We start from the raw sequence: 56,668 nt of genomic DNA, 5'->3' as shown, positions 1-56,668 counted from the left end.
ACCGAGGGTCGGGGCCCGCTGACCTCCAACGGCCCCGAGGCCGGCGGTTTCGTGCGGACGGTCGGCGGCCTGCCCGCGCCGGACGTCGAGTTCCTGACCGCGCCGGTGATGATCGCGGACAGCGGCCTGGCCGCGCCCACGGCGCACGCGATCACGCTGGGGGCGTCCCTGCTCACGCCGCTGAGCCGCGGGCACGTGTCGCTGGGCTCGGACGACCCGACGGCCAAGCCGCGGATCGTGCACAACTACTACGCCGACCCCGCCGACCTGGACACGGCCGTGCGCGCGTTGCGGATCGCGTTGGAGATCGCCGGCACGGCGCCGCTGGAGCCGTACACGGAGACGGCGTTCCGGCCGCCGGCGTCCACTTCGGAGGAGGACCTGCGCGCCTACGCGCGGGCCCGCACGCAGTCGACCTACCACCCCGTGGGCACGTGCGCGATGGGGCAGGTCGTGGACGCCGAACTGCGCGTCATGGGCATCGAGGGGCTGCGCGTGGTCGACGCCTCGGTGATGCCGACGATCACCCGCGGCAACACCAACGCCCCGGTCATCGCCATCGCCGAGAAGGCCGCCGACCTCATCAGCGGCGCCCCGGCGCTCCCGTCGCGCGGCACCGAAGCCCTGGCCGCTTGAGGGGTTCGCGGGTGCGGCGGATCGGCCGGACGGCACGCCCGTCCGCCGATCCGCCACGTCCGCGCACCGTGCCCGACGGCCGAGTCGTCACGGCGCCACAGGCGTGCCATACCCTTGCTCCGGAGCGGCGGCGTGACCGGAGGAGTCGATGCTGGGATGACGGCTGAGCGACCGATGCCCACGCAGGACGACGTGCTCGGGTACTTCGACACGCTGTCGAACTGGGGGCGCTGGGGCGACGACGACGAGCTCGGCACGCTGAACCACATCACCGACGACGTCCGGCTGGCGGCGGCGCGGGCCGTGCGCCACGGCCGGGGCGTGTCGTGCGCGTGGGAGGTCGCCGTGCCGGAGGAGATGGAGCGGGCGACCACGACGTGCCCGTGCGCGGCCGACATGCCCGGCGCCGAGAACATGCCGGTGCCCGGTTTCCGCAACGACCGGCGGTGGGGCTTCTCCTTGGAGCGGCTCGGCCTCACGTTCCACGGCAACACCGTGACCCACGTCGACTCGCCGTGCCACCTCTTCTGGGACGGCACGATGTACAACGGGCGGTCGCACTCGTTGGTCGACCCCGCGACGGGATCGGCGTGGGCGGCTGTCACGGCGGCGGCGAACGGGATCGTCACGCGTGGCGTCCTGCTGGATGTCGCGAGGGTCCGCGATGTGCCGTGGCTGGAACCGGGGCAGGGCGTGTTCCCCGAGGACCTGGAGGAGGCCGAACGCCGGCAGGGCGTGCGGGTGCGGTCCGGCGACGCGGTGCTCCTGCGTACCGGCCATGGCCGCGCCCGGCACGAGGCCGGCCCGTCCGGCGGTGTCACGCAGGCCGGCTGGCACGCGTCCTGCCTGCCGTGGCTGCACGAACGCGGGGTCGCGCTGATCGGCGCCGACACCCCTCAGGACGTTCAGCCGTCGGGGTACGAGGACGTGTTGATGCCGGTGCACGCCGTGGGTCTCGTCGCGATGGGCCTGTGGTTGCTCGACAACTGCGACCTGGAGGCGTGCGCGACGACCGCCGCCGAGCTCGGCCAGTGGGACTTCCAGCTCGCGGTGGCGCCGGTCCGCTTCGCCGGCACGTCCGGCAGCCCGGTCAACCCGATCGCCACGTTCTGACCGCGAGACCCGCGGATCGCCTCGCCGTCGCCCGGCAGCCGGAGGTAGCGCGCACGTGGTGCGGGCGGCTTTGGAGAACGTCGACAGAAATGCGCGGCTCGCCTTGGTGGTTTCGGCATGTCGTGGCCTCGGCGTGGGCCACTACGTTGGCGGGCATGGACAATGACGTTCGTCACGCCGCGCCGCGTGCCCGCTTCGATCGCCAGGGGCGGCGCCTGCTCGTGCTCGGCATCGGGGTCTTAGCCGTGCTCGTCTCCGCCACCGTGCTGGCCTTGAAGGACCTCGGCGCGGTGATGGTGCACTTCGTGGCCCAGGGGACGCCGGTCTGGGCGCTGGGCCTGTTCGTCTTCGCCGTGTGCGCGGGCATCGCGAAGATCGTGGCCTCGTTCAGCGAACCCATGGGCCGCGTCGTGCGGATAGTCGAACTCCGCCGGGCGGCCGGCGACGATCCCGGCCGCGACGACTGAGCCGCGCGCCCGTGCGGCGGGTCATCGCCGCGGCTGGAAGTAGCGCTTCGTGATGTGGTTGCCGACGGCCGTGCCGAGCGCGGTGCCGTCGACGTCCGCGGACCGGAAGTGGATGCCTGCCCAGATGCGGGCTCCGACGACCTCGGCGGTCGCCTGCGAGAAGCTGTCGAAGTGCCGCGTGGTGCCGCTGTCGACGCTGAACGCGCTGAAGGGGACGCGGTCCCGGCCGAAGAAGTGCGCGTACGCCGTCATCTGCGCGGCCGTGCGGCACGTGTGGCCGGAGGGGTAGTCGGGGTTCGGCGGGGTCGTCACCAGCGGGGTCCAGCCGGGGTCGGCCGCGGTGGCGGGGTTGCCGTCGGTGTCGGCGGACCGGATGGCGGTGATCGGCCGCCAGAAGTGCCAGAACTCCTTGTCGTTCGCGCACGCGATCGCGCCGTCCGCGCCCGTGACGTCCGCCAGCGCGTAGAAGCGCGCGGTCTCCAGGACGTCGAGTCGTTGGGTGACGGCGAGGTCCCGCTTCATCCCCCAGCTGACGGAACGTCGGTCGTGCCACCAGAGCGCCGCGTCGGTCTGGTCCGCGGTGCGGGCGGTGCTCGTCGCCGAGCCCAACCGCTTGACCTCGTCGAAATCGCGGGCGTACGCGTGGCTCGTGACCGCCGGCGGCCCCGGGGTGCGGAACATGGTCGCGTCCGGAACGGCGAACGGCTTCAGGAAACCCACCCAGGCTCCCGTGTTCTCGAAGCCAGGGGGAGTGGGGCGGTACTGGCCCGGCTCCGTGCCGACGGTCCAGGGCCGGGGGTCGAAGGCGCCGTCGTCCTGCCGTGCCGTGATCATCGCGGCGGCGGCCTGTGCGCCGACCCGGATGCCGTCGCGCTTCGCCGGTCCCTCGGGGATGCCGGCGAGCCACTGGTGGTACTGCGTGCGCAGCCTTTCCCGCTGTGCCGGGAAGATCGCGTCCAGCACCCGGTAGGCGGCCGTGCCGACGGCGGCGTCCGTCGACTCGCGCCCGTTGGCCCGCGGTGCGACGAGGTAGGGCTCGTACGGCGTGCCGGCGATCGCGTTCACCGCGTCGTAGACCGCGCCGCTGACCATCGCGAAACCGCGTCCGGCGACCTGTGGCGGCGACTGCTGCGCGACGTCCCAGATGGCGGTCTGCGCGTTGAGGTCCCAGACGACGACCGCGTTCGGTGACGCGTTCGCCTCGGCGACGGCCGGCGGCGCGAGGGCGAGCGACGCCGTCAGGGCAAGAACCGCGTGAACCGCCGTGCGGCGCGTCATGACCATCGTCAACCCCGGCTGTATCCCTAGCGCATCGACACGACTACGCAACGTATCGCCAGGTGTCGGGCAGGCGCAACACCCAGCCGCCGCCGCAGGCGGGTTCGGGTCGATCTCATCCATGACCTGCGGTTTTTCCCCTGGAGGTCGGCCGGAGGTCGGAGGTCACCTGTTCGTGTGGTCCACGCGCCGTGCGGGGCCGTGCAAAGGAAAACCCCCGGCTCGGCCACCGACGTCTCGTGGACGGAGGTGGCCGAACCGGGGTCCCGGGTGTGCGGTCAGGCGGCCGCCGGGCCCCGGTAGGTGGCGCTGCCGAAGGCGAGCATCGGGTAGCCGACGAACCCGAACAGCCAGAGGCCGACGACGCCGAACCCGCTGCCCTTGCCGAACGACTTCGCCATGTCGATCGCGACGAGCAGCGAGATGACGATGTTGACGACCGGGATGAAGAACAGGATCAGCCACCAGCCGGGACGGCCCACGATCTTCAGCTGCACGTAGATGTTGTAGAGCGGGATGATCGCCGCCCACCCGGGCTTGCCCGCCTTCGCGAAGACCTTCCACATGGCCACGATCAGGAAGAGGCCGATCACCGCGCCGATGACGGCGGGGATGACGAGGGCGGACGAGTCGGTCTGGTTCACCGCGTGATTCCTTCCGGCAACCGGCGGAGGTGCGGGCGCTGATCGCACGCATCGGGGTTCCCCCAGCCGGTCGTGGCGCGGAACGTTCCCAGTCGGCGGGCGCGAACGCACCGGTGTTGGCCGATTCGTGAGCCGTTCGAGATCAATCCAGTGCTCGGGCCCGCCGGGTCGCCGGGCCGCCGGTGTCCGGCCATCAAACGGGTGATGACGGCCGGAGGTGCTGCGGTCGAACAGCCGGGGTGCCATGTTGAGAGGTGGCGTAGTGGCGTGCACTCTCGCGGGAGGCGCGATGCGGCGGACAACGGTCGTCCTGCTGTCGGTGACGGGCCTGCTCGCGGGGTGCCTCGGCCAGGCGCGGGACGAGGACCCGGCCCGCAACGCCGACGCCAGGGAAGTCACGTTGACGATCACGGCCAACGCGGTGGCGGGCGGGAAGAACGCGCGCGGCGCGGACTGGATCGCGAACTGGGTGATCCCCAGGTTCACCGAGGCGCAGAAGGCCAAGGGCGTGGACGCCACGGTCCGCTTCGAGCAGAACGGCGCCGGCGACGAGGACTTCAAGACGAAGGTCGCGCTGGACCTCAAGACCGGCGGCGGCGGTGACGTCGTCGAGTTGGACGGCATCTGGCTCGGCGAGTTCGCCCAGGCCGGTCTGGTCGAGCCGCTGGACGACGTCGTCGGCGGGGACGAGGTCGACTCGTGGGACGGCTGGCGGCAGATCCCCGCCGCCGTGCAGGGCCTCGGCGAGTTCGACGGCCGGCGCTACGGCGTGCCGATGGGCACCGACGGCCGGGTGCTGTTCTACAACAAGAAGCTGTTCGCGCAGGCCGGCCTGCCCACCGACTGGCAGCCGCGCAGCTGGGACGACGTCCTCGACACCGCCGCGAAGCTCAAGTCGCTGCCCGGGGTCTGGCCGCTGCAGCTCAACGCCGGCACCGCGATGGGCGAGGCCACCACGATGCAGGGCGTGCTGCCCGCGTTGGTGGGCACCGGCACGGCCGTGCACGAGGACGGCAAGTGGCAGGGCGCCACGGCCGGCGTCATGGACGTCCTCTCGCTCTACCAGCGCGTCTACCGGGACGGGCTCGGCGACCCGATCCTCCAGCAGGAGGCGAAGGGCCGTGACCGGTCGTTCGCGCTGTTCGCCGAGAACAAGATCGGCATCCTGCTGGAGAGCGACTACTTCTGGCGCTCGGTGGTCGAGCCGCGCGTCGGCGTCGCCAAGATGGCCGACCGCGACACGGCCGTCGGGTGGGCGCTGATCCCCGCCCGCGTGCCCGGCGCCGGGGTCGGCGGCCAGGACTTCGTCAGCATGTCCGGTGGCGGCGTGCGGGTGGTCAACCCGAACACGCCGTACCCGCGGCAGGCGTGGGAGCTCATGGAGTTCCTCAACTCGGCCGAGGCTGTCAAGTCGGCGTTGGCGGGCGCCGCGCAGGTCACCCAGCGCACCGACGTGAACGACGAGGTGCTGGCGGGCGACCCGATGCTGGCCTTCATCGCCGAACGCGTGCTGCCGATCACCCGCTACCGGCCCGGCCTGGCGGACTACCCGAAGGTGTCGGCGGCGTTGCGGCAGGCGACCGCCGACGTGGTGGCGGGCAAGAGCCCGGAGGACGCCGCGAGGTCCTACCACGACGCGCTGGTCGAGGCGGTCGGCGAGGACGCCGTTGCGGGCGGCTGAGGACCGCGACCCGGCGGGGCTCGGCACGACGCGGGCGATCGGGTTCCTCGCGCCGGCGCTGCTGCTGATCGGCCTGTTCCTGGTGTTCCCGGCGCTGTGGACGCTCTACATCGGGATCACCGACTACCAGCTGACCGGACCGGCCGCGGCCGAGCCGAGCGTGGTCGGCCTGGACAACTTCGCCACGGCGCTGGCCGACCCGCTGTTCGCCAACTCGCTCTGGCTGACCGCGCTGTTCGTGCTCGGCTCCGCGCTCGTCGGGCAGAACGCGCTCGGCTTCGCGCTCGCCTGGCTCCTGCGCCGGGTGCGGCCGCGGCTGCGGCGCGTCGTCGAGGCATTCGTGCTGCTGGCGTGGATCCTGCCGGGTCCCGTCGTCGCCTACCTGTGGTTCGCCGTGCTGAGCCGGGACGGCGGCACGCTCGGCCTGCTCCTCGGCCAACCGGGGACGGCGTGGCTGGTCGAGTACCCGATGGCGAGCCTGATCGTGTTCAACACCTGGCGCGGCACGGCGTTCTCCATGCTGCTGTACAACTCCGCGCTGCGAGCCGTGCCGCCGTCGCACCTGGAGACCGCCCGGCTGGCCGGCGCGGGCGGCTGGCAGACCGTGCGCGACGTGGTGTTCCCGCACATCCGCGGGCACGTGCTGACCAACACGCTGCTGATCAGCCTGTGGACGGCCAACGACTTCACGCCGTTCCTGCTCACCGCGGGCGGCCCGAACCACGAGTCCGAGGTGCTGCCCGTGCTGATCTACCGGCAGGCGTTGGAGAGCGGCCGGCTCGGGTACGCGTCGGCGATGTCGTTGCTGCTGCTGGTCGGGAACCTGGCGGTGGCGCTGGTGTACCTGCGGCTGTTGCGCAGGCGCGCGTGACACCGGGGTCGGTGGTGCGCCGGATCGGCTTCCACGTGCTGATCGCGGTGGTGCTGGCGTTCTTCGCGGTGCCGATGCTGTGGCTGGCCGGCGCGCCGTTCGACGCGCGGCCGGGCTTCGGCATCCGCTGGCCGGAGTGGACGTCGGCGAACGTCATCGCCACCCTCGGCCACCCGTACGTGGTGCGGTCGCTGGTCAACTCGCTGGTGCTGTGCCTGGTGGCGACCGCGGTGACGACGGCGTTCGCCGCCCTGGCCGCCTACGCGCTCTCCCGCGTGCGCATCCCCGGCCGGGACGTGCTGCTGTACGTGCTGCTGTTGCTGTCCAGCGTGGTCACGGGCACCGCGGCCATGGTGCCGCTGTTCGTGCTGATGCTGCAGCTCGGGCTCATCGACTCCCGCTTCGGCACGGCGCTGGTGATCGCGGGCGGCATGCTGCCCGCCGCCATCTTCATCCTGAAGGACTTCGTGGACTCCGTGCCGCGCTCGTACGAGGAGTCCGCGCGGGTGTTCGGCGCCTCGCCCCGGCAGGTGCTCGGGCACGTGGTGCTGCCGACCGCCAGGCCGGGGCTGGCGATGATCCTGGTGTGGTCGTTCGTCAACGCGTGGGGCAACTTCCTGCTGCCGTTCCTGCTGCTGCGCGACGTCGGCAAGCAGCCGGCCGCGGTGCTGATGCGGACGTTGCAGGACGAGGGCGGCAGCGCCAACCTGACCGTGATCCCGGTGTTCTCGCTGCTGTACTCCATCCCGGTCGTGCTGCTGTACCTGGTCGTCGACAAGCGCTACGGGTTCCGATTCCACGGGGGGATCAAGAGCTGATGGCGGGCATCGACATCACCGGTCTGTCCACTGTGTACCCGAACGGGGTGCGCGCGGTGGACGGCCTCGACCTGGGCGTCGTGGACGGCGAGCTGTTCGCGCTGCTCGGACCGTCCGGCTGCGGCAAGACCACGTTGCTGCGCACGATCGCCGGCCTCGAGCTGCCCTCGGCGGGCGCCATCGCGATCGGGTCGCGCGACGTGACCCGCCTGCCACCCGGCGGGCGCGGGGTGGCGATGGTGTTCCAGGACTACGCGTTGTTCCCGCACATGACGGTGGCGGAGAACATCGCCTACCCGCTGCGCGTGCGCCGTGCGCCCAAAGCGCGGCAACGGGAAGCGGCGGTCGAGGTGGCCGAGGGCCTGAGCCTGTCCGCGCTGCTCGACCGCAGGCCCGGTCAGCTGTCCGGCGGTCAGCAGCAGCGGGCGGCGCTGGGGCGGGCCGTCGCCGCGGGCGCCGACGTCCTGCTGCTGGACGAGCCGCTGTCCAACCTGGACGCCCGGTTGCGGCTGGAGGCCAGGACGTTCCTCAAGCGGTTGCAGCACGAGCTGGCGCTCACGACCGTCTTCGTGACCCACGACCAGGCCGAGGCGCTGGCGCTGGCCGACCGGATCGCGGTGATGGAGGCGGGCCGGCTCCGCCAGCTGGGCACGCCGCGCGAGGTGTTCCAACGGCCCGCCGACACGTTCGTCGCGAACTTCATCGGCTCCACCCCGATGAACCTGATCGGGGCCCGGACCCGCGACGGTCACGTCGAGTGCGCCGGGACCAGGCTGCCGGGCCCGCCGGGACTGGCCGACGGCACCCCCGTCGTGGTGGGCGTGCGGCCCGAGTACCTGGCGCCGGCCGGCGAGGGCATCACGGGCCGGGTGTCCACGGTCGAGAACCTGGGTGTCTCGTCATTGGTGACCCTCGACTGCCCGGACGGCACGCTGATCAGCCTCACCGTGCCGGAGCAGGAGGAGCCCGCCCTCGGCACGTCCCTCACCGTCGCCGCCGCACCCGGCAGGCTGCTGTACTACGGCGCGGACGACGGCCGCCTGCTGGGCGGCTGACCGGTCCGAGGGAGCGCACCTCGCGCGACGTGGTTCCGGACCGCGCGAGGCACGCCGCCGGCGTGCCGGAACGTCGCTACACTCGGTGATCTTCCGGCGGAGGGTGTCCGATGTTCGAGTTGGTGGCGAAGCTCGCGGAGATCTTGTCGTCACACTGGGTGCGGTTCCTCGACGGTCGGCGGTCCGGGCGCGATGCCGAGGTCGCGGCGCACGTCGTCGGCGTGGTGCTCGCCCTCCAGGACCTGTGCGTGCGCGGCGAGCGGCTGCTCGTGCTCGCCGAGGAGCTGGCCGGCGACTCGCCCGGGCCGCGGACCTCGGCGGAGTTCGAGGGCGTGCTGGCCGAGCAGGTGCGCGAGGTCGGGGCGCTGCGGCTGCGGCTGTCGGACGCGAAGCCGCTGCTGGCCACCGTCGACCCGCTGTTCTACCCGGAGCTCGCCCCGGTCGTGGACCAGAAGTCCGGTCTGCTGACGCGGTGGACCAGGCAGGCGTCGCTGAGCGCGTTCTCCACCACGACGTTGTTCTTCCTGCCGTCGCGCGACGTGGCGAGCCTCGTCGAGGAGGCGGGCGCGGGAGCCGAACTCGACCGCGGCCCGTACGCGCACGCCGTGGCCGAGGGCGTGCGCGCGGTCCGGGCGCGGGAGCTGCGGGACCTGCGCACCGCCGCCGCCAAGGGCGCCGGGATCCACGCCGAGATCGCCACCGCACGGGCGGGCCTGGCCCGCACCAAGGACTTCTGCGCGACGTTGCTCCGGGCGACCGAGGCCGCCGTGGGCCCGGAGGCCATGACGCGGCTGCGGCGCGAACTGCTCCCCTGACCGATCGGGTCAGCGGTGGTGCCGCAGCGCCCGGACCAGCTCCGGGTCGCGCGGGTAGCCCATCGTGGCGAACGCGATGCTGCCGATGTCGGTGGCCAGGACCGTCGTCCGCGCGAAACCCAGCAGCACGGCCAGCCGGTCGACGTTGAACATCATCCGCTGGAACAGGCCGGTGCGCCGGAGGGGTTCGTCGAGGCGGACCTCGTCCACGCTCAGCTCGACCCGGTTCGACCAGCTGAACTGGAGCAGCGCGGTGGCGGCGCCCTCGCGCAGGACGAGGTCGACGCTGCCGGTCCCGCCGGGGTACAGCGCGAGGTCGGCGCGCGCCCCGTCGAGCCGGTGCAGCAGCGTCGCGGCGAACCGGGACGGGCTGATCGGCGCCCACGCGCGCCACGTCGCCACGAACTCGTCGTCCAGGCCCACGACGGTCAACCCGAGCTCCAGCCGGCGGAAGGCCGCGATGTCGACGGGTTCGGCGGCGTGGTCGGGTCGCCCGGCCGGCGTCACCGAGATCCGAGCCGCGTCGGCCACCAGTTCGTCCCACAGCGGGTCGGGGCGGAACGGCGGGAACGGCAGGTCGCCGCCGAGCGCCTCCCAGGCGCGCCGCCACCACGCCACCGCGCGCACGGGCCGCATCCCGACGAGCGTGGCCGCGACGACTTGGCACCGCACCAGCACCAGCGACGCGCCGACCGCGACCAGCTCGATCGAACCCGGCCGCTCGCTCGTCAGGGCCGCGTGCTCGGCGGCGTGCTCCATCTCGGAGTAGGCCACGACGTGGGGCGCGTCGGCGATCCGGTACTCGATGGCCGAGTCCAGCACGGCCCCGGTGCTCACCGGCTGGAACACGACGTCGTTTGGGGTGAGGATCAACGGCCACACGCCGTGCTCGTCGCCCATCACGAACTCCACGGCGGGGTCGCCGTCGGGCGCGCGGATGTCGCGGCACCGGCGGACCGCGCCGGCGTCGATCAGGAGGGCGTCGTCGAGGGCGGGCACGTGCACGCGGACGCCGTTCGCGACGGCGGTCACCCGGAGGCCGGGCAGGTGTTCGAGCGCGCGGATGACGTCCGTGACGTCCATGCGGCCTCCGATCGTCGGGTGCGGCCATTGTCCACGCACGCGCAACGCAAGAACGCCGATCTCTCCGAGCGGCGGTTGTCGCGGGCCGGCCGGATTGCGGCGTGGTGCGCTCGGCGGCGTTTGCGCCGGTGCCCGGCGTCAGCGGTCGATGGCGATGTCGACGGCGACCGGTGCGCCCGTCGCGTCCACGTCCAGGTGGACGGGGAAGAACCCGTCACCGATGGAGGTCATCGCCATCATGACGTCGGCGCCGCCGACCGCGAGGGTGGCGGCCTCGTGGTCGGCGGCCCGGACGGCCGCCATCACCTGCCAGTGGTGCGAGTGCGGGCGGAAGTCGAGGGCGAACCTGCGCTCCGGCTCGGACCTCTTGCGCTCCTCCAAGGCGACCGCCCGCCGGTACGCCTCCCGGATCGGGAGGGAGAGCCAGCCGTAGGCGTCGTCACCCGGCGTGCCGGTGCGACCCGCACCGAACTCGGTGGCGACCTCGTCCTCGTCCCCGCCCCAGAACACCACGTCGGCGAGGCCGTCCAGGGAATCGTCGTGGACCCAGGAGCCGAGCGCGTCCGCGTCGGCGAAGGCGAACCGGGCGTGGTCGATCCTGATCCGCGTGAGCGGGCGGCGCTCGGCCACCTCGCCGTCGCCGAGCTCGATGCGGATGCGGGCCCAGCCCCACTGCCCGCGCGTGGCCGCCACCCGCAGCGCCCGGTCGGTCGGCACGCCGCCGACCGGGACGACCGGCACACCGGTGACCAGGAAGTCCGGGTCGCCCGCCGCGATCGCGTGCCGCACCCGCTCGCGGTGCGGGATCCGGCGGGGGAACCGGTGCGGCGAAGCGCTGAGCCCGCGCGCACGGCAGTGCTCGGCGAACTTCGCGGCGAACCGCTCCGCCGCGTGCTCGGGGATGTCGTACAGCCGGCGACCGGACTGGTGGTCGAACGACCGCGCGGCGGCGTCCGCGTCGGGACCGACGACCTCGAAGTCGACCGCCGCGACCCCGCCGGGTCCGCCCACCTCGTCCGGGGAGCGGTCGCCGGACCACAGCCCCAGGTACCCGCCGTCCACCAGCACCAGCTGCCCGGACGGACAGGTCACCGAACCGAGCTCCACCTCGTCCACGGCGAGCAGTCTACGAACCGCGCGCGAGCACGTGCCGGTGGCCGGGTGCGAACCCGGTGCGCCGCGGCGGCTCGTCGGGCGGCGGTGCGGGTTCGGGCGGAGTTCTCGTTGGTGTGGTCCGGGTCGTGGGAAATTGGTGGGCCGAGGCGTTGGCCGGCCAGGCGTCGACCATGTAGAATAGCGGGAAAGTGTCGCGCGATCCGTTGTACGCGAACGATGTGGCCGCCGCGTTCGGAGCGGCACCGCGGAAGTCCTTGGCAGGCAAGCACTGGCCGTCGGGGCACGGCGTCCGGCTGGACGAGGTGGTCGACCTCGTGGCGTGAACGGCGGCACTGCACACCGGGCGAGGGCCGCTGCCCGTCGTGTACGTCCCGACGCGGTTCTCGGCGATCTGCGGGACGTGGCCGCTGGATCCCGCGTTGTCCTGGGGAGCTGACGAAGAGTCCACTGTGGAGGGTCCGGCGGGGCTGCGGTTCGACCGCGGCGTGATCCCGGTTCGGACGCCACGTCGTACCGCGAAGCAGGCAGACGCACGGCAAGAGAGGAAGACATGGCCAGTACCGAAGACCAGGTCCGAACCGAACCGGGTGCCGCCGACCGCGCCGCGATCGCGGCACTGCCCGTGAACCTGACATCGGCGTGGCAGGCGCACGACGCCGCCGCGTTCGCCGACCTCTTCATCGACGACGGCACGATGATCCTGCCGGGCCTGTACCGCAAGGGCAAAGAGGACATCCGCGCCTACATGGCCCAGGCCTTCCAGGGCGCGTACCGGGGCACCAGGGTCACCGGCGAGCCCATCCACCTCAAGATGCTCAACGACGACAGCGCGGTGCTGGTCACCAAGGGTGGCGTGCTCGCGCCCGACGAGACCGAAGTCCACCCGAGCCGGGAGATCAGGGCGTCGTGGATCGTCGTGCGCCAGGGCGGGCAGTGGAAGCTGGCCGCGTACCACAACAGCCCGGTCAACGTCTGACCTGACCCGGCCTGTGCGCTCAGGCCAGGCGGGCCGCGGCCGCGGCGCGCACGGGCGTGGTGTCGATCGGGTCGTCGGCCAGGTCGCGCAGGCGCGCCCGGGTTTCCCGGGTGAGCGGCGCGCGTGCGGCGGCGAACGCCCGGACCTGTTCCTCGCAGTCCCACAGGCCTTCGACCAGCAGGTGGTCCGATGAGACGGGGCTGAGCGCGACCAACGCGTCGAGGTACGCGGCCCGTTCGTAGGAGTGGGGGGTGTCCGACCACAGTCGTCGCAGGACGGGGACGGCCCGGTGCGCCGCGGCGTGGTGGTCTGCCGTCGAACCCGACAGCCGCGACAGCCGGGCGAGGCCGGTGGCCGCGACGTCGTAGCCGCACCAGTCCTCGCCAGGTGGGCGTTCCAGGGTGGACAGCATCAGCTCGACGTCCCGGTGGTCGCCGTGCGCGGCGAGGACGCGGGTCGCGATCCGGCGGAGGGGGTGGTCGGGGTCCGCCGACCAGCGGCGCGCGTGGTCGGCGGCCCGCGGTCCCAGCGGTTGGAGGGCACGGCCGAGTCCGGGCACGGGTCGGCGCACGGGGGTGTCCAGGACGAGGTGCTCCGCCAGGTCCAGCAGCGCGGGTTCCGGACCGCGTCGGGCGATCTCGAACAGGGCCCGGGTCTTCGCGGCCCGTGGCACGTCGCGGTCGCGGAGCAGGGCGAGCAGTTCGCCGGTGGGGCGGTCGCGGTGCGGGCCGGGTCGGCCGGGAGCGCGGTCGGTTGCGGGACGGGTGGCCCAGGCGTGTTGCCGCGCCCAGGTCAGCCAGGGGTCGCTGCGCCAGAGCAGGCCACGCCGGTCGTCCGGGGTCAGGCGGCGCCGCGCGGTGCCGGCGAGGTCGTCCCACCAGGCGCGGGGCCATTCCGCGGCTGCGGTTTCGAGCACGTCGATCCAGTGCGGGCCGGCGCGGACGTGGTCCCGGACGGCGGTGACGGCCTCGCGGGACCCGGCGGTGCCGAGGGCCACCAGCAGGGAGGCGAGGGTGAGGGCCGTCTGGTCGTCCGCGGTGTCCTGGAGCAGTGCGGTGATCGGGTGCAGGGGCAGGGCGAGATCGCGGACCAGTCGCGCCAGGTACACCGCGCGGTCGTCGACCTGCCAGTCCCAGCGGTAGTCGTGCACGACGCAGTCGTGGACCAGGTCGGCGGAGGTCGGGTCGGTGGTCGCGAGCATCGCTCCCCGGCCGCGGCCGCGCTGGAGCATCCCGGCGAGGGTGTCGGCAGGGGCTGGGCGCATCGACGCCATTGTGGGCCGGGAGGGACCGGTCGAGCCAGCGGATTCGGGTCCGGCTCGGGTCAGCCGCTCTGCTTGGACGTGGGGTTCCGGCCGCGTGCGGAGGTGGCGGGGTCGAGGCGGCCCACGGAGCGGCCAGGTGGTCGTGTCGCGCGGCGAGGTGGTCTTGCAGGCGTGCGTGGCGGAACTGGTAGGTGGCGCCGACCTGGCGCAGGATCCCCAGGCGGTGGGCTTCGGCGAGGAACGCCTGGAGCCGCCACGGGAGGCGTCCACGGGCCGCCGGCAGGAGCCGTGCGCTGGTGTAGTGCGCCCACGCCGACGCGTTCAGGGCCACCACGAGGCACACGGCTGAAGTGTCGAGGAGGCGATCCGCTCGAACGGACGACGCGGGCGTCACGACGTCGCGGAGACCGCTGGGGTTCTTGATCCACCTCAGGGCGGCGAAGCCGACGCCGACGACCGCACCGCCCACGAGCCCGGCCGACGCGGCGTCGAGGGAGGCGGTGAAGCTGCCCCTGCCGAGGCTGAAGACGCAGCAGGTCGCGCCCATCAGGAGGTCGAGCAACGCCGCGACGGACATCCACAGCACCACGCGCCGCCAGGGTGAAGCGGTCGTCGGCGCCCAGCGGTGCAGCTGCCACCAGGCCAGGTCGTAGGTGCCCTGTCGTCGCAGCCCGGCGGCGAGGTGCGTCAGGTGGTGCGGGGCCCGAGCCGGGTCCCGGCGGCGCCGGGCGGTGTCCTGGCGGTGAGCGCGGGTGCAGAGGGTCGGGACGAAGGCGTCCAGCAGGTGGTGCTCGACGGCGGCGGGGGTGGGGAAGCGGCCGGTGTCGGTGAGTTCGGTGGGGTCGCCGGGGGCGTCGGCGTACGCGGTTCGGGCGAGGGCCACCACGAGCGGGTTGGCGAGCGCCTGGGCGGTCGGCCCGTCCGGGTGCCCGGCCAGGACGTCCCAGTGCTCCTGGCGGGGGCCGGGTGGGGTGGCCAGGCGGAACAGGGTGACGGCGTCGTCGGGGCGGACGGGTGCGGGCGTGACGACCGCCGCGCCGGTCAGCACGCGGCCGTCGGCGCGCAGGTCGTCGATCGCGCTCGGCCCGAAGGTCTCCGCGTCGGCCAGGGCCCGGTAGTCGGCGGCGATCCGGCGTCGCAGCCACGCTCGCGGGCGGTCGCGGGCCGGGGCGAACGAGGCGAGCGAGAGCAGCACCGGTCGCCGTGACCGGCCTGGTTGTCGCCCGGCCGGGTGGTGCGGTGAGCCCGGATCAGGTGACGGGGTAACCCGGCGGTCCGCGTGAGGCCGGTTCCGGGTCACGTGGACGTGGCGTGACCGCGGTCCCCGGAGGGCTGAGCCCTCGCGACTCGTCCGAGTGGACGTGCCGGACCGCGCACATGGGGGTCGCACCGCCGGGTAGTACCGCGGGTGGCTGAGCGCGGCCGGCACAACTCCGAGTGGGAGTCAGCAATGGGAAAGTCAATCGTGCAACCGAGGTCGGGGGCGGGTGGGCGGTCCGCCGTCTACGTCGACGGCCCCTATCCCGGCACCGAGGAGACCGCGGCGGAACTGGCGGCCTCCGGGTTCGACACCGCGATCCTCTGGAGCCTGCACGTCCACGAGAACGGCGACCTCTACTACAACGAGAACCTGATCGTGTCGGAGGGGGAGTACTGCGGCGACGAGGGCTGGCCGACCTGGGTGGCGTCCTTGAAGACCAGGCCGGACTCGAAGGTCGGTCGCGTCGAGGTCTCGATCGGCTCCTACGGCGCCGCCGACTGGGAGAACATCGAGAGCCTGGTCCTGCGGCGCAGCGACGACGGCGGGACCGGGCCGGACAGCATCCTGTACCGCAACTTCAAGGCCTTGCAGGACGAGCTCCGGGTCGACGCGCTCAACAGCGACGACGAGTCGTGCTACGACGTGGACTCGACCGTGGAGTTCGCCAGGATGGCGGAGGGGATCGGGTACCGGAAGTTCACCTTCGTGCCCTACGAGGAAGTGGACTACTGGAAGGAAGTCGCGAGGGAACTCGGCTCCCTGGTGGACCGCGTCTACCTGCAGTGCTACGCGGGAGGCGGGGACAACGACCCCGCGGAGTGGGTGGGCGAGCTGGGCCTGGCGGTCGACCCCGGGCTGTGGTGCAAGCACGGCTCGGTCTGCCGCGAAGGCGACTCGCCGGAGGAGGTCGGGCAGGCGTTGCGGGAGATGGGCACGACCACGCCGATCTACGGCGGCTTCATGTGGCGCTACTCCGACATGCGCCTGTGCTCGAAGCCGGGGCAGACCGTGGCGGACTACGCGGCGGCGATCAACTCCGCGACCGGCGCCAAGGACGTGTCGAAGCCCGCCGCCACTGGCCGGCCGGGACGATGAGCGGTCGCGCGGTGCCGTGAACGCGGGCGACCGGCACACCACCCGCCGTCCCCACCGACCCCGGATCACGCACCGGCCTCGATAGGATTGCCGCTCCGGCGAGAGCGGGGAGGAACGGCGAGGGTGACCGGCGACGACGTGCTGGAGATCCTGGACGCCCTGCGGGAGGCCGGCAGCGACGTGTGGATCGGCGGTGGCTGGGGCGTCGACGCCCTGCTGGGCAGGCAGACCCGCCCACACCGGGACCTGGACCTCATGCACCGCGGTGAACAGGAGCCGGCCGTCCTCGCGACCCTCGCCGAAGCGGGGTTCGCCGAATCGGTCGACTGGCGTCCGGTGCGCTTCGTCGTCGCGGACGCGAAGGGCCGCGAGATCGACCTGCACCCGCTCGTCTTCGCCGCCGACGGGAGCGCGACGCAGGCTTCGCCGGAACCAGGGCGCCCGTTCACCTACCCGGCCGCGTGCTTCGTCACCGGCACGATCCTGAACCGCACCGTGCCCTGCCTGTCCGCCGAGCAGCAGGTCTACTTCCACCAGGGCTACGAGCCGACCGACCGGGACCGCCACGACATGGCCCGGCTGCGCGAGGCGTTCGGGATCGCCACCCACTTCTGACCCGCCGCACGTGCCCGCCGGCGGTCCGTTCCCGCACGTGCCCGCTGTGTGGGAGCGCGGACCGCCGGTGATTCCGGGTGTCAGAGGCGTGCCGCGCCCTTCGCGGTGGTGGTCGCGGCGGCTTGCGCACGTCGTTCACGGGCGCGTTCCTCGGCGGTGCCGCGAACGCCGTCGGCGGCGGCGGACAGGGTGGGTGCGGAGTGGTCGCCGACGATCCCGCCGCGGATGCTGTTGTTCGCCGCCACCTCGGCCACCGGCTTGTTCGCGGTCAGCCGGAGGACGCCGTTGACGATGTTGTCGTCCAGGGTCGTGCGGCCGCCGGTCGTGTTCGAGATGCCGACGTCCCGGGCGAAGTAGCCGCCGGAGGCGCAGCTGTCGAGGCCGCCGTTCGGGCCGAGCTGCACGCCGCCGAGGTTGCCGGCGAACGTGGCCCGACCGCCGACGGCGGTGCCGCAGACGACGCTGCCGGTCGGGTTGTTCAGCACGGACAGCGCGCCGTCCACGAAGCTGTCGTGCAGGTCGGTGAAGTACGCCGCGGTGGTGCCGACGTCGCCGGTGACCTCGCTGCCGGTCACGCTGACCTCGCCGACGCCCGAGGTGAGGTCGCCGTCGATCCTCGAACCACGCTCGACGAACAGGAAGCCCTCGATGGTCGCGGTGCCCTTCGGCTCGACGACCACGCCGCCGACGTCGCTGTTGTTCAGGTAGAGCCCGAAGCCGCCGGCCGCGAGGGTGATCCCGCCGTCGACCCTGGTGTCGGTCGAGTCGAGGTAGCCGTCGGCCGCGACCTTGACCGAACCGTTGACCGTGCCGCCGGTGATCACGAGGTTCGAGCCGGCGGCCACGCGCACGTTGCCGGTGACGGTGGTGCCCGTCAACGAGCACGACTCGCCCGGCGGCACGTACAGGTCGCTGGGGACCGTGACGGCGCCGCCGCTGCCGACGCAGTACATCACCAGGTCCGCGCGCGCGTCCTGGGCGGCGCCCAGCACCGACGCGGCGACGATGGCGCTCAAGGTGGCGAGCGCGGGTGCGGTCCGTCTGGTCATCTCGGTTCTCCCTGTTGCGGTGGAAGGAACTACTCGCCGATGTCGGATCGCGAGGCCGCGCGCACGATGACGGCCTGCTCCCTCGTGGTCAGCACGCCCCTGGCCACCAGGTCGGTGGTGACGAGGTCGACGTGCCGGACGAAGGCGCCGTGGTCGGGGTGCTCGCCGTGCTGGTCGACGAGGTCGCTGACGGTGCAACCGTCGCCGGTGTCGACGTTCGCGACCCGGGTGTCCTCGTCCCCGATGACCACCGTCGGCCGCGTGTCGGAGTCGGGGCAGGCGTCCGCACCCGGTTTCACCACGGTGAAGGACGCGGACTTCGCCTCGGCGGCGTTGCCGGCCTTGTCGGTGGCGCGGTACCGCACGGTGTGGCTGCCCGCCGCGCCGACCACGACGGGCGACGAGTACGCGGTCCACTCGCCGCTGTCGAGCGCGTACTCGACCCGGTCGACGCCCGACTGCGCGTCCGTCGCGGTGATCGTCACGGTCGCGGTGTCCAGGTAGGCGCCGTCGGGGTTCCTGGCCCCGGACACCACGGCGGACGTCGTCGGCGGCTCGGTGTCGACCGGCGTGGTGACGACGGTGAAGGCCACCATGCCCTCCGGCGAGGTGTTGCCCGCGTTGTCCGTCGCGCGGAAGTGGACCATGTGCGATCCGGGCGCGGTGACCTCGACCGGCGCGGTGTAGGCCGTCCACGGCCCGGAGTGCAGCTGGTACTCCCGGCCGCGCACGCCCGAGTCCGCGTCGGTCGCGGTGATGGTGACGGTCGCCTTGTCGACGTAGTTGCCCTGCGCGTCCTTGGCCCCCGCGACGTCGGCGGCCACCTCGGGCGGTGTCGTGTCGGACGGCGGTTCGACCACGCGGAACGACACCGAGCCGATCTCGGAGGTGTTGCCCGCCCGGTCGGTCGCCCGGTACTGCACGGAGTGGTCGCCGACCGCCGTGACGCGGACCGGCGCGGTGTAGGGCGCGAAGCCGGTGTCGTCCACCTCGTACTCGACCGACGCCACCCCCGAGCCCGCGTCGGAGGCGGTCACGGTGACCGTGGCGCTGCCGAGGTAGTTGCCGGCGGCGTCGCGCGGGCCGGTGACCTCGCCGGCCGCGGTCGGCGGGGTGGTGTCCTCACCACCCTCGGTCACGGTGAACTCGCCGGACATCGTGCCGTGGCCGGGGATCGTGCACAGGTAGCGGTACTTGCCCGGGGTGAGCGTCACCGCGGCCTCGTGCCTGCCGTTGCGCGCGTCGAACGGGTTGGCCAGGATGTTCAGCTCCACGTCGTGGTTGTAGCCGGGCGTGGAGGTGTCGAAGGTGAGCGTGTGCGGCATGCCGGTGGTGTTGCCGGTGGCCTCGCTGTTCTCGAAGACGATCGTCGTCGGGCCGGGCGCCGCGGTGCTCGGCGCGGACTTGTAGCGGGTGATGTCGTTGTCCGCGGTCCAGGTCAGCACCTGCTCCTGGGCCTGGACGGGAGCGGACGGCAGCGCGGTGGCCGGGAGGACGGCGGCCAGGGACAGCAGCGCCGCGGCCACCGCGGCGGTCGGACGTCGGAACATGGTGCACCTTCCTGAGCGCGGACCTGCCGGACGGCTAGAGCGACCGCACTCGGATGTTGCGGAAGTCGATCACGTCGGACGCGCCGTGGTTCTGCAGGCCGAGGAAGCCCTCGGCGAACTGGCGCAGGTCCGTCGGCGGGTCGCTCGGCCGGGACGACTGCTTGCCCGGCGCGTTGTCGAACTCGTTGATCACCACGCCGTCGCGGACGATCGTGTAGTGCTGCCCGACGACCCGGATCTCGTAGTCGTGCCAGCCGCCCTTGGCGGGCGCGCCGGACGGCGGCAGCCCGACCGGGTCGAAGTTGTAGACCGATCCGGTCTTCTGCGGCTCGCCGGTCTCGCCGTCGTAGATCTGGATCTCGTGCCCGCAGTAGATCGCCACCCACGCCGCCGACGTCCGCGCCGAGCCGACGGTCCCGCAGCTGTCCGGCGGGCGTTGGTCCACGGGCGTGCGGGGATCGGGGAACCTGGTGAACACGCCGCTGTTGGCGCGCACGCCGTCCGGTGACATGTCGCGGAACTGGAGCTTCACCGAGAAGTCCCCGAACTGCTCGCGCGCGTACCAGAGCATGCCCAGCCCGCCGGAGGAGCGCAGCGCGCCGTCCGGCTGGATCGAGAACGACCCGGACGGCGCCTGGACCCAGCCCCGCAGCGACGCCGCGGTGCCGTCGAAGATCGGCTCGTAGCCGGTGTTGCCCGCCGTGCCGATGTCGGAGCCGGCGGCGGCGCGGGCCAGCGCGGTGTTCTCGCGGGCGGTGAGCACGCCGTCGCGCTGCAACCGGTCGGCGACCTCGGTGACGTGCCGGACGAACGTGCCGTGGTCGACCCACGGGCTCTCGTCGTCGATCAGGTCGTTGACCGTGCAGCCGCCGCCGACCGGCTTGTTGGCCACGCCCGAGTCCGACTCGCCCAGCCACACCGTGGCCCGGTCGTCGGGGACCGCGCAGCCGACGTCCACGGTGAGCGGCACGACCTGCGTCTCGCCGTCTGCGTAGGTCACGGTGAGCTTGGCCTGGTACTCGCCCACCCGGTCGTAGGTGTGCCGCGGGTCGGCCTCGGTGGACGACGTGCCGTCGCCGAACTCCCAGCGGTGCGACGCGCCACCGGACTTGGAGCCGGTGAAGGCGACGGTGAGCGGCTTGCCGTGCACCGCGACCGAGCCGGCGGCCGGCTTCGGCGTCTTCGCGCCGCCTTGGTAGGTGATCCGGATCAGCTTCTGGTTGGGGTGCAGGCTGAAGAACCCACCGCCGTAGTCCAGCAGGTAGAGCGCGCCGTCCCGGCCGAACTTCGCGTCCATCCAGCTCTGGAGCCGGTCGTCGCCGAGGCCGCCGGGGATGATCGCGCGCAGGCTCTCGCCGAAGGCCGGGGGAGCGGCGGTCGGCACACCGGCCGGGTCGACGGTCACCGCGACCCGGTTGGCCGAGTTCGACTGGTCGCCGATGAACCACTTGTCGTCCCAGTACTCCGGCCACGCGACACCGCTGCCGGTGTCGACCAGCTCCCGGTGGTAGGTCGGTCCGGTCATGACGGCCTGGCCGCCACCGCGCAGGTACGGCTGGGTGTAGGTGGCGTCGGCGGCGTTGTAGGTGGGGATGCCGCTGCCGTCCGGGCGGTCCGGGAACACCGGGCCGCCGCCTCCCGGCGCGTACCAGATCATGTTGTCCTTGACCGGCGGCAGGTCGACCAGGCCGGTGTTGCGCGGCGAGTGGTTCTTCGGCGCGTCGCAGTCGTACCAGCCGGTCAGCACGGTCGCGTCGGTGTTGCTGCGGTCGCGGTAGGGCTGCTTGTTCCCCATGCAGAAGGGCCAGCCGTGGTTGCCCGCCTCGGTGATGATGGTCGCGGTCTCGTACTTGGCCGGGCCCAGCTCCGGGCTCGGTTGCAGCGCGTCCGGACCGACCCAGGCGGCGGTCAGCCACTGCGTGACGGGGTCGATCTGCAGGCGCGAGATGTTGCGCACGCCCATCACGTAGATCTCCGGGCGGGTCTTCGCGGTCCCCGGCGGGAACAGGTTGCCCGGCGGGATCGTGTACGTGCCGTCCGGCTCGGGGTGGATGCGGATGATCTTGCCGTTGAGGTCGTCGGTGTTGCCGGCCGTGCGGCGGGCGTCCTGGAAGGACAGTCCCTCCCACTCGGCGGTCCAGTTGTTGCCGGAGTAGCCCTGCGAGCCCAGGGAGGAGTTGCTGTCGCCGGAACCCACGTACAGGTTGCCCTTGGCGTCGAACGCCATGCCGCCGCCCGCGTGGCAGCAGCTGTGCTGCTGGACCTCCCACTGGAGCAGGTCCTTGCGGGTGGCCAGGTCGATCGTCTGCGTCGCGCGGTCGTAGGTGAGGCGCGAGATCGTCCGCTTGCCCGTCCGCTTCTCGCGGTCGACGGTGTCGTGCGGCATCCAGTAGACGTAGAGCCGGCCGTTCTCGGCGAACGCCGGGTCGGGCACGATGCCCAGCAGGCCTTCCTCGTTCTTGACGAGTTCCGTTCCGCTGCCGCGGTTGCCCATCACCGGCAGCGTCGCCAGCAGCTTCACCTGCTTGGTGTCAGGTCGGAACTGGTGGATCGTGCCGCAGCCGAGGCCGACGTGGGGATCGGTCCACGCGACGACGGGGCCGGTGGGGCAGGCGGCCTTGCCGACGTAGAACACCGTGCCGTCCGGGGCGACGGTCAGGCCGTGCGGCTCGCCGATCTGGTCGAGCCGGCCGGTCTGGTTGGCCGCGGTCAGCCGCTCGACCTCGTAGTTCGACGCGATGGTGGCCTGGCAGTCGCCGCGCACCAGGCCGGTCGTCCACTTCAGGGCGCCGGTCAGGTGGCTGCGGAGGGCCTGCTCGCCGTAGCCCTCTTCGGTGTGGCCCATGCCGGTGTAGAAGGACCGACCGCCCTCGTAGTCGCGGCACCAGGACACCGGGTGGAACGGGCCGTTGGCGCCCGGACCGGGGTCGTAGTGCCGTTCCTCGACCTGGGCGACCGTGTGCACGACGCCGACCGGGTTGGGCTCCCAGTTGTACCAGCGGTCCGATCGGGCGAGGGTGAGCGGCAGGCCCTCGTTCGCCGGGTGCTGCCGGTCGAGGAGGTTCACCACGGACCGGTGCACCTCGGGGTCCGGTATGGGTGTCGGGTCGCCGGCGTACAGGCGCAGGTCGGCCAGCTGGGTGATCGGCTCGCCCCCGTTGGCCGTGATGTCCAGCCGGTAGTGCTGGAACGACCGCGGTTCGGCGATGGTGAACGTGCGGCTCTGGAAGCGCTCCGGGAAGGTCTGGCCGGTCCGGCGGTCCAGGTCGGTCCAGGTCGTGCCGTCCGCGGAGCCCCGCAGCGTCCAGTCCTTCGGGTCGCGGCCGGGTGCGTCGTTGGCCGAGGTGAGCGTGTAGCGGTTGACCGCGGCGGCGGCCGGCAGCCGGTAGGCCGCCCACGCCGTCGTGCTCCGGACCAGCCACTTGGTCTCCGGCTTGCCGTCGGCCAGCATCTCCTTGGTCTCGTTCGGCGGGTTCTCGGCGCTCGCCGTCACCGCGCTCGCCGTCTCGGGGGTGGCGGTGGTGCCGACGGGACGGGTCCCGATGAGACCGGCGAACCAGGACGACTCGGGCTGCGCCTTCGCGGCGTCGGCCACCCCGAGGAACCCGCCGCCGTTCTTCACGTAGTCGCGCAGCGCCGCTTCCTGGTCACGGCTGAGCGTCGCGCCGGAGGCGGACAGGAACACGACCGCGCGGTACCCGGCGAGGGTGTCGGCGGTGAACACGGCCGGGTCGGACGACGCGTCGACGGCGATGCCGTTGGCGGCCCCGATGTCCCGGAACGCCTCGGTGGCGCGGGCGACCGGGTCCTGCTGCTCGGCGGCCGGGCCGTGGAAGACCAGGACCGACGCCGACGCGGCGGTGGTGATCGGCGCCTGCCGCGGCACGGCCGGTGACGCGGTCGCGGAGGTGAGTGATCCGCCGAGCAGGACCGCCGCCGCGGTCACCGCCGACAGCGCCCTCCTCCCTGTTCTCCCGCGGTGTCCGCCCGGAGAGGTCGTTGGCCCCATCCCTCACTCCTTCGTCGTCGCCGGCCACGAGGTCATCGCGTGGGCGAGTGCTGGTGCTGCCCCTCGGTCGGGGCGTGCGCGGTCGCCGCGCCGTGGCTGTGCCCGCGGAACCGGTCGATCGCCTCCTGCACGCCGGGCGGCATGCTGCCGTCGGCGTTGCGCACGAGGAAGATCCCGGACATCCCGGTCTCCGAGTGGTTCTGCACGTGGCAGTGGTACATCCACGCGCCGGGGCCGACGCCGTCGCCGGCCAGCACCTGGAACCCGAACGAGCTGCCCGGGTTGAGGTCCTTGTTGTCGATCACCCGGCTCGGGTCGGACGCCCCTTCGAGCATCCCGGTGCGGTTGTCGGCCCACCGGTGCGCGTGCAGGTGGAACGTGTGGAACTGGTTGCCGTGCCCGATCGCGATCCACTCCACCCGCTGGCCGAGGTCGGCCTCGAAGATCGGCGTGTGCGGCGCGACCAGGTTGTTGACGGTCATCTCGTTGAACACGACGGTGAACTGCTTGTCCGGCAGGATGTCTCCGCGGCGGCGCACGACCAGCGCGCCGTACAGCCCGCGCGCGATGCCCAGGGAACCGTGGTCGGTGCCCATGGCGTGGTCGTGGTAGTGCCAGTAGCCCGCGTTGCCGGGCATCAGGCGCCTGCCCGAGGTGGCGGTCATCTCCCGTGATCGCCAGGTGTAGGTCCGCGTCTCGCCGGGGTTGTTGAAGGAGGCGTTGAGCGGGCTGCCGTCGGACTCGACGCCGTAGTCGACGCCGTGCGGGTGGATGGACATCCGCCGGTCGGTGTTGTTGACCAGGGTGACTTCGAGCGTGTCGCCCTCGTAGATCTCCAGGACGGGACCCGGCACGGTCGCCTGACCGGGCGCCAGGCCGTAGCCGTACAGGTTGTCCGGCAGGGCTTCCGCGTACAGGGTGACCTTCTTGACCACGCCCTCCTGCGCGTTGGCGACGTGCCGGGGCGCCACCGGGCCGAGCGCCATGGCGGCCGGCACGGCGAGCCCGGCCGTGCCGGTCGCCAGCACGGCGCGCCGGGACACGAGCCTGGTGAACCAGCCGGGTTGGGCGTGCTCGTCCATCGTTCTCCGTCCAGGTCGACGGCATTCGCCCGGAAAGGGCGGAGCCGGTGCCGGAAAGGCGCGGAACAATGAGGGCGTGAGCCGCTCGGGAATGGACTCGGCGTCCATTCCTCGCGCGGCGAACAAACCGTCCGGGGCGCGCTCGCGCGGACGGCGTCGGAGGTTGTGGTTGTCCGGTGCGGTTGCGCGAAGTTTGGCAGTCTTTCGCAACAACCATCTGCAACTTATGCATGGTTTCAACGAAAGTGAAGGGCCAAGTGGCCTAACGGACCGGACAATCCGTGTCATAGTGTGGGAAAGTCGTGCATCGTTCACTCGGTCGGCCCATCGGGCCGCACTCGGCGCGGACAACACCGGTGGCTCGTGCTCGTCCGAATTCGTTCTCGGTCCGTCCCGGTTGCCGTCGATCCGCGAACGTGCTTTTTCGCCGACGATCGCGGGTCGCGGTCGGACGTCGGTTTCCGCCGGGTGACGCGATTCGTCCGGGCGACAGCCGTGGTGTCAGAGTCGTCTCGTCGTGAACAGGGTCGTCCCGCGGGCCGGGTCCACTTCCACCCGCTCGGTCTCGGTGAACCCGAGCTTGGTCAGCACGCGGCGGGAGGCGGTGTTCCAGTCCCAGACCGTGGCCCACACCCGGTGGTGCCCCGACGACCTCGCCCAGTCCAGGACCGCCGACGCGGCTTCGGTCGCGTAACCCTGACGCCAGGCCCGGCGCAGCAGCTCGAACGCCAGTTCCGGTTCCCCTTCGGCTCCTCGGCCGCTGTCGATCAACCCGCAGTAGCCGATGACGTCACCGGTCGCCTTCCGCTCGATGGCCAGCAATCCCGTCGACGACGGCGGCTCGTCGGCGCGGATCGCCTGCTCGAGCTCCTCGACCGTGGGGCGGCCGTCGGCGTCGATCCGGCGGTGCGGCGGCACTCGCGGATCGCGTTCGGTCCACAGCTCGCGCTGGACGACGGCGTCGGCCACCCGCCACGGCCTGAGCAGCAGGCGATCCGTTTCGAGCACGACCTCGCGTCCCGGCGTCACCTCGGCTGCCATGACCGCGACTGTCCACCACGTGGCCGCTTCACCTCGCGGAGGGCTCCCCGTCCCGCCAGGGCTCGGTGGCCCGCCAGGCCTCCAGCGACGAGGACAGGCCGTCGACCAGGAGCGGGAGCTGCGGGGCCAGCGCCAGGCAGGCGACCACCTGCAGGTCGCGCAAGCGCTCCATGGCGCGCAGGACGCCCGGGTCGACCGCGCGCAGGCCGAGTTCGGCCGCGGCGGCGTCGTAGGACGCGATCGCCTCCTCGCCGGTGTGCGCGAGGTCCCACTCGACCGGGGCGACGCCGACGTGCTCGTAGTCGGAGTACAGCAGGGCGTCGGCGGTCTCGATCAGGTTGTAGAACGGGGCGTCGCCGTGGACCACTTGGACGGGGACGCCGGGGAACATCCGCGCGAACGCGGCGGGCGACGCGATGGCGGGCGACAGGACGGCCCACTCGGCGCGGGCCCGGGCCAGGTCGGCGGCGGGCAGCAGGTCGTCACGACCTTCGAGGTCGTCGAAGGCGAGGTCGACGTACCCCTGCATCCCCGGGACGAAGCCGGTCTCGCCCGGGTACTCGGCCAGGATCGAGTGCAGGCGCGCGACGACGGGCATGCGCTTGACCACGTCGTAATCGGTGGGGGTCACGCCGTCGACCTTCTCCCAGAAGGTCATCGCGAAACCGTCGCGCTCGACGGGCTCGGCCGGGACGAGCCCACTGGGCACGACGGTCGGCTCGCCGCGTGCCGCCAGCCACCTCGACACCGCCAGCTCCGTGCGCTGGAAGCCCGTCGACGAGGTGCCGCGCGGGGTCACGACCGGCACTCGTGCGACGACCGGTGACGGCGCGAGGTCCACCACCACCGAGAAGACGTCGTACACGACCTCAGCCTCGGAAGCGTCCAGCCCCAGCGCCGTCGCGGCGTCGACGGCGGCGTCGCGGGCACGTCGTGAGCGGGCTGCGCGTTCTTCCTCGGTGATCATGAGCGCCACTCTAGGACTCGGCGCCGGGGGCGGCCGGCCACCCGACTTTAAGACCACCGTAATCCCCGGTCCCATCCTGGTTCGTGGCGTCGCGGGGCACGGCCGCGCGCGGAGACCAAGGGGGATCGATGAGCAGGACGACGTGGTGGGCACGGGTGGCGATGGGCTGCCTCGCGGTGGGGCTGGCGACCGGGCAGGCGAGCGCGGAGACGGCCGCCGTGGACCTCCAGCTGGTGGAGGCCGTGAGCCCGTCCACCGACGCCGACAAGTCCGTGCGGGCGCTGTGCCCGCGGGGCACGAAGCTGTACTCGGCGGGCGGCGCGGTCGACAACCGGTCGGGGGACGTGGCGATCGACGCCATCCGGCCGTTGGCGGACCTGTCCGGGGTCGTGGTGCGGGCCAGGTCGCTCACGACCACGCCCGCGTGGGCGGTGACCGCCTACGCGGTCTGCGGCACGGGCAACCCCGAACTGGCGCGCGAGGACCCGTTCGGCACGGCGGAGGTCGTCCCCAAGGAGCACTCCGACTCCTGCCCGGTCGCCAACAGCCTGACCGGTCTCGGTGGCGAGGTCGTCGGGAACGACGGCGCGGACAAGGCGGCCCTGTACGGGCTCGTGCCCGACGAGGGCCTGACCACGGCCACCGCGATGGGGTCCGGACCGGCGAACGCGCAGTGGACGGTGAAGGCGTCGGCGATCTGCGACGCCACGATGGCCGGCAGCCTGGTGCGCGTGGTGGCCGACTCGGGCGAGTTCCCCGACCTCGGGGCGCAGGAGGCCACCGCGACCTGCGACGACGGGTTCCGGCTCGTGGGCGGTGGCGGCTTGGTGAGCGGCGAGACGCCCGACTCCGAGGCGATCCTGGTGAGCGCCAAGCCGGACCCGGGGACCGACTCGATGACGGTGATCGCGCCGGAAGGCGCCAGCCGGTGGAACGTGGAGGCCTACGCGATCTGCCTCAAGGAGGCGTGAGCCCCGCACCGCGCGGCGTGGAGTCGGGGAACGGGCTCGGCTCCACGTCGATCTCCCGCATCCGCGAGACGTAGGCCCGGTAGCGCCGTCGCGCCTCGCCGTGGCTGCCCGCCGCCGTCAGGGCCCGGACCAGGGTCAGGTGCGCGGTCTCGTCGTAGCCGTCGCGTTCCAGGACCCGCAGGCAGTACCGGGTGGTCGCGACGTGGTCGCCGGCGGCGGCGACGTGCTCGGCCAGCGCCGAGGCGACCTGGAGGTAGGTGAGGCGGGTGTCCTCGCGCAGCTCGGCCGCCCAGTCCGCGTAGGGGTCCTCCTCCAGGAAGTCGCCGGTGTAGGCGGTCTCCGCCGAGGCGAGCAGCGCCGGCGACCGGCCCGCCAGCCCGGCCTTCGCGTCGGCGTGGAACCGGAGCACGTCCACGTCGACCGCGGCCGGGTCCAGGCGCACCTGGTCGTGGTCGGCGACGATGCCGTGCCGGTCGCACCGGTCGGGGTCGAGCACCAGGCGCGCGGTGGACAGCGCCACCGAGAACCGGTTGGCGACGCGTTCCGGCGGCTCGTCCGGCCACAGCAGCGCCATCAGCGCCTCGCGGGTCGCGGGCCGTCCCCGCCGTGCGACGAGGATCTTGACCAGGTCGCGCGCCTTCTTCGACTGCCACGCGGTTGCCGGGACCGCCGCGCCGCGGACCAGCACCTGGAACCCGCCGAGGGTGCGGATCGACACCGCGGGCCCGGTCGACCGGCCGCAGCTCTCGGCGACGGACGCGGCTTCCGCGACCAGCCCGCGGGCGCCGATCCGGCCGGCGGCCTGGCCCGCCACGGTGACCAGCGCCAGCCCGTCCGCCCCGCCGAGCACGCGTGCCTTGGCGATCGACACCTCGATGCCGCCGATCGGGTTGCCGATCTCGGCCCACGCCGCGGCGGCCTGGGCCAGCAGCGACAACGCCTCGTCGCGCCCGGTCCTGGCCCGGCCGAGCAGTTCGAGCGACGCGGCGACGGCGGCCCGGTCGCCGCGACGGGCGGCCACCGCGTGGGCCCGGCCGGCGTGGGAGGCGGCCTCGTCGGGCTCACCCCGGGCCAGCGCCAGCCGTGCGGCGGCCAGCAGCGCCGCCGGGTAGCCGAGGCCGGTGCCGCACGACAACGCCCGGCGCACGAGGTCCTGGGCGGTCCCGGGCTGCTCGTCGGCCAGCACCCGGGCCAGCCCCGCCAGCGCGGGCACCAGCTGCGGCACCGCGTCGTTCTCCTCGGCCAGCCGCACCGCCTCGGCGAAGGCGTCCCGGGCCAGCGCCCGCTCACCCCGGAGCCGGTAGACCTCGCCCAACGACTCCAGGGCCAGGCTGGCGAGCCGCGAACCCGTCCTGGTGTACACCTTCCGCGCCGCGTGCAGGTCGGCCGCGGCTTCGTCGAGCCGCCCCAGGCCCAGCCACGCCGCGCCCCGGTTGTTCAGCGCGAGCGCCCGGTAGCTGGTGAACCCCGTGAGGTCGGCCAGCCGCAACGCGGTGTCCAGCTCGGCCAGCGCCTCCGCGTGGTCCGCCTCGTGCACGAGGTGGGCGGACCGGTTGACCCGGATCCTGATCTCGGCGAGCACGTCGCCGGCGAGCCGGGCGTGCGCCAACGCCCGCGCGTAGTGGTCCGCGATCGCCGGGCGGTCGCCCTCCGCGTCGGCGATCATGGCCAGCACGGTGTGCGTGGCGGCCAGGGCCGCGTCGTCGCCCGCTTCCTCGGCCAGCGCCGACGCCGCGGCGATCTCGGCCCGGCTCGACGCGACGTCGCCCCGCGCCCAGTGCGCGCTCGCCGCGAGCCCGCGCACCCTGGCCTCGGCCGCCGGGTCGGCCCCGGTGGTCGAGCACTCCTTGCAGGCCGCCAGCGTCCGGTCCGGCGCACCGCTGAAGTAGTGCATCGCCGCGATGCGGGCCGCCAGCGCCGGAGGCGTGCGGGCGCCCGGCGGAGTCGCCCGCCGCAGGCACGCCAGCGCCAGGCCCCACTCGCCGCGCACCTGGTGCGCCACGCCGGCCAGCTGCCACGTGACCGGGTCGCGCTCGTCGGGCGGGATCTCGGCCACGGCGGCGATCACGGTGTCCGCGCCGCCCTGCTGCACCAGCTCCTCGCCGCGTTCGGCCAGCAGGGCGCCGACGACCCGGTGCTCGCCGAGCCCGGCCAGCGCGGCGAGCGCCTCGGCGGGGCGGCCCTGCCCGGCGAGCCAGGCGGCGGCGGTCGTGCCGAGCCGTCGTCGCTCGTCGGCGCCCAGCCCGGCGCGGCCGGCGACGAACGCGCGTGCCAGCGGGATCAGGCCGAGCCGACCCGGGTCCGCGATCAGCCGCTCGACGAACAGCCCGCGGGCCAGCAGGTCGGCGAGCACCCGCGCGGCATCGGCGAACCCGAGCGCCGCCAGCAGGTCGGCGTCGAAGCGGTCGAACAGCGCCGCGACCGCCAGCAGCTCGCGGACCGGTCGCGGTTCCCGGTCGAAGACCTCGTGGGCCAGGTAGTCGTACAGCGCGCGGTTGTGCGGCAACGCGGCGGGCGGTGCGTGCCGCGTCGGTCCGGGGCCGGTCGTCGGGTTGCGGCCCAGCGCCTCGGCGGCCATCCGCACCGCCACCGGCCAGCCGCCGGACAGGCGGTGGACCTCCGCGGCGGCGCGGTCGTCGGCCACCAGCTCCCGCGTCTCCCGTTCGGTGAACGCCAACTGCGCGGCGGTCACCTCCAGCGGCCCGGACGGCCGCTGCACCGGGAACGGCGGCGGCTCCCGGCCGGACAGCACGACGTGCAGGGCAGGCGGCGCGTGCAGGCACAGCGCTTCGAGCAGGCCGCACGTCCGGTCGTCGGGGCCGATGACGTGCAGGTCGTCCACCACCAGGAGCAGCGTCCGCCCGCCGGCGGCCTCGGCGATCGCGTCGCACAGGGAGGCGGCCATCGCGTGCGCCCGGTCGGTGCGCCCGGCCTCGCCCGCGGCCTCGTCGTCGGCCAGGACCGCGGGCGGCTCGAAGCGGAGCGAGGGCAGGACGACGCGCAGGGCCCGGGCGAGGCGGACGAGCAGCGGCTGGGCGGAGCGGTCCTCCTCGGTGAGCGTGTGCCAGGCGACCTCCGCTCGCGCGGTCCACCCGGCGAGGAACGTGGTCTTGCCGTACCCGGCGGGCGCCACCACCGTCGTGATCCTGCTCGACCGCGCCGCGGCCAGCAGGTAGTCCAGGCGAGGCCGCACGACGGTGTCGGTGGTCCCGGTCTGCGTCACACGTAATCCATCGCACATCGATGCCCGTTGATGCGAGCTCGTCGCCGGATTCACCCGATGTGATCAGCCCGGGTGGCCGGTCGGCCGTGCCGCCTTATGCCGACGCTAAGGCCACCGGAAGGCGCGTGACGACCGTGGTGCGCGACCACCTCACCGACCTTCCAAGGGGCATCGATGAAACTCCGGACATCCCGCGGGAAACGACACCTGCCGGGCACCGCGATCGTGCTGCTGCTGATCGCGGCGCTCGCGCCCGTGGTGACCGCGTCGGTCGCCAGGGCCGAGGACCCGTGCGCGGACCGTCCCGCCACCGAGCTGGACCGGCGCGCCGACTGGCGCTGCGTCGGGCTCGCCACCTACGCCGATCCCGCCGCCGTGCCGCGGCCGGTCGCGCTCACCGACGAGGAGGCCCAGCGGCTGGACGTGACCCAGCCGGAGAGCTGGGAGCTCGGCGTCGCGGTCTCCCCTGACGGGCGGCTGTACCGGCAGATCACGCCGTCGCCGGTCGGCCCCGATGAGACCCGCCCGGTCAACCCGACGCCGGCGGACGAGGACCCCGAGGGCGAGCCGCGGCCCGACACCGACGAGCGCACGGCGGGCGACGGGTTCGGCACCCGCACGGTGTTCGACGCCGACGACCGCGTGCTGCGGACCGCGACCACGAGCTACCCGTGGCGGGCGATGGGCTCGATCTCGGCGCCCGGCTCCACCACCTCGCACTGCTCCGGCTCCCTGGTCGGGCCGCGGCACCTGCTGACCGCCGGCCACTGCATCCACCAGGGCGGCGGCGGCAAGGGCCAGGGCTGGTTCCCGAACCGCAAGGTGGCGCCGGGCCAGAACGGGATCGGCGCCTACCCGAACGGCCTGAAGAACTCCACCTGGTACTTCAGCGTCTCCGGCTGGTACGACTGGGGCAACCCGGCCTACGACTACGGGATGATCGTGCTGGCGGACCAGGAGTCCACCGCGCGCCTGGGCTGGCTCGGCTGGCGTCCCCGCGGGTACTGGGGCGGGCACTGGACGTTCGGATACCCGGGCTGGGACCACCAGTGCGCGGCCTCGCCCTCGGCCGACGGGCAGTGCGACAACCACCTGTACGGCGACGACAACTCCACGAAGATCGTGCTGGCCAAGATGATCAAGACCCGCGCCGACACCCAGACCGGTCAGAGCGGATCACCGATCTACCAGTACAACGGCGGTGACCGGCGGGTGATCGCGATCATGGCCTACCACGGCAACTGGGGCACCAAGGTGACCGGGAAGAGGTCCGACAACTTCTGCCACTGGATCCACCTGCAGCCCAGCGCGTTCAACGACCACGAGTGCGAGTAGGGCCACGGGCGCCGAGGGCCCGCCTCGGCGCCCGTGGTCGGGGCGATCCACCACCTGAGCCACGACCGGCCGGCGTGCGCGCCAGGTCGTGAGCCGATGTCGCGGGGCCGGTCGCGTTCGGATCCGTTCGGATCCGTTCGCACCGGGCCTCGCGGCGTCGCGGACCGGATGTGCTTCCCGGTGGCCTGATGGTGCCCAGGAGAGGAACGCCCGTGCGCTCACGCAGACGCCCCGGCCGGGGTCGCTCGTCCACACCGGGAACACCGCCGAGACCCCGTGCCGCGCTGGCGATCGGGGTCGCGCTCGCCCTGGTGGCGAGCGCGCTCAGCGTCCCCACCGCGTTCGCCGATCCCGCGCCGCGCGGTTGGCCCGGCGTGACCCGGTCCGAGTCCGTGCCGGGCACCGGTGTCGAGGTGCGCCCGCGCCCGCCCGACCCGGTCGTCGAGTCCGCCGTCACCGCGCCGAAGGCCGCTCGCGACGTCGCCCGGCCGAAGGCGGGCGCCGCCGAGGTCGAGGTGGCGGCCGAGCCCGCCCGCGCGGCCGACCTGCCGGTGCGGGTCGGTGTCGCCGGCGCCAAGAGCCCGCGGCGGGTGCGGGTCGAGGTGCTCGACCGGCCGGTGGCCGAGAGGGCGGGCGTCGGCGGTGTGCTGTTCCGCGTCCAACGCGCCGATGGCGCCGCCGACGCCGGGCCGGTCACCGTGGACGTGGACTACTCGTCGTTCCGCGACGAGTTCGGCGGCGACTACGCGTCCCGGCTGAGCCTGGTGCGGCTGCCCGCCTGCGCGGCGTGGGCGCCGGAACGCGCCGAGTGCGTCACCGGCACCCCCGTGCCCGCGCGCAACGACGTGCGCGGCAGCCGCATCCGCGGCGAGGTCACCGCGTCCGGCACGCCCGGCGTCCCCGACGACGAGAAGCAACGCCGCCGCGTCACGGCGCCCGACGTGCTCTACGCGGTGACGGCGGCGTCCGGCGGCAGCGCGGGCAACTTCAAGCCGACGTCGCTGTCACCGTCGGCCACGTGGGAGGTCGGCCTCCAGTCCGGCGACTTCTCCTGGGCCTACCCCCTCGACCTGCCCCCGGTGCCCGGACCGGAGCCGGACGTGGCGCTGGCCTACTCCTCCGGCGGGATCGACGGGCGCACCGCCGCGAGCAACAACCAGGCGTCCTGGATCGGCGAGGGCTTCGACTTCCAGCCCGGCTTCATCGAGCGCCAGTACACCTCCTGCGCCGCGGACGCGGCGGGCGGCAACAACGCGACCCCCACCGGGGACCTCTGCTACGCCTCGGCCAACGCCGTCGTGGCGCTGCCCGGGGTGGCCGGCGAACTCGTGCACGACGCGGGCCGCGGCGTCTGGCGCGCCGAGCAGGACGACGGCTGGAAGGTCGACCAGCTCTTCGGCGCCGACAACGGCGACAACGACGGCGAGCACTGGCGCATGACCGCGCCCGACGGCACGCAGTACTTCTTCGGCCTGCGTGCCGCCGCGCGCTCGGCGTGGACCGTGCCCGTGTTCGGCAACCAACCCGGCGAACCGTGCCACGCCTCGTCGTTCGCCGCGTCGTGGTGCCAGCAGGCGTACCGGTGGATGCTCGACCGGGTCGTGGACCGGCACGGCGACACCATCGCCTACTACTACGACACCGACACCAACCACTACGGCCGCAACAACACCGCGTCCCTGGCCACGCCGTTCGTGCGCAGCGGGCAGTTGGCGCGCATCGACTACGGCCTGCGCGACGGCCAGGCCGAACCCGCCGCGCGGGTCGTGTTCACCGCCGCCGACCGGTGCCTGCCGGGTTCGGCGTGCACGCGGTCGCAGCCGGCCGACTGGCCCGACGTGCCGTGGGACCAGCAGTGCGACGGCGGCACGTGCGCGGGCAAGCACTCGCCCGTCTTCTTCGGCGCCAAGCGGCTGGCGAAGATCACCAGCCAGGTGCGGCGGGACGGGCAGCTCGCGGACGTCGACTCCTGGGCGTTGAACCACCTGTTCCCGGCCACCCACGACGCCACCAGCCCGGTCCTGTGGCTGGAGTCGATCACCCACACCGGCCACGTCGGCGGCACCGCGGTCACCCCGGACGTCAACGAGGAGATCACCTACGACGGCGACGGCGGTCCCGAGGTCGAACGGGAGATCACCGAACCGGAGGTCATCGGCCCGAACGCGGTGCGCCGCCGCGCGTCCGGCGACCTGGGCGCCTACGTCACCGAGGTCAAGAAGACGAGGGTCCGCACCGCGTTGGCGGGCGGCGGCTTCCGGGAGACCGAGGAGCAGCACTTCTACGACGACCTCGGGGCCCACGTCCGGACGTCGGACCTCGGCGACCTCGCCGTCGCCGACGACGACACGTGCACGCGCGTGGAGTACGCCCGCAACCTCGACGCGTGGCTGATCGCCACCCCCAAGCGGGTGGTGAAGGTGTCGGTGAACTGCTCGGTCGCCGACTACGCGCCGGGCGACGTGATCTCCGACGAGCGCACGTACTACGACGGGTCCGACGACCTCGACGCGCCGCCCGCCAAGGGCGACCCGACGCGCGAGGAGGAACTGTCCGGTTGGGACGGTGACGACCCACGCTACACCACGGTCGAGCGGTCGGTGTACGACGCGCACGGCCGTGAGGTCGAGGAGTACGACGCGTTGGGCGACAAGGAGACCACGGCGTACACGCCGGCGGTCGGCAGCCCCGTGACGTCGGTGACGACCACCAACGCGTTGGGGCACACCGAGAGCACGGCGTTCCAGGTCGCCACCGGCGACGCGGTGGAGCAGGTCGACTAGAACGGCCGCCGCACCACGATGACCTACGACCCGCTGGGGCGCTTGAGCAAGGTGTGGCAGCCGGGCCGCGGCGCCGACGACGTGCCGGACGTGGAGTTCGAGTACCTGGAACCGGATCGCAAGCATTGCCGAAAGGATTTTCGGCTGCCACAGTGCTGAGAGGCGCACTCACCGCCGGTCGCGGGGCCGGTGGGCGAGTCGATGCGTCCTGTGTGGACGATGCGTCCTCCGCCGCCTCCCGACCGGACGATCAGCTCTCGCGTGAGGATGTGAGGATTCGATGAGGCGTTTCGGCAGAGTGGTCGTGCCGGTGCTGGCGGGCCTGCTCGCGGGCCTCGTGACGTGGCCGGGCGCGGCGCAGGCGGCGGCCGGCCCGGCGGTGGTGGCCCCGCCGACCGGCACCGTCCGGGTGCACCTGCTGGTCCCGTCCGACGTGCCGCACGACCAGCGCTACGTCGACGGCATCACCAGGGTGATGGTGGAGGCCCAGCGCTACTACAAGCAGGAACTGGGCAAGACGTTCCGGCTGAACACCCCGGTGGTCGAGGTCGTCACCGGCGAGCGCGTCCGCAGCTGGTACGAGAACACGCCCAACGGCTCGGACCGCTACTGGTGGACGGTGTTCAACATGCAGCAGGAGCTGATGCGCCGGCTCGGCCTCGGCGCGCCGGACCGCCGGTGGCTCAACGTCGGCGAGATCCGCGCGGAGGGCCCCGGCGCGGGCGGCGGTGGCGGCAGCGGTTGGGTGATCCTGTCCGGGCACGACGCCGACGGCGCGGCGGGCGTCAACGGTCCGATGAACCGGTGGTACGGCGGCATGGTGCACGAGCTCGGGCACGCGTTCGGCCTGCCCGACTCCCGCTACACCGACGGCACCCCGATGTCGGCGTCCTTCTACGACTACCCGAACACGCACTTCAACCAGAGCCAGAAGAACGCCATCCTCAACGGCCCGTACGGCAGCTTCCTGTACTGACGCCGGGCCACCGGGCACCACCGCACGCCGCTGGGCGCCGAGCATCCCGCAACCGGGGTGCGACCCGCGCTCCGGTGCCGCGCGCCGTCCCACGCCTCGCCGGCCGGGCGGTCCACCGCCGGACCTCCGGGTCGTTCGCCGCCATCGCGTTCAGCCCAGCCTCATCCCTGCGCTTCCACCAAGAGGTCTCCGTGTTGAAGAACTCGCGAACGACCGGTTCACGACGCCGGGCGCGCACCACCGCCGTCTGGCTCATAGCGGCGCTCTCGTTGGCGTCCGCCACGCCCGCCCGAGCCGCCGGGCCGGGCGCACCCACGTCCGAAGACCGTTACCCGGCAACGGAAAAGCCGATCTCGACCGTCCTCACCGAGAACGACTCGCGTGAGCACGTGCACGTGAAGTTCGCGGAAGGGACCCAGGTCCGACTGCGTGGCGCCGAGTTGACGTCGGCCGCGGGCGCGGACCTCTCGGCGGTCCGGAACGTGCTGCGGTCCGGCTCGGTCTCGGCGGTGCGGCGGCTGTTCACGGCGTCGGAGGAGGCGTTGCGGACGTTCACCGGCCAGGCGGCGGCCCGCTCGGGTCGCGGGCAAGCCGACCTGAACCTGTGGTACCGCCTCGACCTGCGGCCGGGCACGGACCCGGCCGCGGTGATCGACGCGCTCAACGCGCTGCGCGAGGTCGAGGTCGCGTACGCCGAACCGCTCGCCGTGCGACCGCCGATCGCGCCCGACTTCACCCCTCGCCAGGGTTACCGCTCCGCCGCCGGCAGCGGCGGCATCGACGCCGACTACGCGCGGACGATCCCCGGCGGCACCGGCGCGAACGTGCGCGTGGCCGACATCGAGTACGCCTGGAACTTCGCCCACGAGGACCTCTCCAAGCTGCGGGCCCCCGGCGTGTTCGTCCGCAACGGCACCGCGACGGACCCGTTCAACGACAACAACCACGGCACCGCCGTGGCGGGCATCCTCGTCGGCGACGTCAACGCGGGCGGCGTGACCGGGTTGGTCCCGGACTCCCCGATCCACGTCACGAACGCCGCCAACGCCGAGCGCGGTTGGGACGTCGCGAACGCCGTCATCGTCCTGGCCCGCGCGCTCCGGCCCGGTGACGTGCTGCTGATCGAGCAGCAGACGTCGGGTCCGGCCGGCTGCACCGGGTACGTCGCGCCCGAGTGGGTCCCCGCGATCTACGACGCGATCGTCGCGACCACGTCCTCGGGCATCACCGTGGTCGAGACGGCGGGCAACGGTTCGATGAATCTGGACAACCCGTGCTTCGGCAGCAGGTTCCCCCGCGGCAAGCCCGACTCCGGCGCGATCATCGAAGGCGCCGGTGCCGCTCCCGGGTGCGGCACCGCCCGCACCCGGCTGAACTTCTCCACCTACGGCAGCCGCATCGACGTCCAGGGCTGGGGAAACTGCGTGGTGAGCACCGGGTACGGGAGCCTCTACAGCAACGGCGCCAACGCCTACTACACGGCGACCTTCGGCGGGACGTCCAGCGCCGGTCCCATCGTGGCGGCGGCCGCGGCCTCCCTGTCCAGCATCGCCGAGCAGCGGGGCGTCACCCTCACCCCCGGCCAGGTGCGCGCCATCCTGAAGTCCACCGGAACCCCGCAGGTGAACCCCGGCACCGGGAACATCGGCCCCCTGCCGAACCTGCGCGCCGCGATCGCCGCCCTGCCGACCGGTGGCAACCGGCCACCGGCCACGTCCACCGCCGGGACACCGGACGAGGCGCCGGCCGGCCACCGCTCCACCGCGATGGCGCCCAGGTGAGCACGTCGTCCGGCACGTGACGGCGGGCCACCCGTTCCGCCCTGGCGTGCCGCCTCTCCAACCCCGCACCGACCGGCCGTCGCCATCCGGCTCGGCCCACGCGCGACCCTGCCCGACCTCCGGAGGTCCCAGTGTCCATGAAGAAGCTCCTCGCGGTGATCGCCTCCGGCGTGATCTCCGCGTCCGTCCTGGCCTTGCCGGGCCCGGCTGCCGCGAGCACCCCCGCCCCGGTCGCCGCCCACACCCTCGACGACCACGACCACGCCGATAGCGCGGCGCCGCACTCGCACGGGCAGTCGGCTGCGGACCGTTGCCACCACGCCGACGAGTTCGCGCCCATGGCCGGGCTGGGCGAGCGCGTGTGCTCGTTGGGCAACGGCCAGTTCAAGGTGCGCACGGCGCACGGCGACCGGGTGACCCACTTCGACGCCCCCCTGGCCAAGGACAAGGGCGTTCGGGACGAGGTGACGTCGTCGGCGGTCATGCCCCTGGCCGCGCGTGCGCACCACTGCGCCACGGACTCGTACCGCATCCAGCTCGTGTACCTGATCCCCGCCGGTGCGCCCGACGCGTCGGCCACGATGGTGCCGCTGATGAGGCAGCACTTCCTCGACTCCAACGCCATGGTGTCCAACCGCGCCGCGCAGTACGGCGGGGACCTGGCGTTGCGCGTCGCGTGCGACTCCGCGGGCCAGCCGGCCGTCCGAGTCCTGCGCAGCAGCCACAACAACAGCGCCATCAGCGCCATCGACCAGGAGGTCGCGCGCCAGGGCCAGCGGATCACCGGTCAGGACAACGTCGTGTACTGGGGAGACGGTGGTTGCGGCGGCGGCGTCGCCTACGGCAGCGGTGACACGCGGCCCGGCGTGGAGAACGGCGTCAACAACGCGCCCGGCATCGCGGTGGTCTACGGGCGGTGCCCGTTCACGTACATGCTGCACGAGCAGGGGCACTCGATGGGCGCCGTGCTGCCGAACACGCCGAACAGCTCGGGCGCCGGTCACTGCAACGACGACGCCGACGTGATGTGCTACAAGGACGGCGGCCCGCGCTCGGGCAACTACCGCTCGAACGTGTGCCCGTCCCCGAACGGCAACCTGGACTACTACTGGGACTGCAACGTCAACGACTACTTCCACCCGAACCCGCCCGCCGGGTCGTTCCTCGCGACGAACTGGAACCTGGCGAGCTGCAACAACCGGATGGTGTACCGGCCGAACTGCGGCGCGACCCCACGGACGGTCCAGCTCCCGTCGTAACCGCTCCACCCGGCACCACCCACGACCGCCCGGTCGTGAGCCGGCCGAGCACGACGAACCCCTTTCACCGTGCGGCGGAAGGGGTTCGTCGTGCCCGGCGCGCCATCCACCTCGACCCGCGGGTCTTCCGGTCGAGGGACGGTGCGCCGGCCGCCCACATCCTCACCGCCGCCGGGGCGGTCGCGCTCGCGGCGCCCCGAGCCGCACGGGCGGCGTCGGCGTTGTCCCCCTCGCACGCCGACCGGGCCGAGGCCGAATCGATGCCGGGACCGCTCGGGACGGCCGACCCTTAGGGGTCGGGAGGCCACCGGTCTCAGGGTGCGGCCGGATGTGGCGGGTGGACGGCGGCCGTAAGGTCCTCGTGTGCCACTCATAGAGACCGCCGCGCTGGGAATGCGCTACGACGGCAAAGTGACCGCGCTGGCGGATCTGACGTTGGAGATCGAGGCTGGGGTCGTCGGCCTGGTCGGGGTCAACGGCGCGGGCAAGACCACGCTGATCAAGCTCGCGCTGGGCCTGCTCACGCCCACCAGCGGGCGGATCCGGGTGCTCGGGCTCGACCCGATCGCGGACGGGGAGCAGGTCCGGGCGAAGGTCGGCTACATGCCCGAGCACGACTGCCTGCCGCCGGACATGGTCGCCGCCGAGTTCGTCACGCACATGGCGCGCGTCAGCGGCCTGCCCGCGGCGGCGGCGCGGGAGCGGGCGTCGGAGACGTTGCGGCACGTGGGCCTCTACGAGGAGCGCTACCGCCGGATCGGGGGTTACTCCACCGGCATGAAGCAGCGGGTCAAGCTCGCCCAGGCGCTGGTGCACGACCCCGAACTGCTGCTGCTCGACGAACCCACCAACGGGCTCGACCCGGCGGGCAGGCGGGCGATGCTCGACCTGGTGCACCGCATCGGCACGGAGTTCGGCATCTCGGTGGTGGTCTGCTCGCACCTGCTCGGCGAGATCGAGCGGATCTGCACGTCGCTGGTCGCCATCGACGCGGGCACCCTCCTGCGCTCGGCGACGCTGTCGTCGATGACCGAGCACAACGACCTGCTCGTCGTCGAGGTCGACGAGGGCGCGGAACGGCTGGCCACCGCGCTCACCGCCGGAGGGCTGGACGTGCGTCGGCAGAACCGCGTGCTGACCGTCCGCCTCGGCGAGGACGACGGCGCGGTGTACGACCTCATCCGGGACGCCGTCGCGGACCTCGACCTCTCCCTGCACCGGCTCGAACGGCAACGGCACCAGGTCGCCGACCTGTTCCGCGACCGCCCGGCCCAGGAGGTGTCCCATGCCTGAGTCCGGCGTCATCCACGACATCGGCTACCAGCGCTACACCGGCCCGAGGCTCGGCCCCGGCCACTCGGCCCGCGCGCTGTACGTGCACAGCGTCCGCAGCGCCTACGGCCTCGGCCGCAGCCCGTGGGCGAAGGTGCTGCCGATCGGGCTGATGGGCCTGGCCTCCCTCGCCTCGCTGATCATCGTGATCATCAACAGCCAGCTGCCCGAGCCGGTGCTCGACTACGTCGGCATCGCCTCCACCTTCACCTTCGCCGCGGCGGTGTTCGTGGCCGTGGTCGCGCCGGAGCTGGTGTCGGTGGACCTGCGCACGAACCTGGTGCAGCTGTACCTGTCCCGGCCGCTGAGCCGGTCGGGCTACGCGCTGACCAAGGTCGCCGCGCTGGCCACGGCGACGTTCCTGCTGTTCGCGGCGCCCATGCTGATCATGTTCATCGGCATGGCCTTCGGCACCGACGACGGCGTCCCGGGGGTGCTGGAGGAGTTCGGCGGGCTGCTCGTCGGCCTGGTCGCGGCGGTCGTCCACGCCGTGCTGCTGGCGGCGCTGGGCCTGCCGATCGCCTCGCTGTCGGGACGGCGGGTGTTCGCCACCGGCATGATCATCGGCGTCTTCCTGCTCACCGCCCCGATCTCGGCGGTCCTGAGGGAGCTGGACTCCGGCACGATCGGCCGGCTCGCCGGGGTGCTCGACCCGGCGAGCCTGCTCAACGGCGTGGACCAGTGGCTGTTCGGCGCGGACGTCGACCTGGTCTCGATCGGCTCGTTCGGACCGGTGTACGGCCTGGTCGCGGTCGCGCTGGCCGCGCTGGGCACGATGGCCGCGGTGTGGCGGTACAGGGGGATGAAGTCGTGAACACCGTCGAACTCACCGGCGTCTCCCGCTGGTACGGCAACGTGGTCGCGGTCAACGACGTGACCCTGTCGGTCGGCGCCGGGCTGACCGGCCTGCTCGGACCCAACGGCGCGGGCAAGACCACCGTGCTGCACCTGATGGCGGGCCTGCTGGCCCCGTCGCAGGGCCAGGTCGTGATCGGCGGTGAGCCCGCGTGGGCCAACCCCGCCGTGTACCGCAAGCTCGGCCTGGTCACCGAGCGCGAGAGCGTGCCCGGGTTCCTCACCGCGTGGGAGTTCGTCCTCGCGAGCGCCAAGCTGCACAAGCTCCCCGACCCGACGGCCGCCGCCCGCGCCGCGCTGGACGTCGTGGACCTGCGTGACGCGCAGGACCGCCGGATCTCCACCTACTCCAAGGGGATGCGCCAGCGGAGCCGGGTCGCCGCGGCGCTGGTGCACGACCCGGACGTGCTGCTGCTGGACGAGCCGTTCAACGGCATGGACCCCCGGCAGCGGATGCAGATGATGGAGCTGCTCGACGGCATGGCCGCGGCGGGGCGCACCATCGTGTTCAGCTCCCACATCCTGGAGGAGGTCGAGCAGCTCTCCGGCACCGTGCAGGTGATCGTGGCGGGCAGGCTGGCCGCCTCCGGCGACTACCGGCACATCCGGCGGCTGATGACCACCCGCCCGCACGTGTTCACCATCGCCTCCTCCGACGACCGCCTCCTCGCGACCGCGCTGATGGGTGAGCCGTCGGTCTCCGGGGTGAGCCTCGCCGAGGCGGGTCTCCAGGTGCACACGAGCGACTACGGCGCCTTCACCCGTGCCCTGGCCAAGCTCGCCAAGGCGCGGGGCATCCGGCTGACCACGATCCTGCCTTCGGACGAGTCCCTCGAGAAGGTCTTCTCCTACCTGGTGACCACATGAACCCGACGATCATCCGCCTCACGGCGAGGGCGCTGCTCGGCCGCAGGCGCGTGTTGCTGCTGCTCCCCATGCCGATCATCCTGCTCGGGCTGACCCTGCTGAGCGTGAGCAGTGAGGACGATCCCCCGTCCGACTGGGGCCCGCTGGTCTTCTCCAACCTGGGGCTCGCGGTCATCCTGCCGCTGACCGCGCTGATCGTCGGCAGCAGCGCACTCGGCCTGGAGATCGACGACGGCACCATCACCCACCTGATCACCAAGCCGTTGCTGCGCTCGGAGATCATCCTGTCCAAGCTCCTGGTGTCCTGGCTGGTGACCACCACGGCCACCGCCTTGCCGCTGGCGATCGCCGCCCTGATCGCGGGTTCCGGCACGTTGGCGGTCGGCCTGGTCCTCGGCACGGCGCTGGGCGCGTTGGCCTACAGCGCCCTGTTCCTCGCGCTGAGCGTGATGACCAAGCGCCCGGTCGCGGTCGGCCTCGTCTACATCGTGCTGTGGGAGAACCTGCTGGTGTCGTTCGTCGACGGCGCCCGCGTGTTCAGCATCCGCCAGCACGCGACCGCCATCGCGGACGCGATCGGCGACACCCCGCTGATCGCCTCGACGATGTCGGTGCCGACCGCGTTGATCTTGGCGTCGGCGTTCGTCGTGGTGGGCACGGTCGGGGCCACCCGGCGGCTGCGGTCGTTCGCGCTGACGGGGGAGGCGAACTAGACGTTCCTCCGGCGGGATGCGTCGAACGGGGCGAAGAGCGCGGCCCGGTCCGCTTTACTTGTCGTGGCACCGCATCAGGGGGTTCGACGGCCACGGTGAGACACCTGCTGGACCGCCGGTTCAACGGGTACCTGGGGATCAAGCTGTCGCACGAGCTGGACGACGTCGTGGAGTCGGTCGTGGCCGGGTACCTCGACGCGACGCCCGCCGCGCGGCAGGAGATCCTGGACGCGATCCGGCCCCGCGCGGCGGGCGTGCTCTGCGTGTTCGGTCAGCGGATGGCGACGATGGCCGTGCGGACCGACTCGACGGTGCCGCTCTACCGCGGCCTCATCGGGATGGGGATGGCGGAGCGGACGCTGGACGACCCGCGCAACAGCCTCTTCGTGCTGGCGGCGGTCAACCACAGCGCCACGACGCTGGGCACCAGCATCACCCGGGTCGCCACGGACCTGCGCCGGTACCTGCCGGAACCGGCGTTCGAGAAGTTCCTGGCGTTCGACCGGCGCGACGAGCGGGACAAGTCCCTCCCGGCGTTCGCGATGGCCGCGTACGGGTCCGGGGCCGAGTTCCGGTACGGACACGGCCCCACGCAGGCGTGAGCGCGGGGCCGCAGGTCGTCATCCGGCGGCATCGTCCCTGGGATTCTTCGGGCCGCGCACGACGATGTACGCGAACAGCGCGCCCATGACGGCGACGCCCGCCCACATCGCCTGCTGCCAGCCGTCGACGAACGACTGCTGGGCGGCGTGGACGAGCTGCTGCCCGGGCGAGCCGCCGCCGCCCGCGACCTCGACGGCGTTGGCGATGCCCGAACGGGCGGTGTCCGCGGCGGCCCGCGGGACGCCGTGCAGCCGGTCGTCGATCGCGTCGCGGTAGCCGGCGGACACGAGCGCGCCCAGCACGGCGACGCCCAGCGCGGTGCCGAACTCGCGGGTGATGTCGTTGAGCGCGGAGGCGACGCCCTGCTTCCCCCGCGGCAGCGAGCGGGTGATGGCCTCGGTGGACGGCGTCATGGACAGGCCCAGCCCCGTGCCCATCACGAGCATGCCCGGCAGGATGGCCGGGTAGCCGCCGTCCACGGAGACGAACAGCGCCATCAGCACCAGGCCGGCTCCGGCCAGCGCGATGCCCGCGGCCGTGGTCGGGCGGGAACCGATGCGGGCGGCCACCTTGGGCGCCAGGCCGGAGGTCGCCATCATCATGAGGGCCATCGGCATCATGGCCGCCGTCGACAGCAGTCCCGACCAGCCGAGCACCGCCTGGAAGAACGGGAACAGGACCACGGCGATCCCCGCCTGGACGCCGAAGACCACCAGCAGCGTGATCGAGCCGCCGGCCAGGCCGCGCTCCCGGAACAGGCGCACGTCCAGCAGCGACGCGTCCCGGCGGTGCAGCTCCCAGGCCACGAAACCGAGGCCGGCGACGAGGCCGACGGCGAGGCCGATCAGCGTCACGGGTGCGGTCCAGCCGCGTTCGGGTCCTTCCTGGAGCGCGAAGACGAGGCCGATGACTGCGACAGTGGAGACCAGCGCGCCGAGGGTGTCGAAGGAGTGGGCCGAGCGCTCACGGGAGTCGGGCACCGATTTCAGCGTCATGCCCAGTGCCACGACGACCAGGGCCACCGGCAGCACGAACAGCCCGCGCCAGTCCGCGACGTCCACCAGGAGGGCGGAGAGGAACATGCCCAGCACGCCGCCGCCTCCCGCGACGCCGGTCCACACGCCGATCGCCTTGCCGCGCTGCCCCTCGGGGAAGGTGGAGGTGATGACGGCGAGGGTGATCGGCATGATCATCGCGGCGCCGACGCCGGCGGCCACCCGGGTCGCGATCATGATTTCGGCGGTCGGCGCCAGGCCCGCCGCGACGTTGGCGACGCCGAAGAGGCCGAGTCCGGCGACCAGCACGGGCTTGCGGCCCAGGCGGTCACCGAGCGCGCCGAGCGGCAGCAGCAGCGCGGCCAGGGCCAGGGTGTAGACGTTGATGATCCACAGCACCGTGCTCTGCGAGGCGCCGAACTCGACGGCCAGGTGGGTCTGGGCGACGTTCAGCCCGGACACCGACGCGATCACGGCCATCAGCGCGACGGAGACGGCGATCAGGATGGCGCGGAGCTGACGCGCGTCCGGTGCGCCGTGCCCACCGCCGGTGTCGGCGGTGGTCTCCTGCGCGGACTGGTTCGTACTCATGGATTCCTCTCGACAACGGCATGGGGGAGGAGCGGCAGTGCGTGCCGATCGGGCCGCTGCCTTCGGACGGTAAGCGCACTTTGCGTCGAGGGCATAGCATGTTGCCTATGACGCAAGAAGAAGGCACGCTGGACGGCCTCGTGCGCAAACGCATCCGAGCCCTGCGGGTGGCCCAGGGCCTGTCCCTGGAGGAACTGGCCGTCCGCGCCCACCTCAGCCAGTCCTCGCTGAGCCGCATCGAGAACGGGCAGCGCCGCCTGGCGCTGGACCAGCTCGTCACGCTGGCCCGCGCCCTGGACACCACCCTCGATCAGCTGGTCGAGAACGCCGCCGACGACGTCGTCATCAGCCCGATGGTCCACGGCGCCCACGGTCTGAGCTGGCCGATGAAGGGCGACCCGGCCATGAGCGTCATGCGTCGGCGGCTGACCGGGCCACCGCCCGACAACCCGTCCAGGATGCGCGCCCACCCGGGTCGGGAGTGGTTCGTCGTGCTGTCCGGCACCGCGATCCTGATGCTGGGCGACCGCCGCTTCCGGATGGAGGCCAACCAGGCCGCCGAGTTCCCGACGATGATGCCGCACGCCATCGGCGCGGAGGGCCGTCCTTGCGACATCATGTTCATCTTCGACCGCGACGCCCGCCGCGGCCATCGCGAGACCGACGACCAGCGCGAGAACGGCGACGCGCAAGACGGCCGGTAGCCACACCTTGCGCGGCCCGCAGCACGCCGGGCCATTTCCTTGCGTAATGCGCAAGAGGGTGTGCTTGACGAGCATGAAGCACCTAGCGTGGGGGTATGCCGCAAACACACACCCACGAGCACGGCCACCACCAGCAACGCGGCGCGGACGACGGGCAGGCGGAGATCCTCGACCTGGACGCGGAAGTCCTCGCCGGGCACATCGCCGCCATCACCGAGTGGCTGCCCCTCAAGAGCGGCCCTCGGCGGATCGTGGACCTGGGCTCCGGCACGGGAGCGGGCACCTTCGCGCTGCTCGATCGCTTCCCCGAGGCGCACGTCACCGCCGTCGACGCCTCGCCCGGCCACCTGGCACGGCTGCGGGAGAAGGCGCGTGCCCGTGGCGTGGACGAGCAGGTGCGCACCCTGGCGGCCGACCTCGACGACGCCACCTGGCCCGACCTGGGCACGCCCGACCTGGTGTGGGCCTCGGCGTCGATGCACCACCTGGCCGACCCGGACCACGCCCTGCGGGCCGTGCGCGACCTGCTCGCGCCCGGCGGCCTGTTCGCCGTCGTCGAGCTCGCCGGCCTGCCCCGCTTCCTGCCCGAGGACGCCCCCGCCGACCGGCCGGGCCTGGAAGCCCGCCTCCACGCCGCCACCGACCGCTTCCACGCCGAGCACGTGCCCCACCGCGGCGCCGACTGGGGACCCGTGCTGACCGCCGCCGGCTTCACGGTCGAGGGCGTGCTCACGGTCGCCGTCGACCTCGACGGGTCACGCGACGCGGCGATCGGCCGCTACGCCTCGGAGGTGCTGCACCGCCTCCGCGGGGCCGTCGCCGCGGAGCTCGCGCCGGCCGACCTCGTCGCACTCGACCGGCTGCTCGACCGCGGCAGCCCGCACGGCCTCCTGCGCCGCGACGACCTCGCGCTGCGCACCGAGCGCACCGTCTGGGCGGCGCGCCGCGACTGACGGTCCATCCCGAGCGACAGCCCGGCCCCGGATCAGGCCGGGGCGTTCCAGACCACGCCGCACAGGTAGCGGTCGAGGGAGTCGTCCAAGCGTGCGCCCGGGAAGGCCCGCCGGTAGTGCGCGTGGCACTCGTCGCGCGTGGGCGGGGTGTTCCGGGTCACGTGCTCCAGCCACGTCGGGTGCAGGCGCAGGCGGAGGACGTCCAGGGCCACGGCGGGTGACCGGTGCCGCACGGCCATCATCACCGCCACCCGGAACGCCTGCGCCCGGTGCCACGACGGACCGCGCCCCGGCGGGTTCACCACGTCGATCACCACCAACCGGCCACCCGGTGCGATGAGCGACCGGACGTGCGGCAGGACGCGGCCGTAGTCGCGCACGGCGAAGAGGGTGTTCACCGCCAGCACCAGGTCGAAGCGCCCGTCCCGGTCCGGTGCCACGTCGAACAGGTCCCTGGCCTGGTAGGTGATGTTGGGCCGGGCGTTGTCGGCCTCCGCCAGGGCGATCTCGCGCGCCGCGCCGTCCACCGCCAGGACTTCCGCGTAGCGGTCCGCCAGCAGACCGCTGTACCGGCCCGAGCCGCACCCCAGGTCCAGCGCCCGCGCACCGTCGCCGACGACACCGGTCAGCCACGGCCGGTACAGCAGGTCGGTGACCTCCGCGTACCGTCGGTAGCGGCGGGCCAGGATGTCGAAGTGCGCGGTCACCAGGCGATCGTCGGGTCGACGAACGCGTTGCTCACCAGGGCTTCCGCCGTCAGCCCGGCCGGGACCGCGCGGCGCTTGGCTTCCTGCAACGGCTTCAGGTCCTCGATGAGCTTCGCCACCCGGGCGGTGTCGAAGTCGCCGACGGTCGGCGTGACGCCGTCGTTGCCCAGCCCCAGCCCGCGGATCTGCTCGCCCGCGTACTCGGCCCGCGCGACGCTGTACTCGGTGCCCGCGTTGAGCTCGCGGACCATCCGCACCAACGCCTCGTTGGTCGCCTTCGGCTCCGCCGAGTAGGCGCGCGTGCTGCGCTGCAGGATCGGCACGAGCTTTGTCAGGCACGGGCTCAGCCGCTCGACCTCCGCCGACGACACCGCCAGCGTCTCCGGGTAGATCGGATAACCGCTGTCGTGCACCAGCGCGAAGTCCACCGGCCGCTTCCAGGCGTCGATCTCCCGCTCGTAGCGGTACGGCTCGTTGGTCGCGTACCCCTGCTGCGCGATCGCGCCGTCGGCCGCGACGAACCGGGCCGGCGCGCCGTCGTAGGAGCCGTCCACCTGCGCCTGCTTCAACTGTCCGCTCTGGACCAGGTAGTCCATGTAGGACGCGCCGTTGGCGTACACGACCGTGGTGTCGGTGCGGCCGATGTCGGCGATGGACGCCCAGTCCGGGTGGTGCTCCTTCGACCACATGATCATCTGCGGGCTCTTGTCCAGCGGCGCGAACACCGCCGTGGTCGGGAACGTCCCGGCCTCCTGCACCGCCTCGTCGGTGGCGATGCTGCCCAGCGTGATCGAGGGGTCCGCCGCCATCAGCGCCGACACCCGCTGGAACCCGGTCACCGGCCCGCCCGCGCGGACCTGGAGCCGCACGCCCGTGTCGCGCCCGTCGTCCAGCAACGGCCCCTCGACGGCCTTGCGCTGACCGTCCACGGTGAAACCGCTGCCCAGCAGCCGGTACAGGCCGCCGTGCTCGGCCTGCGGGAACCAGTTCATCTGCACCACGACGGTGTCGGGGCACGTCCCGCGAAGTGACTCGGCGGCGGGGGGCAACGGCTCGCCGCCCTGGCCCGCGTCGGGCGTCGTGCAGCCCGCCAGTAGCAACACCGATAGCGCGAGCAGTGACGACGCACGTCGGGCAGAGGACATGAAGCCCATCTTCGCATAGCGACGAACCAGGTCGTGCGCCGTTCTCCCGTATTGCCGTCCTTCGGATGTGAGAGTCTCCCCGGCAGGGAGGTGGCGATGGAGGGGTTGCTGGCACTGTCCGAGGTCGACGTGGCGTTCCCCGGCGGGGTGCACGCGGTGGACCGCGTCGGCTTGGACGTCCGGGCCGGCGAGATCGTCGCGCTGATGGGTCCTTCCGGGTGCGGCAAGAGCACGGTGCTGCAGGTCGCCGCCGGGTTGCGCGCGCCGACGTCGGGCACGGTCACCCGGCGCACCGACCGGGTCGGCTACGTCTTCCAGGACCCGACCCTGCTGCCGTGGCGGACCACCCGGCGCAACGTCGAGCTGTTCGGCGAGCTGGACGGCCTGGCCAAGGCCGAGCGCCGCGCCCGCGCCGACCGGGTGCTGGCGGCGGTGGGGCTGGCGGAGTTCGGCCACGTCCGGCCCGCGCGTTTGTCCGGCGGGATGCGAATGCGGGTCGCGTTGGCGCGGGCGCTGCTGGTGGAGCCGGAGCTGTTCCTGTTCGACGAGCCGTTCGCCGCGCTGGACGAGCTGACCCGGCACGAGCTGGGGGACGAGTTGCTGCGGCTGTTCGCGCGGCACGGGTTCGGGGCGTTGTTCGTCACGCACTCGGCGGGGGAGGCCGTGTACCTGGCGGACCGGGTGCTGGTGATGTCGCCCCGGCCGGGCCGGATCGTGGCCGAGGTGGCGATGCCGTTCGGCTACCCGCGCCCGCCTGGGCTGCGGTCCAGCGGCGAGTACGCGGCGTTGGTGGGGTCGGTGTCGGAGACGTTGGTGCGGGCCTCGTGAGGATCAAGCGGGTCGCGCGGACCGTGCTGCCGCCGTTGGCGGTGTTGTTGGTGGTGCTGGGCGCGTGGACGTTCGTCAGCCACGTCGTGCTGTCGCCGCGCCGCCGGTTCCTGCTGCCGCCGGTGGACGAGGTGATCAGGGTCGGGTTCGGCGATCCCGACAACCTCGCCGAGCTGCTCGCGGCGCTGTCGCTGACCAGCCGGGTGGCGGGGTTGGGGCTGCTGATCTCGGTGGTGCTCGGCGTGGGGCTGGCCGTGCTGATGGCGCAGTCGCGGTGGCTGGAGCGCGCGGTCTACCCCTACGTCGTGGTCGTGCAGACGATCCCGGTGCTGGCGCTGGTGCCGTTGTTCGGGTTCTGGTTCGGCTTCGGGTTCTCCAGCCGGGTGCTGGTGTGCGTGCTGCTCTCGCTGTTCCCGTTGGTGGCCAACACGTTGTTCGGCATCCGGTCCGTGCCCGCGGCCCAGCACCAGCTCTTCGACCTGCACCGGGCGGGGCGGTGGACGCGGCTGTGGAAGCTCCAGCTGCCGGCCGCGCTGCCCGCGATGTTCACCGGTTTGCGGATCGCGTCGGGCGGCAGTGTCATCGGCGCCGTGGTCGGCGACTTCTTCTTCCGGCAGGGCGAGCCGGGCCTCGGCGTGCTGATCGACCAGTACCGGTCGCAGCTCGCGTCGGCCCGGATGTTCGCCGCGGTGATCCTGGCGAGCGCGCTGGGCATCGCGGTGTTCGTGGTCTTCGGCGCCCTCGCCCGCTGGGTCGTCGGCCGGTGGCACGAGTCGGCCGACGGGTGACGACCGGCGGGCCGTGACGGGGAGGGTCGGCGGGCCGTGACGGGGGAGGACCCCCGAGGCGGCCCGGCCGGGCGCCCGCTACAACGGCGCGGCTTGCCGGGCACGTTCTCCGCCCACCGCCGGCGCCCCGCCGCGGCCGCCACCGCGCGACCAGCAGGCCGCCGACCAGCAGCCCCACGGTCCGGGCGGCGATCACGCACCCCCACGCCGTGCGGCCGACGGTCGCGTCGGCGACGGCGGGTCCGGGACTCGTGTAACGGGCCGGCGGGATCGCGGCAACCATGTGGTGTGAGCGAGACAATGGCAGACGCGGTGGCGGACCACGTGGAGCCACTCCAACACCCACCACCCGGGACGCGGGCCGGCGCCGCGGCCGAGTTCGAGAAGGTCTACCGGGCGAACGTCGGCATGATCACCGCCTACTTCGCGCGGCGCAGCGCCGATCCGCAGACGGTGGCCGACCTGACCGCGGACACCTTCGTCCGGGCGATCACGTCGTTCGCCACCTTCGACCCGGTCAAGGGCAGCGCCCGGGCCTGGCTGACCGGCATCGCGAGCCGGGTGTTCGCCCGGCACTGCGAGGCGCACAGCCAGCGCGCCGACAGCACGCGGCGCATCGCCGGGCAGCGGCCGCTCGACCCCGACGTGGTGGACGACCTGCTCGACCGGATCGACGCCGAGCAGGCGGCGGGCGCGCTGCTCGCCCGACTGGCCGAACTGCCCCGGCCCGACCGCGAGGTCGTGGAGCTGGTGGACCTGGACGGCCTCACCCCGAAGGAAGCCGCCGAGGCGCTGGGCGTCTCGGCGGGCGCCGTGCGCATCCGACTGTTCCGGGCCCGGGCGAAACTCCGGAAGACCACTGGGAGGCAACGATGATGGCCAAGTTCGAGGACCAGCTCTTCGAAGACCTGATGCGCAGCCACGGGTCCGAGCTGGACGCCGTGCCGGACCGGGCGGCGAGCGGGCGGCGCGGCGTCGGCCGCGCGGTGGGCATCGGCGGCACGGTGCTGGGCGTGGCGGGCGTGGTCGCGCTGACCGGTGCGTTGCTCCCCGGCGGCGCCCCCGCCGCCTACGCGGTCACCAAGGGCGCCGACGGCTCGGTGACGGTGTCGATCACCGACGTCACCGGCGTGACCGGTGCGAACGAGGAACTGCGCAGGCTGGGCGTTCGTGCGGCCGCGGTGCCGATGCGCGACGGCTGCGTCGCGCTGTCCAGCCTGCCCGTCGACACCAACAGCCACGGCACCGGGATCACGTCGTTGACGAAGGGGCCGGGCGGGCTCGGCACCGGCTCGCTGACGTTCGACGCGGACGTCATCCCGGAGGGCGACACGCTGCTGCTGGCTGCGGCCCAGTCGTCCACCAGCGTCTCCCTGGCCGTCGCGTTGGTCGTCGGCCCCGCGCCGGACTGCGTGAGCGTGTCGACGCCGCCGGCCGACGGCTCGACGGACGGCTCGACGGACGCCGAGTCGGGCCAGGAAGTCCGGCCGGGAACGCCCGCCGCGAGCTCCGTCCAGCAAGGCGGCCGCTGATCCGGCCGCTGATCCGGCCACGAACGCCCCGGGAAGCGCGCCGCCGCTGCCCGGGGCGTTCGCCGTGGATCGGGTCAGGCGCGCCAGACGGTGCCGCGCCGTTCGTACTCCAGGAAGGTCTCCACCTGCTGGGCCTGCCGCGGGCCGAGGAAGCGCTCGACCAGCCACAGCGCCACGTCCAGGCCGGAGGTGACGCCGCCGCCGGTGACCAGGTTCCCGTCGTCGACCACGCGGGCGTCGACGACGGTCGCGCCGTGCGCGGCCAGGTCCGCCTTCGCGCGGTGGTGGGTGGTCGCGTTGCGGCCCCTGGCCAGTCCCGCCGCCGCGAGCACCATGACACCGGTGCAGATCCCGACGTGCAGCACGGCGGCGTCGGCCAGGCGGCGCAGGAAGTCCCGGTCGGCCATCAGCCGGCGCACGCCGACGCCGTCCGGGTCGGTGTAGCGGCCACCGCCGGGCACCACCAGCACGTCCGCCTCGCGCGGCGACCAGCCCCGGCCCACCTCGACGCGCGCACCGAAGCTGCACGTCACGGGCCCGGGCCGACCGGTGGTGACCAGCGTGGTGGTGAGCGCGCCGTCGCTCATCGCTGCGGCCAGGCCCAGCACTTCCGCCGGCGCGGCCCAGTCCTGCTCCTCCACCCCGTCGAACATCAGCACCTGCACCCGCAACGGGTTCGCCGCCGTCGGCGCTCCCGCCGCCCGTGCGCCCGGACCGGCGGTCGCGCCGACGGACAACGCCGCTGCCCGCAGGAAACCACGACGCTCCACGGTGAACCTCCCCGGTTTCGTCCCCCGCCCAGGAAGTCGTTCCGACCCGGCCGCGGGTTCCCGGGGCTCTTCGGGCGGCTACCGGGATCCGTCGCCGCGGACGTCGCAGCGCAGGCTCGCCGCCATCGTCGACGGGCCGAGCACGAACAGCACCAGGGGCACCAGGAGACCTCCGGCCTGGCGGATGCCGGACGCGAACTCCGAGGGCGCCACGACGATCAGCGGAACCATCAGCAGGGGGAGTGCCAGGGCGACGGCCCCGCCCACCACCGCGAGGGCCCGACCCACGGGTTGCCGCAGCATCAGCAGCACCCCGCCGGCGAGGCAGCACGCGCCTTCGACGCCCAGCACGCTCCTGAGCACGGTGCCGAAGGCGTTCGCCGGGGTGTCCGCCGCGCCCAGCGCCCCGAACGCCGCCGCCGGCGTCAACGCACCGAGCGCCAGCGCGAGGGTCACCGCGAGCGGGACTCCGCGCGTCCGGCGGCCGTGCGGCTGCGGCTGCGGTTGTGCGACCGGTCCGTACATCAACTCGTCCTCCGATCGGCCGACTCCGGCACCACGTCCAGCGGTCCCGCCACCCCGTCGGGAGCGGCTCCTCGCTCGCCGTCGTGGTGGCCCAGTCAACGCCATCCGGTGGCGGCAGGGCGTGGCCTTGGCCGCAAACGGTCACCTTGGCCGCACGTCGCCCGCCGGGTCCGGTGATCAGGTCGCCCTTGACCGGACCGCCGCCGAACCGCATTGTGGGAGCGCTCCCGTGATCCCTGCCGTCGAGAGTGGACCCCCGTGCAGAGCCAGACCAAGCGCCGCCTGTCGCCCGAAGACCTCGACGCGCTCGTGTCCGACGCCGTCGGCGTCGGGTGCCGGCTGGAGGCGGAGTTGACCGACGGCTGGTTCAACACCGCCTACCGCGTCCTGCTCGACGACGGCCGGGCCGCCGTGATCAAGATCGCGCCGTCGGCCGATGCCCCGGTCCTGCGCTACGAGCGCGGCATCCTGGGGACGGAAGCCATGGTCTACCGGCGGATCGCGGCGCTGCCCGGCGGTGGTGTGCCGACACCCGACCTGCTCCACGCGGGCAAGGAGTTCCTCGCCGTCTCCCTCCTGGAGGGCGAACCGTGGGACAAGTCGGCCGGCCGCGTGCCCCCGGCCACCCAGCGGGCGCTGCGCCTCGAGCTGGGCGCGATCACCGCCCGCCTGCACACCCTGGCACCGGAGGACGGCCGGTTCGGCTACCCGGCCGCGGCGTCCGGGCTGTCCGCGCCGGACTGGCGGACGGCCTTCACCGCCATGGTCGACGCGCTCCTCGACGACGCCGCGCGCTGGCACTCCCCGCTGGGTGCGACGCCCGCCGAGATCCGCGCCCTGGTGGCCGAGGGCGGAGCCGCCCTCGACGAGGTCGCCGAACCGCGGCTGGTCCACTTCGACCTGTGGCCGGGCAACATCTTCGTCGACCTGCCCGGCGACGGCGACGGTGACCGGCCGCCCCGGATCGTCGGCCTCATCGACCATGAGCGGGCGTTCTGGGGTGATCCGGCGGCCGAGCTGATCTCCCTGGCCTTCGGCGGCGACGCGGGCCCCGACAGCGACCTCGTCACCGGGTACGCCGAGGCCGGCGGCGTCCTCGACTTCACGCCCGCGTTCCGGCACCGCCTGGCGCTGTACCACCTCTACCTGGGCCTGCTGCTCGTCATCGAGTGCGGCCCCCGCGGGTACGGCCCCGACCACCTCGCGTTCTGCCGCGGCTACCTGGCCGACGGCTTCGACCGGCTGCGGACGCTGGGGTGAGGCGACACCGGCGACCCGGGCGTCAGAAGCTGATCTCCCGGATCAGCGCACCTCCCGACGCGGCCGTCTCCTCGAAGAACTCGACGAGGTCCACGTAGTCGTCGCGCAGGTTGTCGATGCCGTCGTCGTCCCAGAACCGCCGCCAGGGGTAGACCTCCTGCGCACTCAACTCCCGCGGGTCGTAGTGGGTCGCCAACACCTCGAACGGCGTCGCCCTCAGCGTGGTGGCGGCCTCGGCGACCATGTGGTCGGTCCACCCCGAGAGGGTGCTCTCCTCGTCGATGACGAAGCCGTCCTCGTTCAGCTCGATCGCCACCCCGGCCGCGTCCAACAGGAACTGGATGCCCGCCCACGACTTCTCCAGGGAGTAGTAGGGCAGGTCCTCCTCCAAGTGCTCCAGCGCCCATTCCGGATCCTCGATCGCCCGGTCCAGTTCCGCCGGGCTGACCCGGGTGAACGCCAGTGTCGTGCTCATGTGCCCGCCGTTTCCGCGTTGATCTTGTGGGGCCACCAACCTGCACAGGATCTTCGGCGCCGTCAATCGGTCGATCGACCGACACGGCCGCGGACCCGTGCCGCCGGCCGCGGGTGTGGTGGTTCCCGGTGCTCCGGCGTCAGCGGTTCGCCGGCGTGTAGGTCAGCTGTCCGTCGGCGGGCAGCAGGTAGCCGTTCCAGCGCTGTTCGGGCACCTCGCCGCCGAGTTCGGCCGCGGTGACGAGGTCGACCTCGAAGCCGATCAGTCCGAGCCGGAAGTCGACCTGTCGGAACACCTCCTCCGCCACACCGGCCAGCCACGCGTCCAGCGGAGCACGCCAGGCCTGCGACCGCGGCTCACCGTCCGGTCCGAACGGGAAGCCGCCGACGCGCCGGTCCACTCGGGCCAGCGCGCCGAGCGGGAGGTACCACGTCACCCAGTCCTCGGCCTCGTCGAAGCGGGTGGCGAGGCAGCCGCACACGACCGAGCCGACCGGCGTGCGCGCGATGCCGCGCAGGTGGCCGAACTCGTCGAGCGACGCCACGGTGACGGGTACCGCGACCTGGTCGGCCGGTTCCCGGTCCCGGTGGCCGTAGCCGTCGGTGGCGGCGGCTGCTCCCCACAGCGCGGTCAACGCGCGTTGAAGGCGTTCGTCGTCGTGGTCGCCGACCTCCAACGACAGCTCGTAGAAGCCGCCGGTCCAGTTCTCCGCGTCGGTGAACGCCATCGGGTCGTGCACCGCCGCAGTGTGCCAAAGGGTGACGCGCTCGTCGTGCGCTTTCTTCCCCGCGGTACCGCCGATCGGACCAGGGCCGCCGAGCGGATGCCCGGGCGGCAAGACCGCGGCTGGATGTTGTGCGGAAGTCGCGGTACGTTTGGGAGCGCTCCCAGAATGTGTCTTCCACCCTGCACGAGGAGCCGAAAACATGTTGCGACGGCGTTGTCGCCCGGCCACCTTGATGGCCGGCCTGCTCGTCCTGGCCCTGTCCGCGTCCCTGCTGCCGTCGGTGTTGGTGAGCGGCAGCGCCGCGGCCGGCAGATCCGACACCCGTGCGGCGCCGCTCACGGAGCTGACCGTGGCGTCCGAACAAGTGGCGTCCGGCCTGCGGCGCCCCATCGCGATCACCGGTCTGCCGGACGGCCGGATGCTGATCGCGGAGAAAGAGGGCACCGTCCGCGCGTACCACCCCGACACCGGCCTCGCGGCCGCACCGGTGCTCGACCTGACCTCCCGGATCGACGCGTCGGACAACGAGCGCGGGCTCCTCGGCATCACGCCCGCGCCGAACTTCGCCCGGACCGGGATCCTCTACGTGGCGTACACGAGCCTGCCTGCGGGCGAGCTGACCCTGGCGCGAGTGCCCATCGGCGCTCCTGAACGCGTGCAGGTGCTGCTCACCCAGGAGCACGCCGAGTACGGCAACCACAACGGCGGCCAGGTGGCGTTCGGCCGCGACGGCTACCTCTACTGGTCCCTCGGCGACGGCGGCGGCGCGTACGACCCGTTCAAGTCCGGTCAGGACCTCGGCACCCTGCTCGGGAAGATCGTGCGGATCGACGTCAACCGCACGTGCGGGCCGAAGCCGTACTGCGTGCCCACCAACAACCCGTTCGTCCGCGTGGCGGGCGCGCGGCCGGAGATCTGGCTCTACGGGCTGCGCAACGCGTGGCGGTTCTCCGTCGACCCGGTCGACGGCTCGCTGTGGATCGGTGACGTCGGCCAGGGCCTGGTCGAGGAGGTCAACCACATCCGCCCGTGGCAGGGCGGGGCGAACCTCGGCTGGTCGTGCAAGGAGGGCACCCCGGTGTTCGACCCGCAGCAGTGCAAGCCGGGCGGGCGGTACACCGATCCGGTCTTCGAGTACGACCACTACAACGACAACTGCTCGGTGACGGGCGGTGTGGTGTACCGCGGGTCCCGGACGCCGGAGGCGTGGGGGACCTACGTCGCGGCCGACTACTGCTCGACCCGGGTGTACGCCGTGCGTCCGAAGTTCGACGGCACCTACGAGTCCGCCGCGATCGGCCACCTCCCCACCCAACCGTCGGCGATCGCCACCGACGCCAAGGGTGAGCTGTACTCGCTCAGCGACCTCCCGGGGGGCCTGAACCGAGTGCGGTTCGAGCGGGTCCAGCCGACCGCGGGCAGCGGGGTCGCGAACCGCTGACGCGTCCGCAAGACCTCCGGGGACGGCCGCGCGGTCGCGGCCG

Annotated in this window: 51 protein-coding genes (1 of these 51 cut by a window edge); 32 read left to right on the top strand and 19 right to left on the bottom strand. The window is 72.9% G+C overall.

The genetic code is table 11. From position 1 onward, the window contains the following. The 3 genes from ABTZ99_RS29020 to ABTZ99_RS29010 all read left to right on the top strand — a co-directional run. Positions 1–636: the final stretch of a GMC family oxidoreductase gene (locus ABTZ99_RS29020; RefSeq protein WP_498777241.1), read on the top strand. The gene continues 945 nt to the left of window position 1, outside the view; the window shows 636 of its 1,581 coding nt (coding positions 946–1,581); the start codon falls outside the window, past its left edge; its stop codon occupies positions 634–636. A 156-nt stretch (positions 637–792) separates the two neighbouring features. Continuing rightward, positions 793–1,749, top strand: coding sequence for a cyclase family protein (locus tag ABTZ99_RS29015; RefSeq protein WP_499615643.1), 957 nt, complete (start codon positions 793–795; stop codon positions 1,747–1,749). 155 nt (positions 1,750–1,904) lie between these two features. After that, complete coding sequence (locus ABTZ99_RS29010; protein ID WP_498777245.1) at positions 1,905–2,216, top strand: hypothetical protein; 312 nt, start codon at positions 1,905–1,907, stop codon at positions 2,214–2,216. 21 nt (positions 2,217–2,237) lie between these two features. On the opposite strand, the gene ABTZ99_RS29005 is transcribed toward ABTZ99_RS29010, so the two are convergent. Both ABTZ99_RS29005 and ABTZ99_RS29000 read right to left on the bottom strand, forming a co-directional pair. Further along, positions 2,238–3,494, bottom strand: coding sequence for a vanadium-dependent haloperoxidase (locus ABTZ99_RS29005; protein WP_498777247.1), 1,257 nt, complete (start codon positions 3,492–3,494; stop codon positions 2,238–2,240). 278 nt (positions 3,495–3,772) lie between these two features. Continuing rightward, a complete protein-coding gene (locus ABTZ99_RS29000; RefSeq protein ID WP_498777249.1) occupies positions 3,773–4,138 on the bottom strand; it encodes a DUF5684 domain-containing protein in 366 nt (121 codons plus the stop codon). A gap of 289 nt (positions 4,139–4,427) precedes the next feature. On the opposite strand from ABTZ99_RS29000, the gene ABTZ99_RS28995 reads away from it, so the two are divergent. From ABTZ99_RS28995 to ABTZ99_RS28975, 5 genes are all read left to right on the top strand, one after another. Beyond that, positions 4,428–5,819 carry an extracellular solute-binding protein gene (locus tag ABTZ99_RS28995; RefSeq protein WP_499615638.1) on the top strand — a complete coding sequence of 464 codons (1,392 nt, stop codon included), beginning with the start codon at positions 4,428–4,430 and terminating at the stop codon, positions 5,817–5,819. Next, the gene (locus tag ABTZ99_RS28990) at positions 5,806–6,690 is read left to right on the top strand and encodes a carbohydrate ABC transporter permease (protein ID WP_499615635.1); all 885 of its coding nucleotides are present in this window, start codon (positions 5,806–5,808) and stop codon (positions 6,688–6,690) included. Before ABTZ99_RS28995 ends, ABTZ99_RS28990 begins: the two co-directional genes overlap by 14 nt. Then, a complete protein-coding gene (locus tag ABTZ99_RS28985) occupies positions 6,687–7,508 on the top strand; it encodes an ABC transporter permease subunit (protein ID WP_499615633.1) in 822 nt (273 codons plus the stop codon). The genes ABTZ99_RS28990 and ABTZ99_RS28985 overlap by 4 nt, the downstream gene beginning before the upstream one ends. Next, positions 7,508–8,563, top strand: a complete 1,056-nt coding sequence (locus ABTZ99_RS28980; RefSeq protein WP_499615631.1) for an ABC transporter ATP-binding protein — start codon at positions 7,508–7,510, stop codon at positions 8,561–8,563. Before ABTZ99_RS28985 ends, ABTZ99_RS28980 begins: the two co-directional genes overlap by 1 nt. A gap of 110 nt (positions 8,564–8,673) precedes the next feature. Further along, on the top strand, positions 8,674–9,378 hold the full coding sequence (locus ABTZ99_RS28975; RefSeq protein ID WP_499615628.1) for a hypothetical protein: 705 nt from the start codon (positions 8,674–8,676) through the stop codon (positions 9,376–9,378). A gap of 9 nt (positions 9,379–9,387) precedes the next feature. Here the strand turns inward: ABTZ99_RS28975 and ABTZ99_RS28970 are convergent, their stop codons facing one another. Beyond that, a complete protein-coding gene (locus ABTZ99_RS28970; protein ID WP_499615625.1) occupies positions 9,388–10,461 on the bottom strand; it encodes a hypothetical protein in 1,074 nt (357 codons plus the stop codon). 138 nt (positions 10,462–10,599) lie between these two features. Then, a complete protein-coding gene (locus tag ABTZ99_RS28965; protein WP_499615622.1) occupies positions 10,600–11,577 on the bottom strand; it encodes a hypothetical protein in 978 nt (325 codons plus the stop codon). A 188-nt stretch (positions 11,578–11,765) separates the two neighbouring features. Here ABTZ99_RS28965 and ABTZ99_RS28960 point away from each other — a divergent pair, with 188 nt between their 5' ends. Further along, positions 11,766–11,900 carry a hypothetical protein gene (locus ABTZ99_RS28960; RefSeq protein WP_498777265.1) on the top strand — a complete coding sequence of 45 codons (135 nt, stop codon included), beginning with the start codon at positions 11,766–11,768 and terminating at the stop codon, positions 11,898–11,900. A 227-nt stretch (positions 11,901–12,127) separates the two neighbouring features. Next, positions 12,128–12,553 (top strand): SgcJ/EcaC family oxidoreductase, encoded by a 426-nt coding sequence (locus ABTZ99_RS28955; protein WP_498777267.1) that lies wholly within the window; start codon positions 12,128–12,130, stop codon positions 12,551–12,553. Between the two features lie 19 nt (positions 12,554–12,572). On the opposite strand, the gene ABTZ99_RS28950 is transcribed toward ABTZ99_RS28955, so the two are convergent. Then, the gene (locus tag ABTZ99_RS28950) at positions 12,573–13,817 is read right to left on the bottom strand and encodes a hypothetical protein (protein WP_499615619.1); all 1,245 of its coding nucleotides are present in this window, start codon (positions 13,815–13,817) and stop codon (positions 12,573–12,575) included. A gap of 419 nt (positions 13,818–14,236) precedes the next feature. Here ABTZ99_RS28950 and ABTZ99_RS28945 point away from each other — a divergent pair, with 419 nt between their 5' ends. From ABTZ99_RS28945 to ABTZ99_RS28935, 3 genes are all read left to right on the top strand, one after another. Then, complete coding sequence (locus tag ABTZ99_RS28945; protein WP_499615617.1) at positions 14,237–14,470, top strand: hypothetical protein; 234 nt, start codon at positions 14,237–14,239, stop codon at positions 14,468–14,470. Between the two features lie 797 nt (positions 14,471–15,267). Next, the gene (locus ABTZ99_RS28940) at positions 15,268–16,173 is read left to right on the top strand and encodes a lysyl endopeptidase (RefSeq protein ID WP_499615614.1); all 906 of its coding nucleotides are present in this window, start codon (positions 15,268–15,270) and stop codon (positions 16,171–16,173) included. A 123-nt stretch (positions 16,174–16,296) separates the two neighbouring features. Then, the gene (locus tag ABTZ99_RS28935) at positions 16,297–16,788 is read left to right on the top strand and encodes a nucleotidyltransferase domain-containing protein (protein WP_499615611.1); all 492 of its coding nucleotides are present in this window, start codon (positions 16,297–16,299) and stop codon (positions 16,786–16,788) included. Between the two features lie 80 nt (positions 16,789–16,868). On the opposite strand, the gene ABTZ99_RS28930 is transcribed toward ABTZ99_RS28935, so the two are convergent. From ABTZ99_RS28930 to ABTZ99_RS28905, 6 genes are all read right to left on the bottom strand, one after another. After that, entirely contained in the window at positions 16,869–17,837 is a 969-nt protein-coding gene (locus ABTZ99_RS28930; RefSeq protein ID WP_499615608.1) for a hypothetical protein, read from the bottom strand. A 29-nt stretch (positions 17,838–17,866) separates the two neighbouring features. Then, positions 17,867–19,387 (bottom strand): OmpL47-type beta-barrel domain-containing protein, encoded by a 1,521-nt coding sequence (locus ABTZ99_RS28925; protein WP_499615605.1) that lies wholly within the window; start codon positions 19,385–19,387, stop codon positions 17,867–17,869. A gap of 34 nt (positions 19,388–19,421) precedes the next feature. Continuing rightward, entirely contained in the window at positions 19,422–23,396 is a 3,975-nt protein-coding gene (locus ABTZ99_RS28920; protein ID WP_499615603.1) for a ThuA domain-containing protein, read from the bottom strand. 32 nt (positions 23,397–23,428) lie between these two features. Next, complete coding sequence (locus ABTZ99_RS28915) at positions 23,429–24,478, bottom strand: multicopper oxidase domain-containing protein (RefSeq protein WP_499615601.1); 1,050 nt, start codon at positions 24,476–24,478, stop codon at positions 23,429–23,431. Positions 24,479–24,979: 501 nt separating this feature from the next. Continuing rightward, on the bottom strand, positions 24,980–25,519 hold the full coding sequence (locus tag ABTZ99_RS28910) for a GNAT family N-acetyltransferase (RefSeq protein ID WP_498777285.1): 540 nt from the start codon (positions 25,517–25,519) through the stop codon (positions 24,980–24,982). A 28-nt stretch (positions 25,520–25,547) separates the two neighbouring features. Continuing rightward, positions 25,548–26,486: an aminoglycoside phosphotransferase/kinase family protein gene (locus ABTZ99_RS28905; protein WP_499615599.1), complete on the bottom strand. Its 939-nt coding sequence runs from the start codon at positions 26,484–26,486 to the stop codon at positions 25,548–25,550. Between the two features lie 128 nt (positions 26,487–26,614). Here ABTZ99_RS28905 and ABTZ99_RS28900 point away from each other — a divergent pair, with 128 nt between their 5' ends. Beyond that, entirely contained in the window at positions 26,615–27,457 is an 843-nt protein-coding gene (locus tag ABTZ99_RS28900; protein ID WP_498777290.1) for a hypothetical protein, read from the top strand. Here ABTZ99_RS28900 and ABTZ99_RS28895 read toward each other — a convergent pair. Then, positions 27,444–30,680 (bottom strand): winged helix-turn-helix domain-containing protein, encoded by a 3,237-nt coding sequence (locus ABTZ99_RS28895; protein ID WP_499615596.1) that lies wholly within the window; start codon positions 30,678–30,680, stop codon positions 27,444–27,446. The genes ABTZ99_RS28900 and ABTZ99_RS28895 overlap by 14 nt on opposite strands. Positions 30,681–30,854: 174 nt before the next feature. Between ABTZ99_RS28895 and ABTZ99_RS28890 the strand changes: the two genes are divergently transcribed. The 10 genes from ABTZ99_RS28890 (at position 30,855) to ABTZ99_RS28845 (ending at position 43,183) form a co-directional block, all read left to right on the top strand. Continuing rightward, positions 30,855–32,015 carry a trypsin-like serine peptidase gene (locus ABTZ99_RS28890; protein WP_499615593.1) on the top strand — a complete coding sequence of 387 codons (1,161 nt, stop codon included), beginning with the start codon at positions 30,855–30,857 and terminating at the stop codon, positions 32,013–32,015. A gap of 212 nt (positions 32,016–32,227) precedes the next feature. Further along, positions 32,228–34,798 (top strand): serine/threonine-protein kinase, encoded by a 2,571-nt coding sequence (locus ABTZ99_RS28885; RefSeq protein WP_499615590.1) that lies wholly within the window; start codon positions 32,228–32,230, stop codon positions 34,796–34,798. 280 nt (positions 34,799–35,078) lie between these two features. Then, a complete protein-coding gene (locus ABTZ99_RS28880; protein WP_499615587.1) occupies positions 35,079–35,774 on the top strand; it encodes a hypothetical protein in 696 nt (231 codons plus the stop codon). Positions 35,775–35,968: 194 nt separating this feature from the next. Beyond that, entirely contained in the window at positions 35,969–37,555 is a 1,587-nt protein-coding gene (locus ABTZ99_RS28875) for a S8 family serine peptidase (RefSeq protein ID WP_499615585.1), read from the top strand. Positions 37,556–37,692: 137 nt separating this feature from the next. Next, positions 37,693–38,814, top strand: coding sequence for a hypothetical protein (locus tag ABTZ99_RS28870; protein WP_499615582.1), 1,122 nt, complete (start codon positions 37,693–37,695; stop codon positions 38,812–38,814). A gap of 363 nt (positions 38,815–39,177) precedes the next feature. Further along, the gene (locus tag ABTZ99_RS28865) at positions 39,178–40,107 is read left to right on the top strand and encodes an ABC transporter ATP-binding protein (RefSeq protein ID WP_498777334.1); all 930 of its coding nucleotides are present in this window, start codon (positions 39,178–39,180) and stop codon (positions 40,105–40,107) included. Next, positions 40,100–40,960, top strand: a complete 861-nt coding sequence (locus ABTZ99_RS28860) for an ABC transporter permease (protein ID WP_499615579.1) — start codon at positions 40,100–40,102, stop codon at positions 40,958–40,960. Before ABTZ99_RS28865 ends, ABTZ99_RS28860 begins: the two co-directional genes overlap by 8 nt. After that, positions 40,957–41,868: an ABC transporter ATP-binding protein gene (locus tag ABTZ99_RS28855; protein ID WP_499615576.1), complete on the top strand. Its 912-nt coding sequence runs from the start codon at positions 40,957–40,959 to the stop codon at positions 41,866–41,868. Before ABTZ99_RS28860 ends, ABTZ99_RS28855 begins: the two co-directional genes overlap by 4 nt. Beyond that, positions 41,865–42,581, top strand: coding sequence for an ABC transporter permease (locus ABTZ99_RS28850; RefSeq protein WP_499615573.1), 717 nt, complete (start codon positions 41,865–41,867; stop codon positions 42,579–42,581). Before ABTZ99_RS28855 ends, ABTZ99_RS28850 begins: the two co-directional genes overlap by 4 nt. Positions 42,582–42,676: 95 nt before the next feature. After that, entirely contained in the window at positions 42,677–43,183 is a 507-nt protein-coding gene (locus ABTZ99_RS28845) for a hypothetical protein (protein WP_499615570.1), read from the top strand. A gap of 18 nt (positions 43,184–43,201) precedes the next feature. On the opposite strand, the gene ABTZ99_RS28840 is transcribed toward ABTZ99_RS28845, so the two are convergent. After that, positions 43,202–44,770: an MFS transporter gene (locus ABTZ99_RS28840; protein WP_499615567.1), complete on the bottom strand. Its 1,569-nt coding sequence runs from the start codon at positions 44,768–44,770 to the stop codon at positions 43,202–43,204. A gap of 107 nt (positions 44,771–44,877) precedes the next feature. Between ABTZ99_RS28840 and ABTZ99_RS28835 the strand changes: the two genes are divergently transcribed. Next, positions 44,878–45,474 carry a helix-turn-helix domain-containing protein gene (locus ABTZ99_RS28835; protein WP_499615564.1) on the top strand — a complete coding sequence of 199 codons (597 nt, stop codon included), beginning with the start codon at positions 44,878–44,880 and terminating at the stop codon, positions 45,472–45,474. 95 nt (positions 45,475–45,569) lie between these two features. After that, the gene (locus ABTZ99_RS28830; RefSeq protein ID WP_498777346.1) at positions 45,570–46,427 is read left to right on the top strand and encodes a class I SAM-dependent methyltransferase; all 858 of its coding nucleotides are present in this window, start codon (positions 45,570–45,572) and stop codon (positions 46,425–46,427) included. A 32-nt stretch (positions 46,428–46,459) separates the two neighbouring features. On the opposite strand, the gene ABTZ99_RS28825 is transcribed toward ABTZ99_RS28830, so the two are convergent. Together ABTZ99_RS28825 and ABTZ99_RS28820 are read right to left on the bottom strand one after the other, a co-directional pair. Next, entirely contained in the window at positions 46,460–47,134 is a 675-nt protein-coding gene (locus tag ABTZ99_RS28825; RefSeq protein ID WP_499615561.1) for a class I SAM-dependent methyltransferase, read from the bottom strand. Further along, complete coding sequence (locus tag ABTZ99_RS28820) at positions 47,131–48,279, bottom strand: ABC transporter substrate-binding protein (protein ID WP_499615559.1); 1,149 nt, start codon at positions 48,277–48,279, stop codon at positions 47,131–47,133. Before ABTZ99_RS28820 ends, ABTZ99_RS28825 begins: the two co-directional genes overlap by 4 nt. Positions 48,280–48,375: 96 nt before the next feature. On the opposite strand from ABTZ99_RS28820, the gene ABTZ99_RS28815 reads away from it, so the two are divergent. From ABTZ99_RS28815 to ABTZ99_RS28800, 4 genes are all read left to right on the top strand, one after another. Then, entirely contained in the window at positions 48,376–49,107 is a 732-nt protein-coding gene (locus ABTZ99_RS28815) for an ABC transporter ATP-binding protein (protein ID WP_499615556.1), read from the top strand. Next, on the top strand, positions 49,104–49,895 hold the full coding sequence (locus ABTZ99_RS28810; protein ID WP_498777356.1) for an ABC transporter permease: 792 nt from the start codon (positions 49,104–49,106) through the stop codon (positions 49,893–49,895). The genes ABTZ99_RS28815 and ABTZ99_RS28810 overlap by 4 nt, the downstream gene beginning before the upstream one ends. A 324-nt stretch (positions 49,896–50,219) precedes the next feature. Then, positions 50,220–50,771, top strand: a complete 552-nt coding sequence (locus ABTZ99_RS28805; RefSeq protein ID WP_498777358.1) for an RNA polymerase sigma factor — start codon at positions 50,220–50,222, stop codon at positions 50,769–50,771. Beyond that, complete coding sequence (locus ABTZ99_RS28800; RefSeq protein ID WP_499615553.1) at positions 50,768–51,427, top strand: hypothetical protein; 660 nt, start codon at positions 50,768–50,770, stop codon at positions 51,425–51,427. The genes ABTZ99_RS28805 and ABTZ99_RS28800 overlap by 4 nt, the downstream gene beginning before the upstream one ends. 74 nt (positions 51,428–51,501) lie before the next feature. Here ABTZ99_RS28800 and ABTZ99_RS28795 read toward each other — a convergent pair whose 3' ends face one another. After that, the gene (locus tag ABTZ99_RS28795; RefSeq protein WP_499615550.1) at positions 51,502–52,197 is read right to left on the bottom strand and encodes a DJ-1/PfpI family protein; all 696 of its coding nucleotides are present in this window, start codon (positions 52,195–52,197) and stop codon (positions 51,502–51,504) included. Positions 52,198–52,275: 78 nt separating this feature from the next. After that, on the bottom strand, positions 52,276–52,722 hold the full coding sequence (locus ABTZ99_RS28790) for a hypothetical protein (RefSeq protein ID WP_498777364.1): 447 nt from the start codon (positions 52,720–52,722) through the stop codon (positions 52,276–52,278). 258 nt (positions 52,723–52,980) lie between these two features. On the opposite strand from ABTZ99_RS28790, the gene ABTZ99_RS28785 reads away from it, so the two are divergent. Continuing rightward, positions 52,981–53,982, top strand: coding sequence for a phosphotransferase family protein (locus ABTZ99_RS28785; protein ID WP_499615547.1), 1,002 nt, complete (start codon positions 52,981–52,983; stop codon positions 53,980–53,982). A gap of 22 nt (positions 53,983–54,004) precedes the next feature. Here ABTZ99_RS28785 and ABTZ99_RS28780 read toward each other — a convergent pair whose 3' ends face one another. Both ABTZ99_RS28780 and ABTZ99_RS28775 read right to left on the bottom strand, forming a co-directional pair. Beyond that, positions 54,005–54,457, bottom strand: coding sequence for a DUF1877 family protein (locus ABTZ99_RS28780; RefSeq protein ID WP_498777368.1), 453 nt, complete (start codon positions 54,455–54,457; stop codon positions 54,005–54,007). 139 nt (positions 54,458–54,596) lie between these two features. After that, positions 54,597–55,196 (bottom strand): hypothetical protein, encoded by a 600-nt coding sequence (locus ABTZ99_RS28775; protein ID WP_498777370.1) that lies wholly within the window; start codon positions 55,194–55,196, stop codon positions 54,597–54,599. Between the two features lie 187 nt (positions 55,197–55,383). Between ABTZ99_RS28775 and ABTZ99_RS28770 the strand changes: the two genes are divergently transcribed. Next, complete coding sequence (locus tag ABTZ99_RS28770; protein WP_499615543.1) at positions 55,384–56,625, top strand: PQQ-dependent sugar dehydrogenase; 1,242 nt, start codon at positions 55,384–55,386, stop codon at positions 56,623–56,625. Positions 56,626–56,668 lie beyond the last annotated feature (43 nt).

Origin of the sequence: Actinosynnema sp. NPDC002837 (assembly GCF_040295345.1) — a bacterium.
Classification (GTDB): domain Bacteria; phylum Actinomycetota; class Actinomycetes; order Mycobacteriales; family Pseudonocardiaceae; genus Actinosynnema.
The sequence above is the reverse complement of the archived record's forward strand: the minus strand, read 5'-3'. Positions and strand labels throughout refer to the sequence as shown.

Bases quoted from the DNA above. Each gene is read 5' to 3' on its own strand.
- ABTZ99_RS28790 (WP_498777364.1), bottom strand. From the start codon at position 52,722: ATGTACGGACCGGTCGCACAACCGCAGCCGCAGCCGCACGGCCGCCGG.
- ABTZ99_RS28880 (WP_499615587.1), top strand. From the start codon at position 35,079: ATGAGGCGTTTCGGCAGAGTGGTCGTGCCGGTGCTGGCGGGCCTGCTC.
- ABTZ99_RS29005 (WP_498777247.1), bottom strand. From the start codon at position 3,494: ATGACGCGCCGCACGGCGGTTCACGCGGTTCTTGCCCTGACGGCGTCG.
- ABTZ99_RS28915 (WP_499615601.1), bottom strand. From the start codon at position 24,478: ATGGACGAGCACGCCCAACCCGGCTGGTTCACCAGGCTCGTGTCCCGG.
- ABTZ99_RS28830 (WP_498777346.1), top strand. From the start codon at position 45,570: ATGCCGCAAACACACACCCACGAGCACGGCCACCACCAGCAACGCGGC.
- ABTZ99_RS29015 (WP_499615643.1), top strand. From the start codon at position 793: ATGACGGCTGAGCGACCGATGCCCACGCAGGACGACGTGCTCGGGTAC.
- ABTZ99_RS28995 (WP_499615638.1), top strand. From the start codon at position 4,428: ATGCGGCGGACAACGGTCGTCCTGCTGTCGGTGACGGGCCTGCTCGCG.
- ABTZ99_RS28980 (WP_499615631.1), top strand. From the start codon at position 7,508: ATGGCGGGCATCGACATCACCGGTCTGTCCACTGTGTACCCGAACGGG.
- ABTZ99_RS28800 (WP_499615553.1), top strand. From the start codon at position 50,768: ATGATGGCCAAGTTCGAGGACCAGCTCTTCGAAGACCTGATGCGCAGC.
- ABTZ99_RS28955 (WP_498777267.1), top strand. From the start codon at position 12,128: ATGGCCAGTACCGAAGACCAGGTCCGAACCGAACCGGGTGCCGCCGAC.
- ABTZ99_RS28940 (WP_499615614.1), top strand. From the start codon at position 15,268: ATGGGAAAGTCAATCGTGCAACCGAGGTCGGGGGCGGGTGGGCGGTCC.
- ABTZ99_RS28890 (WP_499615593.1), top strand. From the start codon at position 30,855: ATGAAACTCCGGACATCCCGCGGGAAACGACACCTGCCGGGCACCGCG.
- ABTZ99_RS28835 (WP_499615564.1), top strand. From the start codon at position 44,878: ATGACGCAAGAAGAAGGCACGCTGGACGGCCTCGTGCGCAAACGCATC.
- ABTZ99_RS28905 (WP_499615599.1), bottom strand. From the start codon at position 26,486: ATGATCACCGAGGAAGAACGCGCAGCCCGCTCACGACGTGCCCGCGAC.
- ABTZ99_RS28840 (WP_499615567.1), bottom strand. From the start codon at position 44,770: ATGAGTACGAACCAGTCCGCGCAGGAGACCACCGCCGACACCGGCGGT.
- ABTZ99_RS28780 (WP_498777368.1), bottom strand. From the start codon at position 54,457: ATGAGCACGACACTGGCGTTCACCCGGGTCAGCCCGGCGGAACTGGAC.
- ABTZ99_RS28815 (WP_499615556.1), top strand. From the start codon at position 48,376: ATGGAGGGGTTGCTGGCACTGTCCGAGGTCGACGTGGCGTTCCCCGGC.
- ABTZ99_RS28930 (WP_499615608.1), bottom strand. From the start codon at position 17,837: ATGACCAGACGGACCGCACCCGCGCTCGCCACCTTGAGCGCCATCGTC.
- ABTZ99_RS28975 (WP_499615628.1), top strand. From the start codon at position 8,674: ATGTTCGAGTTGGTGGCGAAGCTCGCGGAGATCTTGTCGTCACACTGG.
- ABTZ99_RS28925 (WP_499615605.1), bottom strand. From the start codon at position 19,387: ATGTTCCGACGTCCGACCGCCGCGGTGGCCGCGGCGCTGCTGTCCCTG.
- ABTZ99_RS28910 (WP_498777285.1), bottom strand. From the start codon at position 25,519: ATGGCAGCCGAGGTGACGCCGGGACGCGAGGTCGTGCTCGAAACGGAT.
- ABTZ99_RS28950 (WP_499615619.1), bottom strand. From the start codon at position 13,817: ATGCGCCCAGCCCCTGCCGACACCCTCGCCGGGATGCTCCAGCGCGGC.
- ABTZ99_RS28820 (WP_499615559.1), bottom strand. From the start codon at position 48,279: ATGTCCTCTGCCCGACGTGCGTCGTCACTGCTCGCGCTATCGGTGTTG.
- ABTZ99_RS28970 (WP_499615625.1), bottom strand. From the start codon at position 10,461: ATGGACGTCACGGACGTCATCCGCGCGCTCGAACACCTGCCCGGCCTC.
- ABTZ99_RS29010 (WP_498777245.1), top strand. From the start codon at position 1,905: ATGGACAATGACGTTCGTCACGCCGCGCCGCGTGCCCGCTTCGATCGC.
- ABTZ99_RS28870 (WP_499615582.1), top strand. From the start codon at position 37,693: ATGAAGAAGCTCCTCGCGGTGATCGCCTCCGGCGTGATCTCCGCGTCC.
- ABTZ99_RS28850 (WP_499615573.1), top strand. From the start codon at position 41,865: ATGAACCCGACGATCATCCGCCTCACGGCGAGGGCGCTGCTCGGCCGC.
- ABTZ99_RS28920 (WP_499615603.1), bottom strand. From the start codon at position 23,396: ATGGGGCCAACGACCTCTCCGGGCGGACACCGCGGGAGAACAGGGAGG.
- ABTZ99_RS28900 (WP_498777290.1), top strand. From the start codon at position 26,615: ATGAGCAGGACGACGTGGTGGGCACGGGTGGCGATGGGCTGCCTCGCG.
- ABTZ99_RS28860 (WP_499615579.1), top strand. From the start codon at position 40,100: ATGCCTGAGTCCGGCGTCATCCACGACATCGGCTACCAGCGCTACACC.
- ABTZ99_RS28770 (WP_499615543.1), top strand. From the start codon at position 55,384: ATGTTGCGACGGCGTTGTCGCCCGGCCACCTTGATGGCCGGCCTGCTC.